Here is a 56423-nt window from a genome sequence, read left to right as displayed (position 1 = left end):
GATGTTGCGGGCTGCGTGGCAGGGCAGGTGCTGACTCGGGTGATGACCTATAACTGGGCCAACTGGTACCCGGTCAACCCACTGCCCCCTGCACCGCGCAGCGTGCCTCCCGATCAGGGTGACATCTACTTCAAGTCCCGGCGCGCGCTCAATGCCGTTACCTTCACGAGCACCACGGCGCTGGTGCCAGGCAGCTCGCTGTACCTGCGTTCAGACCTGTGGAACGCCATTGCCACAGTCGGGCCGTCGTCCCTCATCTGGCGCGACACCGCCTACAGCTGGCAGCAGGAAATTGCGCTCAGCCCATCGGCGGACGGCGGGCAGCAATTCACCCTGATCCTCCCGACCGGCGATCACACACTACTCGTCGGCACGGGGACCCACAGTTTTGATCCGGGGGTGAACAATGCCATCGCCCTTTGAGCCGGAAAACCAACCTCTCGAGCCGGATGCCGATGGGCGAGTCCGCGAACGAGACGATGAAGAGATCGAGGCGCCAGCCCCGGTGGCATGGCAGGTTCCGGGCGGGGAAAACGTCAGGGTGCGATTCACTTCCAGTGCCGATGCATCGGAACTCTATCTGGTCAACCGAGGCTACGCGCTGATTGCCAAGGGCGTCGGTGTGCTCGATCTGCAACTGGAGCCCGGTCAATACAAGATGCGGCAGCGCATCGGCTACTGCGAGAGCGTCCAGGACGTGGGGGTATCGGATCATTCGGACTGGATGGACGTGGAGCTGCCAGCCCTGGCATTCCCTTCGCCGATTCCGCTGCCTGGAACCTCACTGGCCGATGCCGGCTTGCCACGACCTTTTTCGCTGGGGGAGGGCAATTTCCGCTTCGTGCTCAGGGCACCCATCGACGCAGGCTCGCAGCTCGATACGGCCACCGCCGAGCACATGCGCGAAGAGATGCGCTGCCTGCGAATCGAGCGTTTCGATGGCGCCAAGTCCTGGCCGATGAGCGACGCCCGAATACTGCCCGAAGCGCCCGGCGTGCTGGTGTTCGATACGACGCTGCCTGCGGGCGGGTACGTGATCGTTCAGCAGCGCGAAGAGCGGCGTCAGCTGTGTCTGCCGGTATTGATGCTGCCGGGCCAAGTGACCGCCGTGTTCAGCCTGGCACTCAAGGATGAAACGGCGCGGGGTGAGGAGCGATTATCCGTGGCGGTCGAACTCGACCATGCGGCCATCGCCATGCTGTCAGCCAATGCGCTGGAGCTGCCCTACGAGGCGAGCCTGTTCCGGCTGGAAGCTGCGAGAAAGGGGCTAGGCGCTGGGCGACGGGTCTATGGCTGGAGCGGTCCGGATGATGTCGAAAACATCCTGCTGACCTTGATGGACCTGCAGTTGGGGCTGCGGTCACTGACGGCGCCGGTCAACGAACCCGGCGAGCTGGCCCCCGGACATGCGCAGCCAGCACCAGAGGTCGATCCCGGCGGTTTGAAGGCTCGAGTACAGCAGCTTGGCGCGCAGGTGGGGCAGGGCAATGCCGATGTCAGCGCCCTGGGATACGCGCTGAAACTGACAGATGCCCAGACGCGCGGCCCCACCCTGACCGCGCCGCCGTTGCTCAGGCGCAGTTGGGACCAGTTGCTGGCGACACCCGGTGGCAACGAACTGCTTTGCGAGTTGATGGACTTCGCGTTCCAGACAGAGCCGAGCAGTACCTGGTTTCTGTGGAGTGAGGTGCCTGGCGTGAGGACTGCGGCGTTGGTGGAACCGCCCAAGCCAAGTGCAGCGACGAACGATGAAATCGCCATGGCCAGCCGCGTACCTCAAGTCACGCTCATGTCCGCGTTCAAGGACATCCTGGTATCGGCGCTGCATCTGGGGCGCCGCGTCATCGACTCGAACCTTACGCGCAAGCGGCTGGGTGACGACGCCCAAGAGCATGACAGTCCAATGAGCATCGACAGCGTCGAGGCCATTCTGGCAGCGTTGATCGCCAACAAGGCGTTCATCACCTGGCTCAATCAGGTGCAACTGGATGTTCAGGCAGATGACAAGGTGTTTGCCGACGAGTCGATGAACCGGTTGTTTCACAACCTGCGCACGCTCTGCGACCCCAACCTCGTCAGCATGCTGGGTGCCCGGGCCGTTGCGAGGCAGGTGTTGACGACCTTGCGTCTTCCCCAGCGTCGCGTGATCGAACTGGTCAAGGAACTGATCAGGTGGATCGTGGGGAAGGTGCCGGATTCCGATCGCCAGGTCATCCTGGCCGCGCTGCAGCAGGCGGCCGGCTCCGTGCAGATCTGGCTGAAGGCAGGGAAGGGGTAGTATCGCGTTCGACCGGAGCTTTTCCGTGCACAAACAAAAAAGGCCAGCTATGCGCTGGCCTTTTCAGTATTACGTTTGGCTCCACGACCTGGACTCGAACCAGGGACCCAGTGATTAACAGTCACTTGCTCTACCAACTGAGCTATCGCGGAATGAGCGCTATCTTACTGATTAAAAAAGGGAAGTCAAGCACGCGGATGAAAAAAATCATAAACATCATCGTGTTAGCCGGAAATCGTGCTGCCGGCTGACAACAAACGCTGCCGCAGGCATTTCCTGTTGACCGTCCTGACATGCGCGGCCCGCACAGCGGAGAAGTCCTTCCAGTGCTCGGGCTTCCAGGGCGTGGCAGTCAGCACATTTTCTGCTCGCAAGACTATGCGGATCGTATCGCGGTCAGGGTATGTCGTGGTCAGTTTCAACTCCAGCGTGTCCTTGTCCCGATAGCCGCTGAGCATCGGCACGAAACTGAAGGTACTTTGCGGGGACTCCTTTTCGCTGGCTTCGCCGAGCGAGTCCACAAGCCCGACGTAAACCTTGCGATCGTTCATGGTCAGCATCAGGATCTGGCGCGTTTTCGACACAGAGTCGAAGAGCAGTTCCCCCAGTGGCGTGTCCAGCAGCAAACGAGTCCGGTGATAGGCAGAGGCTGATCCGAAACCTGTGTACCTGCCTCTGAGAAAACCCAGGAATCGTGCAGCGAGAGTCCAGAGGGCCGGGGTGAAAATCGTCAGGACTGCCACTTCCAGCACAAACGCGTGATGAGCCGCAGAGGCAGCGCTGGAGTAACCCAGATCGACAAGTATCAGCCCGATCCGGCCTTGCAGGTCACACCATTCGAGAAACCGGTCGAGGGCGGTGGCCGTGCTGCAGGCAATGAGGGCAAACAGCACGCAATACAAGCCAAGTTTGGCGACCAGCAGGTAAAGCAGCTGGCCGTCATAGCGATGTAGGCGGCAGAAGTAGTAAGGGTGGTTCATGCAGACGAGGTAGCCACTCACCAGAATCGGGAGTATGAGAAGCAACCCCATGCTCAGGCTTGCTTGGCGACGATCTGCTCAGCGATTTTCTGAGCGTCTTTGTAGCTGTCGGAGTTGTAGATTTCCTGAAGGTCCTGCTTGAGCATGCCGCGACCTACGATGTGAAGGTTCTTCACGCCACCCCTGGCCTTCATGTACATGTCCTTCTCGTCCAGAATTCCGAGGAATCTCATGACGGCTGCAAGTGACATACGCGTTCTCCTTTTCGATGTTCGAAGCTTCGCATCGGCCCTCTGCACTGTCAAACCGCCGGCTGTCCTGACGAAGGGGAGAACGCTGGCAGTGGTCCGCCCCGCAACCGGCGAACCCCAGGTTTTACGGGGTCTACAGCCCGATCATCGCGGCTGGTGTAGGACAGCATCCAGGCAAGCCGATGTGTTTCGCGATGTTGTATCGCGCGCTCACTCCCGCCCGGTCGCCTGGCGGTACTGCCTTGGCGTAAACCCGGTCAGCGCCTTGAACTGCCGGCTGAAGGCGCTGTGGTCGGTGTAGCCGCACTGGATGGCGACATCGGTGATGGGCAGGTCGGTCAGCAGCAGGCGGTGGGCGTTTTCCAGGCGCACCTTCTGGATCATCTGGCGTGGCGTCAGGTGGAACACGCGCTTGCAGTAGCGTTCCAGTTGCGCCACGGAGATTCCGGCGATGCGGGTCAGCTCCGAGAGGCTGATGGGCCGGTAGAAGTGGGTGCGGATGAAGTCGTCCACGGCGGCCAGGCGCTGGTAGGCCGGGTGCATGTCGCTGGCCGTTTGCAGGTCTACCGAGATGCCCATCAGGCCTATGATTTCCCCGGCGCGGTTATATAAAGGGCGTTTGTGGGTCATGCACCAGCCCGGTTCCCGGCTGCCGTACAAGTGCAGTTCAAGTTGGTCTTCGAGTATCTCGCCCCGTTCAAGTACGCGCTGATCCTGTTCGGTATAGCCGGGCCCGAACTGTGCCGGGAATACATCGGCGCTGGTCTTGCCCAACAAGGGTTTCAACTGTTTGAGCCCGCAGCGTTCCACCAGGGTGCGGTTGGCCAGTACATAACGCGCCTGATCGTCCTTGATGAAGATCGCGGCGTTGGGGATCACGTCCAGCATCGGCAATAGCAAGGCGACCCCGGCAAGCAGTTGCTCGATGTTTTCCGGGCGGTGCAGGTCGTTGCCGTGCAGCAAGATGTCCAGGGCGTTGTGCGCCATTTTGCGACTCCGTGATGCCGTCCATGAGCGGTCGGGAGGTCAGCTTGCATCATGCTTTGCAGACTGTCGAGTGGCGTGCCAGAGCGTTCTGGCGGCGCGCGGGGATTTTTCGAATTGTGCCGATTTCGTCATGGCGCGCAGGCGAAAGCATCAAGCGCGGGGGTGGGGTTTGGGTTCACTCTATGCCCATCGAATGCAGCCGAAAATTCAATAAGACAGCGGCGGTTACTCCACGCATTGACGATCCGCAACAGCGAATCAAGCCTCATGAAACTGCCGATTCAATAACACACAAAAAGGCAAAACGATGTCAGGTAACGGTAAGTTCAAAAAACAACTTTCACTGATAGACCTCACGTTTATCGGACTGGGCGCCATTTTTGGCTCGGGTTGGTTGTTTGCAGCCAGTCATGTCTCTGCGATTGCAGGGCCTGCAGGTATTTTTTCCTGGGTGCTGGGCGGTTTTGCCGTGCTGTTGCTGGGTATCGTTTATTGCGAACTGGGCGCGGCATTGCCCCGTGCAGGTGGCGTGATTCGCTACCCGGTCTATTCCCACGGCCCGTTGCTGGGCTACCTGATGGGGTTCATCACCCTGATCGCCTTTACAAGCCTGGTGGCGATTGAAGTGGTGGCCTCGCGTCAATACGCGGCGGCCTGGTTTCCCGAACTGACCAAGGCAGGTTCAAGCGATCCGACTGCCATCGGCTGGCTGGTGCAGTTCGGCCTGCTGTGTCTGTTTTTCTGGCTGAATTACCGCAGCGTGAAAACCTTCGCCAAGGCCAACAACCTCATCAGCGTGTTCAAGTTCATCGTGCCGCTGCTGGTGATCGGCGTGCTGTTCGCGTTCTTCAAACCGCAGAATCTCACCAGCCAGGGCTTTGCGCCGTTCGGCATGTCGGGCATTGAGATGGCGGTCTCGGCGGGCGGGATCATCTTTGCCTACCTAGGGCTGACGCCGATCATTTCGGTGGCCAGCGAGGTGAAGAACCCGCAGCGCACCATTCCTTTTGCGCTGATCCTGTCGGTGCTGCTGTCCACCGCGATCTATGTGCTGTTGCAACTGGCCTTCGTCGGCAGCGTGCCAACCGAGATGCTCGCCAACGGCTGGGCCGCGGTCAGCAAGGAACTGGCGCTGCCTTATCGCGATATCGCCCTGGCCTTGGGTGTGGGTTGGCTGGCGTACCTGGTGGTGGCCGATGCGATGATCTCCCCGAGCGGTTGCGGCAACATCTACATGAACGCTACCCCGCGTGTCATCTATGGCTGGGCGCAGACCGGTACCTTCTTCAAGATTTTCACCCGCATCGACGAAGAGTCCGGCATCCCGCGCCCGGCGCTGTGGCTGACCTTCGGGCTGTCGGTGTTCTGGACCCTGCCATTCCCGTCATGGGAAGCGCTGATCAACGTGGTGTCCGCTGCGCTGATTCTCAGCTACGCCGTGGCGCCGGTGTCGGTCGCTGCATTGCGTCGCAATGCTTCCGACATGCCGCGGCCGTTCCGGGTCAAGTGCATGGGCGTCATGGGGCCGCTGTCGTTCATCATCGCCGCGCTGATCGTCTACTGGTCGGGCTGGAGCACGGTCTCCTGGCTGCTGGGCCTGCAAATCGTGATGTTCGTGATCTACCTGCTGTGCGGCCGGTTCGTCCCGACCCAGCACCTGAGCCTGGGCCAGCAAGTCCGCTCATCGTTGTGGCTGATCGGCTTCTACGCAGTGACCATCGTACTCTCCAAGCTGGGCAGTTTTGGGGGCATCGGTGCCATCAGCCATCCGTTCGACACCCTGGTGGTGGCGGCCTGTGCGCTGGGCATCTATTACTGGGGAGCGGCGACCGGCGTGCCGGCGCACCTGGTCAACCTGGACGATGACGAAGAAAGCGAAGCGGTTGCCGAACCCCGTGCCGGGCTGCGGCCTGTGGGCGGGCGCGCGCAGCATGCGTCCTGAAACCCGGACTAGTGGAGAGCAGAGCATGAGCGATACCGTCCATCTGAGTCTCGCACAGGTCCACGACCTGGCGATGCGCGCACTGTTCCATAACGGCATGGGCGAAGACCACGCCCGGGCGATTGCCCAGGTCATCACCCAGGGCCAGCGTGACGAATGCCATTCCCATGGCTTGTACCGGGTGCTGGTGTGCGTGCGCTCGCTGCGCTCGGGCAAGGTATCGCCGGTGGCACAACCCACTGTGAGCCATCCGGCACCGTCGATCATCAACATCGATGCGCACCGCGCCTATTCGCTGCTCGCCCTGGAGACCGGCGTGCCGCTGCTGGTCGAGCAGGCCCGTGCCCTGGGTGTGGCCGCGCTGGTGATTCGCAACTGTTTTCACTTCTCGGCGCTGTGGCCGGAAGTCGAAGCCATCGCCGCCCACGGGCTGGTAGGCATGGCGATGACCCCGAGCCACGCCTGGGTTGCGCCCCACGGCGGCAGCAAGGGTGTGTTCGGCACTAACCCTCTGGCCTTTGCCTGGCCGCGTCCGGGGCAGGAGCCGTTCGTGTTCGACTTCGCCACCAGTGCGATTGCACGTGGCGACATCGAGCTGCATGCCCGGCAAGGCAAGCCGATCCCGCTGGGCTGGGGACTGGATGCCGAGGGCACGCCCACCACCGATGCCCAGGCGGCACTCGGGGGCGCGATGCAGACGTTTGGCGGTCACAAGGGTTCGGCGCTGGCGGCAATGATCGAATTGATGGCCGGGGCGCTGATCGGTGACATGACCAGCGCTCAGTCCCTGACCTTCGACGGCGGTGCGGGCGCCACGCCCTGCCACGGCGAATTGTTGCTGGCCTTCGACCCCAAACGCTTCCTCGGCGACGACCTGGAGCAGGGCCTGCAAAGCGCCGAGCAATTGTTCGGCGCGATTACCCAACAGGGCGCGCGCCTGCCTTCGCAGCGACGTTTTGCGGCGCGCCAGCGCTCGGAGCGCGACGGGGTTTTCGTCGACAGCCAGTTGATACACGACATCGAACAATTGTTGGTCTGACCGACCGCCACACATTCCATTAAGGCTCAGCCTCAGAAAGGAAGGGTTCATGAAAAAAGTACAGGTGATCGATTCCCACACCGGCGGTGAACCGACGCGGCTGGTGATGAAGGGCTTCCCGCAACTGTCCGGCAGCACCATGGCCGAAAAGCGCGACTCGCTGCGCAACGAACATGATCAGTGGCGCCGCGCGTGCCTGCTCGAACCGCGGGGCAATGACGTACTGGTCGGCGCGCTGTACTGCGAGCCGGTCTCGCCGGACGCCACCTGCGGGGTGATCTTCTTCAACAACACCGGCTACCTGGGCATGTGCGGGCACGGCACCATCGGCATGGTCAATTCCCTGGCCTATCTGGGGCTTATCGGTCCGGGCGTGCACAAGATCGACACTCCGGTGGGCCAGGTCAGCGCCACGCTGCACGATGACGGCGCCGTGACCATCGGCAACGTGCCGTCCTGGCGCTATCGCCAGCAGGTGGCAGTGGAAGTGCCGGGCCACGGTCGCGTGCTGGGCGACATCGCCTACGGCGGCAACTGGTTCTTCCTGGTCTCGGACCACGGCAAGACCCTGGACATGAGCAACGTCGAGCACCTGACCGAATACACCTGGACCATGCTCAAGGCCCTGGAAGAGCAGGGCATCACCGGCGAAGGCGGTGCGCTGATCGACCACATCGAACTGTTCGCCGACGACGCCCAGGCCGACAGCCGCAACTTCGTGATGTGTCCCGGCAAGGCCTATGACCGCTCGCCATGCGGCACCGGTACCAGCGCCAAACTCGCGTGCCTGGCCGCCGACGGCAAGCTGGAAGCCGGCAAGACCTGGGTACAGGCCAGCATCACCGGCAGCCAGTTTCAGGGCCGCTTCGAATGGGAAGGCGAGCGCATCCGGCCTTTCATTCGCGGCCAGGCCTTCATGACCGCCGACAGCACGCTGCTGATCGACGAGCAGGACGCTTTCGCGTGGGGCATCTGAGCCCTGCGCCCGATGCCGCCTGGGCGGCGCAACACACCCTATTGATCTGAACGCACTATTTAAACGAACAAGGAGCAACCCCATGAGCGACAACATCTTCACCGGCTGTATGCCCGCCCTGATGACCCCGTGCACCGCCGACCGCAAGCCGGACTTCGATGCGCTGGTCAAGAAAGGCCGCGAACTGATCGATATCGGTATGAGCGCCGTGGTGTATTGCGGTTCCATGGGTGACTGGCCCCTGCTGACCGAATCCGAGCGCCAGGAAGGCGTGGCGCGCCTGGTGGCCGCTGGCATTCCAACCGTGGTCGGCACCGGTGCCGTGAACACCCGTGAGGCGGTGTCCCATGCAGCCCATGCCGCCAAGGTCGGCGCCGCCGGCCTGATGGTCATTCCGCGCGTGCTGTCCCGTGGTGCTTCGCTGACCGCGCAGAAGTCGCACTTCTCGGACATCCTCAAGGCTGCGCCGAACCTGCCGGCGGTGATCTACAACAGCCCTTACTACGGTTTTGCCACCCGCGCCGACCTGTTCTTCGAACTGCGCCGCGAGCACAAGAACCTGATCGGCTTCAAAGAGTTCGGCGGTGCTGCCGACATGCGTTATGCGGCGGAAAACATCACCTCCCAGGATGACGAAGTGATCCTGATGGTCGGCGTCGACACCCAAGTGGTGCATGGCTTCGTCAACTGCGGCGCCACCGGTGCGATCACCGGTATCGGCAACGCGCTGCCACGCGAAGTGCTGACCCTGGTTGCCCTGAGCAAGAAAGCCGCGGCGGGTGACGCCAAGGCCCGCCGTCAGGCTCGTGAGCTGGAAGCCGCCCTGGGCGTGCTGTCGTCCTTCGACGAAGGCTGCGATCTGGTGCTGTTCTACAAGCACCTGATGGTGCTCAACGGCGACAAGGAATACACCTTGCACTTCAACGAATCGGACAAGCTCAGCGAAGCCCAGCGCGGTTACGCCGAAGCGCAGTACACCTTGTTCCGCAACTGGTACGCCAACTGGTCGGCCGAGCAGAACCTGGCCTGATAGCCGCTGTGCAGGCGGCGCCCCGGCGGGCGTCGCCTTTTGTTCTGGTTCCCGTGGTGCGTCCATCGAGCGCCACTGCATCTTCTCTTTTTTTCAAGGACCTCCCATGACCCTCACAGGCAACATGCTGATCGGCCAGCACGCCGTTTCCGGCACCGGCGAAGCGATCCGCGCCATCGATCCGGCCACCGGCCAGGCCCTCGAACCCGCTTATCCGGGCGGCACTGCCGAACACGTGGCGCAAGCCTGCGCACTGGCATGGGCAGCGTTTGATACTTTCCGCGAGACGTCGCTTGCATCCCGCGCCGAGTTTCTGGAAACCATCGCCAGCGAGATCGAGGCCCTGGGCGACGAACTGGTGGATCGCGCGACACTGGAAACCGGTCTGCCACGCGCCCGCATCCAGGGTGAACGCGGCCGCACCTGCCACCAGTTGCGTACTTTCGCCCGGACTGTGCGGGCCGGTGAGTGGCTGGACGTGCGGGTCGACACTGCCATGCCGGAGCGTCAGCCGCTGCCACGCGCCGATTTGCGTCAGCGTCAGGTGCCGCTGGGGCCGGTGGCCGTGTTCGGTGCCAGCAACTTCCCGTTGGCGTTTTCCGTGGCCGGTGGCGACACCGCGTCTGCGCTGGCTGCCGGTTGCCCGGTGGTGGTCAAGGCCCACAGCGCTCATCCCGGCACCAGCGAGCTGGTAGGGCGGGCGGTGGCGAAGGCGGTCAAACACTGCAAGCTGCCCGAGGGCGTGTTCTCCCTGTTATACGGCTCGGGGCGCGAAGTGGGTATCGCTTTGGTCACCGATCCACGCATCAAGGCGGTGGGCTTCACTGGCTCGCGCAGTGGTGGCATCGCCTTGTGCCAGGCGGCGCAGAATCGTCCCGAGCCCATTCCGGTGTACGCGGAAATGAGTTCGATCAATCCGGTGTTCCTGCTTCCGGCGGCCTTGCAGGCACGCGCCGAGGCGCTGGCGCAAGGCTTCGTGGCTTCCTTGAACCAGGGGGCAGGGCAGTTCTGCACCAACCCGGGTCTGGTGATTGCGCGCCAGGGGCCGGACCTTGAGCGGTTCATCGCCGCAGCGGCGGGCCAGGTGCAGAACAGCCCGGCGCAGACCATGCTCACGCCTGGCATCTTCAGCGCCTATGAGGCCGGTGTCGCGGCGTTGGCTGAACAGGTGAGTCAGCCGGCCACTGCCGGCCTTACGGCGCAGGGTCCGAACCAGTGCCAGACCCATCTGTTCGTCACCCACGCCCGGGACTTTCTCGCCAATCATGCCTTGCAGGCGGAGATTTTCGGCGCAGCTTCGTTGGTGGTGCAGTGCGAGAGCGACGAGCAGATGCGTGAAGTGGCCGAGCATCTGGAAGGCCAGTTGACCGCCACGCTGCACCTGGATGATGAGGATGTGCAGGCGGCCCGCGCCTTGTTGCCCACCCTGGAGCGCAAGGCCGGGCGTTTGCTGGTCAACGGCTGGCCGACCGGTGTTGAAGTGTGCGATGCGATGGTTCATGGCGGACCGTTCCCGGCCACGTCCGATGCCCGTTCGACGTCCGTCGGCACGGCGGCGATCCTGCGCTTCCTGCGCCCGGTGTGCTACCAGGACTTCCCTGACAGCCTGCTGCCCGATGCCTTGCAGTTCGCCAACCCGCTGCAGTTGCGGCGTTTGCTCGACGGCCAGAGAGAGGGCTGAGAAGTCATGCCGATGCCCAATACCCGCGACACCGCTCAGCCCGATCACATCGCCGATATCGCCGTGGTGGGAGCGGGCATCGTCGGCGTCGCCTGTGCGCTGCTGCTGGCCCGCCAGGGCAAGCACGTGATGGTTCTGGACCATCAGGAACCCGGTCGCGGTGCGTCCTACGGCAACGCCGGACACCTGGCGACCGAGCAGGTCTTTCCCATCGCAGACGCCTCGATTCTCAAGCGTCTGCCGGCGATGCTGCTGGACCCCATGGGGCCGTTGCGCCTGGACTGGAAATACATGCCGCGCGCGGTGCCGTGGTTCACCCGGCTGTTGCTCAACCTTCGGCCCGAGCCGTTCCGCCGTACCGTGGCGGGCATCCGCGCGTTGAACGAAGGCAGCCTGGCGGCCTGGCACAGGTTGCTGGGGGCCATTGGCCGCGAGCAATTGATGAAGGAGGACGGCTCGCTGCTGGTGTTCGAACGCAACGAATCCCGTCAGGCTCTGGATCAGCTTCAGGCACGCATGGCAGAGCAGGGCGTGCCGGTGGAATTCTGGAGTGGCAGCGCCATTCAGCAGGCCGCGCCGCAACTGAGCGAGGGCATTCAGGGCGGGCTGTTCTTTCCCGCCACCGGGCATTTCATCGACCCTTACCTGCTGGTCACCGAGCTGGTGCAAGCGGCCAGGGAAAGCGGCGTGCAGTTTCTCAAACGCAAGGTTTCAGGGGGGCGGGTACAGGCCAGCGGCGTGTCGCTGGACACCGATCAGGGCAAGGTCAATGCCCGTCAGGTGTTGATCGCCTGTGGCGCTCATTCGGCCGAGTTGACCCAGGTGCTGACGGGCAAGAAAGTGCCGCTGGACACCGAGCGTGGTTACCACCTGATGCTGCCCCGCGAGCACAATCGCCTGCCGTTCGCCGTCACCTCCCTTGAACGAAAGTTCATCATGACGCCCATGGCCGAAGGCTTGCGACTGGCCGGTACGGTGGAATTCGCAGGGCTTGAAAGCCCGCCGAACATGCAACGGGCCTGGCAGTTGCAGCGCCTGAGCCAGGGGCTGTTCAAGCAGGATCTGGACGCCAGCGATGCCACGCCGTGGATGGGCTTTCGCCCCTCGTTGCCCGATTCGCTGCCGGTGATCGACAGCGCCTGCGACGGCAAGGTGCTGCTCGCGTTCGGCCACCAACACCTGGGCCTGACCCAGGCAGCGATCACCGCCGAGATGGTGCTCGAGTGGGTGCCCGGTTGCAGCGTGCAGCCGGGGTTGCCGGCACCGGAGGCGTATCGGCTGGGGCGCTTCTGACATCGCTCGATGTGCTGCTACGGGGTGCGTGGTGTTTGCGCCAGGCTTGCCCCCGTAGGAGCGCGCTTGCCCGCGACGGCGGCGTGTCAATCGACGTCTTGGTTAATGACGCCCCACAATCGCGGGCAAGCGCGCTCCTACAAGATTGAGGTCACGCATCACCGTAGCGGTGCTTGCGCCAGGCTTGCCCCCTGTAGGAGCGCGCTTGCCCGCGACGGCGGCGTGTCAATGGGCGCATTGGTCAATGAATGACTGCAATCGCGGGCAAGCGCGCTCCTACAAGATTGAGGTCACGCATGACCATAGCAGTGTCTGCGCCAGGCTTGCCCCCTGTAGGAGCGCGCTTGCCCGCGACGGCGGCGTGTCAATCGGCGCATTGGTCAATGAGTGACTGCAATCGCGGGCAAGCGCGCTCCTACAAGATTGAGCTCATCCGTCACCGTAGCAGCACCGGATCCAACCAGCCGTTTTGATCTTGCCTCTGCTTTGATCAAATCGCACCTCTTTCACCTGTCACAAAAAAATATTCATTTCTTCTCATGTCCCTCTGGCGCCCACGCGCAGGCAAGGCCGCTTGCACTTGTCTATACCGCACGTCCTCTAGATCAACGCCTGTGGCAAAGATGTCGACAACATCGGCGAAATGGCGACTATCAAAACGCCATCTCAATATGACAGTCCAGTCATTTCCGGTTCATCGAAACGCCACAGAGCACCACTAATGTCAGTCGCACCCAACGGCCCGGGACGGTCGTGCGGTTGAACATTCACCTGGCAGGAAGCCAGCACCCCAAGACAAGAGAAGCCCCCATGAACGCAGCTATCCATGTCGACCGCTTGAACAAGACATTTGCTCGCAAGACCGCTCTGGTTGACCTTGCATTGTCTATACAACCCGGGGAAATGGTGGCGCTGATCGGCGCTTCCGGGTCGGGCAAATCCACCCTGCTGCGACACCTGGCCGGACTGGCCTGCTGCGATCGCAGCAACGGCGGCAGCGTGCGCGTGCTGGGCCGTGAAGTGCAGGCCTCGGGCCGACTCAACGGCAAGGTACGCCGCCTGCGTGCCGATATCGGCTATATCTTCCAGCAATTCAACCTGGTCAATCGCCTGAGCGTGCTGGACAACGTCCTGCTCGGTTGCCTGGGCCGCATGCCGCGCTGGCGTGGCAGCCTGGGCCTGTTCAATGCCGAGGAAAAAGACCGCGCCCTGTCCAATCTGGCGCGAGTGGGGCTGGCAGACTTCGCCCATCAACGCGCCTCCACGCTATCTGGCGGCCAGCAGCAACGGGTAGCCATCGCCCGTGCGCTGACCCAGCAAGCCGAGGTCATTCTGGCCGATGAACCCATCGCCTCGCTGGACCCCGAGTCTGCGCGCAAGGTCATGGAAATCCTCGCCGACATCAACCGCCAGGATGGCAAGACCGTGGTCGTGACCCTGCATCAAGTGGATTACGCCGTGCGTTATTGCCCCCGCGCCGTGGCCCTCAAGGGCGGGCGCATTCATTTCGACGGCAACGGCGCCGACCTCAGCGGCCAGTTCCTCAACGATCTCTACGGCGCCGATGCCGACACCACCCTGATGTTCGCCGATCAGGGCCGCAGCAAGGGCCGCCCGCCAAAGCTGGCACTGGCCTGACGGCTTCAGGTTTTCCCAGACATTACACCCCAACCCACGTTCCAGGAGCTCTCCATGTTGAACCGTTTCGGTCGCGTGTTCGCGTCTGCCGCTGTGCTCGCCGGTTGCCTGATGGGCACCGCGCAGGCCGCTGACAGCGCCATCAACTTCGGCATCATGTCCACCGAGTCCTCGCAAAACCTGAAAAGCGTGTGGCAGCCGTTCCTCGACGACATGTCGAAAAAGACCGGCCTCAAAGTCAACGCCACCTTCGCCTCCGACTATGCCGGGCTGATCCAGGGCATGCGCTTCAACAAGGTCGACGTGGCCTGGCTGGGCAACAAGGCGGCCATGGAAGCGGTGGACCGCTCGGGCGGCGAAATCTTCGCCCAGACCGCCGCCGCCAACGGTGCGCCGGGTTACTGGAGCCTGATCATTGCGCGCAAGGACAGCCCGATCAACAACATCGACGACATGTTCAAGCACGCCAAGGAACTGACCTTCGGCAACGGTGACCCGAACTCCACCTCGGGCTATTTGGTACCGGGCTACTACGTGTTCGCCAAGAACAACGTCGATGCCGCTACCGCCTTCAAGCGCACGCTCAACTCCAGCCACGAAGTCAACGCCCTGAGCGTCGCCAAGGGCCAACTGGACGTCGCCACCTTCAACACCGAGAGCATGGATCGCCTGGAAGTCACCCAGCCGGAAAGCGCTGCCAAGCTCAAGGTGATCTGGAAGTCCCCGATCATCCCGGCTGACCCGATGGTCTGGCGCAAGGGCATGGACGATGCGACCAAGAACAAGATCCGCGATTTCTTCGCCAACTACGGTGACACCGACGAAGAAAAGGCCGTGCTCAAGAACATGCAGATGGGCAAGTTCCTCAAGTCTTCGGACGACCAGTTGCTGACCATCCGCCAGCTTGAGCTGTTCAAGCAGAAGTCCGAAACCACCGCCAGCACCACCCTGAGCGCTGACGAGAAGGCCGCCAAGCTCAAGGAAATCGACGCAGGCCTGAACAAGCTGCAAGACCGTATCTCCGAGCTGGACAAACAGAAGACCGCCAACGCGGGCTGACCGACCGGCGCGGCGGCCAGCCCGTCGCGCCTGCCTCAAACGCAATCGATACCGGAACCCTGTCATGAGCACTCACGCTGTATACGCTGACGCCGTTGGCAAGCGCACCTGGCCGCAGTACCTGGGCTGGGGGATTTTCCTCGCGGTGATGGCCTGGGCCTGGCGCGGCGCGGAGATGAACCCGCTGGCGCTGTACCGCGACTCGGGCAACATGGCGACCTTCGCCGCCGATTTCTTTCCGCCTGATTTCCACGAATGGCGCGCCTACCTCCAGGAGATGATCGTCACTGTGCACATCGCCCTGTGGGGCACGCTGCTGGCGATCATCTGTTCGGTGCCGCTGGGCGTTCTGTGCGCCGAAAACATCACCCCCTGGTGGGTCCACCAGCCGCTGCGCCGGGTCATGGACGCCTTCCGTTCCATCAACGAAATGGTCTTCGCCATGCTGTTCGTGGTGGCCGTGGGCCTGGGTCCGTTCGCCGGTGTCCTGGCGTTGTGGATCAGCACCACCGGCGTGCTCGCCAAGCTGTTCGCCGAAGCCGTCGAGGCCATCGATCCAGGCCCCGTGGAAGGTGTACGTGCCACCGGCGCCAGTGCGTTGCAGGAAGTGATCTTCGGGGTCATTCCGCAAGTCATGCCGCTGTGGATTTCCTACGCCCTGTACCGCTTCGAATCCAACGTGCGCTCGGCAACGGTGGTGGGGATGGTCGGCGCGGGCGGCATCGGCGTGATCCTCTGGGAAAACATCCGCGCCTTCCAGTTCACCCAGACCTGCTCGGTGCTGCTGGTGATCATCGTGGTGGTGAGCATCATCGACATCTTCTCCCAGCGCCTGCGCAAGCAGTTCATCTAACGATTTCGACAGGAGAGGGTGCGAGCCCTTTTTTTAGCCATGCAGTTGTCTAGACAAGATGAGTCCCTGAATCGGGAACCCATGTACCGCGAATTGGCCGACACCCTGCGCCGCGAACTGACCGGCTACAGCGCTGGCGAGTTCCTGCCCGCCGAAACCCAACTGGCGACGCGCTTCGACGTCAACCGCCACACGGTGCGCCGGGCCATCGACGAACTGGTGCGCGAAGGCTGCCTGTTGCGTCGCCAGGGCAAGGGCACCCAGGTGCTGGGCCGCCCGCTGGTGTACCCGGTGGCTGCCGAGAGTGCCTACAGCCAGTCGTTGTCGGCGTTGGGCCACGGCGTCGAGGCGGTGTTATTGCAGCGCCGCCCGTGCGTGGCCACCCGCGAAGAGGCCGAGCACCTGGGCCTCGAAGAACACGCGCCGCTGATCGAATTGCAGACCCTGCGCCGCCTCGACGGCCAGCCGGTGAGCCTGATCCGCCATCGCTACTGCGCCAGCCGCACTGCGCTGGTGGCCGATTACAAGAGCGGTTCGGTGCGCCAGTTTCTCGCCTCCCGCGATTTGCCGCTGACCCGCACCTTCAGCCTGATCGGCGCACGCCTGCCCAGCCGTGAAGAGGCCAGCGTGCTGCTGATGCCACGTCACCTGCCGGCGCTGACCGTGCTCACCCTTTCCCGCGATGCGGACGGACGTCCGGTGGAGATTGCCCATTCCACCAGCCGCTCCGACCGCTTCCAGTATCAGATCGTCACCTGATGGAGATGCCTTCGATGACTGCCACAACCGCTTCCACACCCGACGCCGCGCAAAGCGTTCGCCAGCACTGGTTCGGCGTGCTCTCGCGCACCCACCGGGCAGATCTTGCGCCCCATGAAGACGCCCTGCGTGATGTCGAGTACCGGATGATCCGCGCCCCGGAAATCGGCATGACCCTGGTCCGAGGCCGCATGGGCGGCAGCGGCGCGCCGTTCAACGTCGGTGAAATGACCGTGACCCGCTGCGTGGTGCGCCTGGCTGACGGGCGCACCGGCTACAGCTACCTGGCCGGGCGCGACAAGGCCCACGCCGAACTCGCGGCGCTGGCCGATGCGCACTTGCAAGGCCCGCAACAGAGCCACTGGATACGTGAACTCATCGAACCGCTGGCCCAGGCGCAAGCCGTGCGCCGCGCCCGACAACAAGCCGAAACCGCAGCGACCAAAGTGGACTTCTTCACCCTGGTCCGAGGAGAGAACTGATGGACGCAGTTACCGTAAGTGCAACCCTGTTGCAGCCTGCTTTCGCCGACCCGGTGCTGGATTCCCAGCGCAGCTTCCGCGCCGCTCTCAAGGCGCTGGCAGGCCCCGGCGTAGCCCAGAGCCTGTTGTCGGCGCAGACCCCGCCGCATCTGGAAGGCCTGGCATCGGCCAGCCACGCCCTGTGCCTGGCGTTGCTCGACATCGACACACCGCTGTGGCTTGCGCCCCGGTTCGACACCCAGGCCATCCGCGCCAACCTGACCTTTCATTGCGGCTGCCCGATTGTCAGCGACCGGCAGAACGCCCGTTTCGCCTTGCTCGACGACAGCCAGTTGCACGACCTGAGTGGCTTCGATCTGGGCAACGACCGCTACCCCGATCAGTCCTGCACGCTGCTGGTTCAACTGCCGAGCCTGCAGGGTGGACGCCAGCTTGCGTGGAAGGGCCCGGGGATCGAAAGCAAGAACCACGTCAGCCTGCCGCTGCAAGAGGCGTTCTGGGAAGAGCGTGAATCGCGCAACGACTTTCCCCGTGGCATCGATGTGTTCTTCCTGGCCGGTAACGAACTGATGGGGCTGCCGCGCAGCACACAAGTTCTGTTCAAGGGAGGTGTCTGATGTACGTTGCCGTAAAAGGTGGCGAACAGGCCATCGACAACGCTCACAAGCTGCTGGCGAAAAGGCGCCGGGGCGATACTTCGATAGCCGAGCTTGGCGTCGCGCAGATCCAGGAGCAACTGCCCCTGGCCGTGGCCCGGGTCATGACCGAAGGCTCGCTGTACGACGAACAACTCGCGGCGCTGGCGATCAAGCAGGCGGCGGGCGATCTGGTGGAGGCGATCTTCCTGCTGCGCGCGTATCGCACCACGCTGCCGCGCTTCAATGCCAGCCTGCCCATCGACACCTCGACCATGCAGCTCGACCGTCGCTTGTCGGCGACCTTCAAGGATGTACCGGGCGGCCAGTTGCTGGGCCCGACCTTCGACTACACCCACCGCCTGCTGGACTTCAGCTTGCTGGCCGAAGGCGAATTCCCCGGCCCGCAGACTCGTGCCGAAGCGACGGTTCAGGCCTGCCCGAGGGTGTCTGGCCTGCTGGGCAAGGAAGGCCTGATTAAAGAGGAGATCGACACCGGTGCGCCGGTGGCCGACATCACCCGCGAGCCGCTGGAGTACCCGGCCAGTCGCGCCGAACGCTTGCAGGCACTGGCCCGAGGCGATGAGGGTTTCCTGTTGGCGCTGGGGTATTCGACCCAACGCGGCTATGGCCGCAACCACCCGTTCGCAGGCGAAATCCGCGTCGGTGAAGTCGAGGTCTGGATCGAGCCCGAAGAGCTGGGTTTCCCGATCAGCATCGGCGCCATCGAAGTCACCGAATGCGAGATGGTCAACCAGTTTGTCGGCTCTGCCACAGAGTTGCCGCAATTCACCCGCGGCTACGGCCTGGCCTTCGGACACGCCGAGCGCAAGGCCATGGGCATGGCCCTGGTAGACCGTTCGCTGCGCGCCGGCGAATACGCCGAAGAAATCATCTCGCCGGCCCAGCAGGAAGAATTCGTCCTGGCCCACTGCGACAACGTCGAGGCCTCGGGCTTCGTGTCGCACCTGAAACTGCCGCACTACGTCGACTTCCAGGCCGAACTGGAACTGATCCGCAAACTGCGCAAGCCTTCCAAGGAGCCGGCTCAATGAATGCCGCCACAGAACCTCGCCAGCAGCCTCGTGCGCCGCGCGACGAGGCGTACAACTTCGCTTACCTGGACGAACAGACCAAACGCATGATCCGTCGTGGCCTACTCAAGGCCGTGGCGATTCCCGGATACCAGGTGCCGTTTGGCGGCCGCGAGATGCCGTTGCCCTATGGCTGGGGCACCGGCGGCATGCAGCTGACCGCTGCGATCCTCGGCGCCGAGGACGTGCTCAAGGTCATCGACCAGGGCGCCGACGACACCACCAACGCGGTGTCGATCCGCCGCTTCTTCGGCCGCACCGCCGGGGTCGCGACCACCGAGCGTACGCCTGAGGCGACCATCATCCAGACCCGCCACCGGATCCCGGAAACGCCGCTGCACGAAGGTCAGATCATGGTCTATCAAGTGCCGATTCCTGAGCCGCTGCGCTTCATCGAACCCTCGGAAACCGAAACCCGTACCATGCACGCGCTCAATGATTATGGCGTCATGCACGTCAAGCTGTACGAGGATATCGCGACTTTCGGCCACATCGCCACGGCCTATGCGTACCCGGTGACCGTTGACGAGCGCTACGTGATGGACCCCTCGCCAATCCCCAAATTCGACAACCCGAAACTGGACATGAGCCCGGCCCTGATGCTGTTCGGCGCCGGTCGCGAGAAGCGCCTGTACGCCGTGCCGCCCTACACCCGGGTCACCAGCCTGGACTTCGAGGACCACCCCTTCGAAGTGCAGAAGTGGGAGCACAGTTGCGCGATCTGCGGCAGCCGCGAGTCGTTCCTCGATGAGCTGATCCTGGACGATCAGGGCACCCAGAGCTTTGTCTGTTCGGACACCGACTACTGCGCGCAACGGGTCAACGAGGGGAGGGCTGCGCAATGAATGCGGTGCACAGGATTCAGGATCAGGTGGCTGCCGACCGCACCCAGCCGCTGCTCAAGGTCAATGGCCTGACCAAGCTGTACGGCGCGGAAAAGGGCTGCCAGGACGTGAGTTTCGAGCTGTATCCCGGCGAAGTGCTGGGCATCGTCGGCGAGTCCGGTTCCGGTAAATCGACCCTGTTGTCGCTGCTCAGTGGCCGTTGCCCGCCGGACAGCGGCGTCATCGACTATCGCGGCAAGGATGGCCACTGGCTCGACCTGTACAGCGCCAGCGAAGCCGAGCGCCGCACCCTGTTGCGCACCGAGTGGGGCTTCGTCGAGCAGAACCCCCGCGACGGCCTGCGCATGGCGGTGTCGGCCGGGGCCAACATCGGCGAACGGCTGATGGCCCAGGGTTTGCGCAATTACCAGCAACTGCGGGCAGCGGGCCTCGACTGGCTGAGCCAGGTGGAGATCGACCCGGCGCGCATCGACGACCTGCCGCGCACTTTCTCCGGCGGCATGCAGCAGCGTTTGCAGATCGCCCGCAACCTGGTGTCCGGCCCGCGCCTGGTGTTCATGGACGAGCCCACCGGTGGCCTGGATGTTTCGGTGCAGGCGCGCCTGCTGGACCTGATGCGTGGCCTGGTGCGCGAGCTGGATCTGGCGGTGGTGATCGTCACCCACGATCTGGCCGTGGCGAGGCTGCTGGCCGACCGGCTGATGGTGATGCGCCGCTCGCGGGTGGTGGAAAGCGGGCTGACCGATCAGATCCTTGACGATCCGCAGCATCCCTATTCGCAGTTGCTGGTGTCTTCGGTGCTGCAACCTTGATCGGACTTTTGGAGTGGCTTTGATGAACACGCTGATCGAGGTCCAGGACCTCTCGAAAACCTTCACCCTGCACCAGCAGAACGGAGTGGTGCTCAATGTGCTGTGCGGCCTTAATTTCTCGGTGCGCGGCGGCGAATGCCTGGTGCTGCACGGCCATTCCGGCGCAGGCAAAAGCACCTTGCTGCGCACCCTCTACGGCAACTACCTGCCGGCGGGCGGGAGCATTCGGCTGCAGCATCAGGGGCAATGGCTGGAAATGGTCGGCGCGGTCCCTCGCGATGTCCTGGCCGTGCGGCAACAGACCCTGGGCTACGTCAGCCAGTTTCTGCGGGTGATTCCCCGGGTCGCGACTCTGGATGTGGTGATGGAACCGGCGCTGGCCCGTGGATGGAGCCGGGATGAAGCCAAAGCCCGCGCCGAGGAATTGCTCAGCCGCCTGAACATTCCCAAGCGGCTGTGGCAACTGGCGCCGGGTACCTTTTCCGGCGGCGAACAGCAGCGCGTCAACATCGCCCGCGGCTTCATGGTGCCGTGGCCGGTGATGCTGCTCGACGAACCGACCGCGTCGCTGGACGACGTCAATCGCCAGGTGGTGCTGGAACTGATCAACGAAGCCAAGGCCGGCGGTGCCGCGCTGATCGGCATCTTCCATGACCGCCTGGCACGGGAGGCGGTGTCCGACCGCCTGCTGGACATGACCCCGCAAGAATCGCCCGACAAGCACCTGACCGCCAAGGAGTTGCTGCAATGCTGAATGAACAGATTCTGACCAACGCCAGGGTCGTCACTGCCGATCAAGTGTTCACCGGCACCGTGGTGCTGCGCGATGGCCTGATCCAGGACGTGCAGACCGGAGTCAGCTACCTGCCACAGGCACAGAACCTGGACGGCGACTATCTGCTGCCGGGCCTGGTCGAGCTGCACACCGACAACCTGGAAAAACACCTCAGCCCGCGCCCGGGTGTGGACTGGCCCTCGGCGTCGGCGGTGATGAGCCACGACGCGCAGATCATCGCCGCTGGCATCACCACGGTGTTCGACGCGCTGTCCATCGGCGACGTCAACCCCAAGGGCAAGCGCATGCAGCAATTGCCCGGCATGGTCGATGCCATTGCCCGAGCCAACGCCGCCGACATGACCCGCGCCGAGCACCGCCTGCACTTGCGCTGTGAAGTCTGCCACCCCGACACCCTGAGCGTGTTCCGCGACCTGGTGGAACAGCCGCTGGTGCAGCTTGTGTCAGTGATGGACCATTCGCCGGGCCAGCGTCAGTTCGCCCTCGAATCCAAGTACCGCGAGTACTACATGGGCAAGTACCATCTGAGCACCGAGCAGATGGACGAATTCATCGTCGAGCAGGTCGCCAACTCGAAGATCTACAGTGACCGTTATCGCAAGGCCATCGTCGACATCTGTCTGGCGCGCGGCCTGTCGGTGGCCAGTCACGACGACGCGACCGTGGCCCACGTCGAGGAATCGGCGGGCTACGGCATGACCATCGCCGAGTTCCCGACCACCCTGGAAGCAGCGCAGGCCTGCCGGCGTCTGGACATGAGCGTGCTGATGGGCGCACCGAACATCGTTCGCGGCGGCTCGCACTCGGGCAACATCGCGGCGGCGACCCTGGCGCAAGAAGGGCTACTGGATATCCTCTCCAGCGATTATTATCCGGCCAGCCTCCTGCAAGCGGCGTTCACCCTGGGCGACCAGTTGGAACAAAAGCGCGGACAACTGGGCGATAATGGTCAGGTAGCGGGCGCGGGCCTGGCAAAGGCGGTGACCACGGTCAGTCTGGCGCCGGCACGTTCGGCGGGGCTGAACGATCGCGGCGAGATCCGCGTCGGCCTGCGCGCCGATCTGATCCACGCCCGCGCCGTGGGCACATTGCCGGTGATCCAGCAGGTCTGGCGACAAGCGAAGAGGGTTTTTTGATGACAGGCAGGTTGATCTATCTCATCGGACCGTCCGGTTCGGGCAAGGACAGCCTGCTGGACGCCGCGCGCGAACCGATGGCCGCACGCGGCTGCCGGATCGTGCGCCGGGTCATCACCCGATCTGCCGAAGCTCGCGGCGAGGCGGCGCAGGCGGTAAGCGTCGAGGAATTCCGGCAGATGCAGGCGCAGGGCGCCTTTGCCCTGAACTGGTTCGCCAACGGCCTGCACTACGGCATTCCGGCAGAGATCGACCAGTGGCTGGCCGACGGGCATGACGTGCTGGTCAACGGTTCTCGCGGGCATCTCGAACAGGCTCGGGCGCGCTATCCGGACCTTCTGGTGGTGCTGTTGAGCGTCGATCAGGCGGTGCTGCGTCGGCGTCTGCTGGCGCGCAATCGTGAAACCTCCGGGGAGATCGAGGCGCGTCTGGCGCGCAACGCACAGTTTGCCGATGAACTGCTGGCGGCGGCCCCGGCCGGTGGCTCGCCAATCCTGTTGCTCGACAACTCGGGCGCCCTTGAGCAGACCGTCGCCAGGCTGTTGCAGCACATCGACCGGGAGCACGCATGCGCCTGACCCTGCTCGGTACGGGGGATGCGCGGCAGGTGCCGGTCTACGGTTGCCAGTGTCAGGCGTGCTCGGCGGCCCACGCCGATGCTCGCCTGCGCCGCCTGCCGTGTTCGGCGCTGGTCGAGATGGGCGATCAGCGCTGGTTGATCGACAGCGGCCTGCCGGACCTGTGCGAGCGTTTCCCGCCGCGCAGTTTCAGCGGCATTCTGCAGACCCACTACCACGCCGATCACGCCCAGGGCCTGCTGCACCTGCGCTGGGGGCAGGGGCTGGTGATTCCGGTGCACGGCCCGGCGGACCCCGAGGGCCTGTCGGACCTCTACAAGCACCCCGGCATCCTGGATTTCAGCCAGCCGTTCGCGGCGTTCGAAACCCGCCTGTTCGGTGGCTTGCAGGTCACCGCGCTGCCGCTGGTGCACTCCAAGCCGACGCTTGGTTATTTGCTGGAGGGCGAGGGCAGGCGCATCGCCTATCTGACCGACACCGTCGGGCTGCCGGATACGACCGAGGCGTTGCTGCGCGAGCAGGCGCTGGACGTGCTGGTGCTGGACTGCTCCATGCCGCCGCAACCCCAGACGCCGCGCAACCACAATGACCTGACCCTGGCGTTGCAGATCATCGATGCGCTTGAACCTGCAAAGGCGGTGCTGACCCATGTGGGCCACACCCTGGATGCGTGGCTGATCGAGCATGCCGATGAGCTGCCGGGGCATGTGATCGTGGCACGGGACGGCATGACGCTCCTACGAAATGCGTCGTGTCTGTGACGAATGATTCGCCCGACACACCGCCCCCCGCCGGCAAGCCGTGCTGCTACGGGGATGAGGAGGGCTTTTTTGAAACCAGCACATATCGACAATGCACATCCGCGATCCGCAGCTACGCTGAATCTTCCCTGCACATCGATCGAGGATTGCGTCACATGTCTATTCTGACCCTCAAAGACGGCACCGAATTCTTCTACAAGGACTGGGGCAGCGGTCAGCCCATCGTGTTTTCCCACGGCTGGCCGCTCGATGGCGATGCGTGGGATGCGCAGATGCTGTTTCTTGGCCAGAAAGGCTACCGGGTGATCGCCCATGACCGCCGCGGCCATGGCCGTTCAGGCCAGACCTGGGACGGCAACGACATGGACACCTACGCTGACGACTTGGCGCAGCTGTTCGAAGCGCTGGACCTCAAGGACGCGATCATGATCGGCCACTCTACCGGTGGTGGCGAAGTGGCGCGTTACATCGGTCGCCACGGCACCTCCCGGGTGGCCAAGGCAGTGCTGATTGGCGCCGTTCCTCCGTTGATGCTGAAAACCGCCGCCAACCCTGAAGGCTTGCCGCTGGAAGTATTCGACGGCATCCGAGCAGGTTTCAGCGCGGACCGCTCGCAGTTCTTCAAGGACCTGGCCGTGCCGTTCTTCGGCTTCAACCGCGACGGCGCTAAAACCTCGCAAGGCGCCATCGACTCGTTCTGGTCCATCGGCATGCTGGGCAGCATCAAGGGCGAGTACGACTGCATCAAGGCGTTCTCGGAAACCGACTTCACTGAAGATTTGAAAAAGATCGACGTGCCGACCCTGATCCTGCATGGCGACGACGATCAGATCGTGCCGTTGGTGGCCTCTGGCGAGAAGAGCCACAAGCTGGTGAAGGGCTCGACCCTGCATTTGGTCAAGGGCGGATCCCATGGCATGTGCACGGTGCAGGCCGATGAAATCAACGAAATTTTGTTGGGGTTCATCAAGGGCTGATGCGAACGCTCGACCCGTAGCAGCCCGGCCGGGCGGCTACGGTGGGGATTGTGTAGGAGCGCGCTTGCCCGCGACCGCGGTGGGTCTGTGCCCATTAATTGACTGACCCGACGCTTTCGCGGGCAAGCGCGCTCCTACAGCTCAGCGGCGGCTGATCGCCGGGGTCTGCGGCCAACCGCCGCCGAGGGCGCGGAAGGTCGAGACGGCCGCCCGGGCATCATTGGCATGCAATTGCGCCAGTTGATCTCGCGACACCAGCAACTGCCGATCCTCGTCCAGCACTTCCACCAGGCTCACCGCACCGCCCTTGTAAGCATCCTGCGCCGCATCCCGTGCAATCTGGTGGGCGGCGACTTCCTGGTCCACTTCACTGCGCTGCTGTTCAAGCTGCACCAGCGTGACAATCGCGTTCTCGACGTCCTCGGTGGCTTTCAACATTACCTGTCGGTACTCGGCCAGCGCTTCGGCGTTGGCGCCCTTGGCCTGGGCGACTTCGGCATCGACCCGGCCAAAATCGAACAGACGCCAGTGCAGGCCGAGAATCGCCTGGGGCTGGAACGCGGCTGAACTGAACAACTGCCCGCTGTGGGCGGTGTCGAAACCAAGCAAGCCAGACAGCGAAACCTTCGGGTAATACTCGGAAATCGCCGCGCCGATCCGCGCGTTGGAAGCGGCCAGTTTGCGTTCGGCAGCGATTACGTCGGGTCGCCGGCGCAGCAGGTCGGCGGGGCCTTCGGAATCACTGATGGTCGGCACGCTGTACTGCTGCGAACTGCTCACCAACTCTTTGGCCCAAGTGCCGGGTTGCGCGCCCATCAGCACGTCCAGCCGATTCAGTTGGGTCGCCAGTTCCGTGCGCAGCGGCGGAATCGTTGCCCGGGCCTGCAACACCAGCGCCTGAGCCTGGGCCTGTTCGCGGTTGGTCGCCAGGCCGCTGCCCATGCGGTCGTTTATCAGGTTCAGCAGGTTGTTCTGGGTCTTGACCTGGTCTTCGGCCACGGCCAGACGTTGCTGCGCGCCACGAATCCGGAAGTAGGCATCGGCAGCTTCCGAGGCGACGGAAATCCGCACGCCGACATGGCTGGCCTCGGCCGCCTGGGCTTCATCGACTGCTGCTTCCTCACCGCGCTTCAGGCCGCCGGCAAGGTCGGCCTCCCAACTGGCGCCGAGGCCAATGGTTTCCAGGGTCTGGTTGCGGTCGTAGCCGGGGAAGGCGCTGCCTATCTGCCCCTGGGAGCTTTCAGTGGACTGACGCTGGCGCACGGCCTTGGCATCCAGCGCGCCCTGGGGCAGGCGAATGGCGCCGGCCTGTTGCGCCACGGCGCGAGCCTGTTCGACTCGGGCGAAGGACTTGGCCAGGTCCAGATTCTGCTCCAGTACGCGCTGGATGATCCGGGTCAGCTCGGGGTCGTTGAATCCGGTCCACCAGGTGTCCAGCGCGGGGGCCGGAGTTTCGCCGACGCGCTGCTGCAACAGGGGCTGGTTCTGGTAGGAGGCCGTCAGGGTGTTTTCCGGCTGCTGGTAGTCAGGCCCGACGGTACAGCCGGCCAGGGCGATAACCAGTGCGCTGAGGGCGAAAAGGCCGGTGCGTTTGAAACGAGACGCCAGGGTGTTCATGGGGCTGCCCTCGAAACGTGAAGCGTGAAATGGGGAGTGAGTGTTCATGGCAATCTCAATGGGCGTCTGCAGACGGTGCAGCCGGTGGCGCGACCTTGCGCATCAGCGGGACCATGGCCACGGCGACGATGAAACAGACCATGATCGCCAGGAACGCATCGGAGTAGGTCTGGGTCTGGGCTTCGCGGTAGGTCAGCAGCCACAACTGATGCAGCGCCGAGCTGCCAGCGTCGGCGGCGTTCTGGCCCAGGGCGGAGAAATTGCCAGTCACGGTTGCCAGCCAGTTGTTCATGGCTTCGTTGCTGTAGTTCAGGTGCTCGGCCAGGTGGGTGAAGTGCAGGTTGGTGCGGTCGTTGAGGATCGTGGCACAGGCCGCGATGCCAATGGCGCCGCCCAGGTTGCGCATCAGGTTGAACAGCCCCGACGCCTGTTTCAGGCGCGAGGGGTGCAGCCCGCCGAGGGTCAGGGTCACGGTGGGCGGCACTGCCATCTGCTGGGCAAACCCGCGAATCGCCTGGGGCAGCAGCAGTTCATGGCCGCCCCAGTCGTGGGTGATCGGCGAGAAGTCCCACATCGACAGGGCGAACAGCGACAGGCCGAACATCATGATCCAGCGCAAATCGACGCGGTTGGCTAGAAAACCGTAGACCGGGATCGCCAGCAACTGGAACACCCCGGTGGAGAAAATCGCCTCGCCAATGTCCAGCGCGCTGTAGCCGCGCACCCGGCCCAGAAACAGTGGGGTGAGGTAAATCGTGGCGAACAGGCCGATGCCGGTGACGAAGGAGAAGAAACAGCCCAGGGCGAAGTTGCGGTCCTTGAGGGCGCGCAAGTCTACCACCGGGTTCTGTACGCTCAGGGTCCGGCCAATGAACGCCAGGCCCGCAAGGCCGGAAATCCAGGCGGTGGTGAGGATGGTCTGGTCGCTGAACCAGTTCCAGCGCGGGCCTTCTTCGAGGGTGTATTCCAGGCAGCCCAGGAACAGCGCCAGAAATACCATGCTGATGTAGTCGGCGCCCTTGAGCAGCTTGAGGTCCATGGAGTCGATGTTGACCAGCATCGGCACGGCGATGGCGACGAAAATCCCCGGCACCAGGTTGATGTAGAACAACCAGTGCCAGGACGACACGTCGGTGATCCAGCCACCGATCACCGGGCCGAGCGTCGGAGCCAGCGAGGCGATGGCGCCGATGGTGGACGCGGCGATGACCCGCTGCTTGCCGCCAAAGAACATGAACGCCGAGGTGAACACCATCGGGATCATCGAACCGCCCAGAAAACCCTGCAGCGCCCGAAAGGCGATCATGCTCTGGATGTTCCAGGCCAGGCCGCAGAGCAGGCTGGCGATGGTGAAACCCACCGCCGAAGCGCAGAACAGCCAGCGGGTGGAGAACACCCGGGCCAGCCAGCCGGACAGCGGAATCACCACGATTTCGGCGATCAGGTAGCTGGTCTGCACCCAGGCGGTTTCATCGGAGCCGGCGGAAAGTCCACCGCCGATGTCACGCAGCGAAGCGGAAACGATCTGGATGTCCAGCAAGGCGATGAACATTCCCAGGCACATGCTGGCGAACGCCAGGACCTTGGCCGACGTCGCCATGCTGGCGGCGTCCACCGGCCCCTTCGGTTTGCGCGCGGGTGCGGCGACGGTGGCGGCGCTCATGGCGCGGTCTTCCCGTCAGTGGCGCTGGCGACCTGGGTACCGGTGGCATCGGCCTTGGTGTTGACTTCGGCGATCACCGAAAGGCCGGGGCGCAGCTTGCCGAGGTTGCCGTCTTCGCCGTCCAGGTAGACCCTCACCGGCACCCGCTGGACGATCTTGGTGAAATTGCCGGTAGCGTTTTCCGGTGGCAATACGCTGAACTGCGAACCGGTGGCCGGTGCCAGGCTGTCCAGATGACCGTGGAACACCTGGCCGGGCAGCACGTCGGCTTCGATGGTCACCGCCTGGCCTGGGTGCATGTGGGCGAGCTGGTCTTCCTTGAAGTTGGCGTCCACCCACAGGCCCTTGGCCGGCACCACGGAGATCAGCTGAGTACCGGCAGCAGCGAAGGCCCCGACCCGCGCACGGCGGTTGCCGATCACGCCGTCCACCGGCGCCCGCAGTTCGGTGTAGCCCACGTTGAGCCGGGCCAGGTCACGTTCGGCGCGGGCCTGTTCGAGGGCGGCGCGGGCTTGCAGTTTCTGAGTCGAGATCACATCCAGCTGGCGTTGCGAGGCGAGCATCGAGGCCTGGGCCTTGGCGCCGTTTGCCTGGGCAGTCTTGTAGGTGGCGTCGGCGCGCTGGAAGCTTTCGACCGACACTGCCGAGCGGGCCGACAGCGTCTGGTAGCGCACCTGATCGTCACGGGAACGCACGGTTTCGGCGTTGGCGGCGTCGATCCCGGCCTTGGCCTGGCTGACCACCGCATGTTGCAGCTGTTCGGTCGCGTCGAGGTTGGCCAGCAGGGCTTCCTGCGCCGCTACCGCGCCTTGGGCCTTGTTCAGGGCCGCCACGTAATCGCGGTCATCGATCTTCACCAGCAGGTCACCGGCGTGGACGAACTGGTTGTCCTGCACCTTGAGTTCGGTGATGTAGCCGGCAACCTTGGGCCCGATGACGGTCACGTCGCCACCGACATAGGCATCGTCGGTGGACTCCATGAAGCGCCCGACCGTCCACCAGTGGCTGCCGAACCAGACGCCGCCGATCACGGCGGCGGCACCCAGGGACAGCAGGATCAGGCGTTTGCCCCGAGCGGGCTTTGGCGATGGGACGGCGGTGGCCGGCTCGGTGATGGTGTGTGGCTGGTTCATGGAGGATTACCTGTCGAGCGAAAGGGGTTGGGTGGGTTTGAGGGTCTGGCGATAGGCCTCGCGACGGGCGCGACCGGTTTCGATGCGCCAGGCAGACAGGCTGCTGGCGGGGCCCAGATAACGCAGGTTGTGGTCAAGCAGGCTGATGCGTTTGCCGGTGTTGGCGTCGGCCAGCACCATGTCCACAGGCTCGCCGTTGCGGTCATCGAACAGCTCGACCTTGGTGCCGTTGGGCGCGAAGTGCTTGTTGCCCCACTTCATCAGCGTCAGCACCACCGGACGGAAATCACGGCCGCGCTCGGTGAGCAGGTAGTCGTAGCGGGGCGGTTTGTCGCTGTAGGCGCGGCGCTCGACCAGCCCGGACTCGATCAGCGCTGTGAGGCGCCGGGTCAGGGTGCTGGAGGCGATGCCCAGGCTTTTCTCGAATTCATCGAAGCGGCTCAGCCCGTAGGACAGGTCGCGCAGGATCAGGATGTTCCACCAGTCACCCACATGCTCAAGGCTCAGGGCGATGGGACAGGGCATGTCGGCGAAGCTTTTCTTTTTCATGGTCATGATCTCCAGCGCATGAGGCTGCTGTGAAATGATGGGTGTAATCTAATATGATGACTTTCATCATGCAAGTCACTATTTGAAATGAAGTGACGGGCGGTGCGAACGAGAAACGAGGACGATGCTGCGGCTCTTCATTTGTACTTGGGCCGCTCACGCCTTACCCTCACCGGCAATCCTCCTCGATAAAAAGGACAAGCCCGATGAGTTGGTCTGCCAGGCAGTATTCGATGTTCGAACAGCAGCGCACCCGCCCGGTGCGCGATCTGGTCGCTGCGATCCCCACGCAAGTCGTCAAACACGCAATCGATCTGGGCTGCGGCCCGGGCAACTCCACCGAGGTGTTGGCCGCGCGTTTCCCCAATGCGCGAATCACCGGCCTCGACAGCTCGGACGACATGCTCGCCGACGCCCGCCAGCGCCTGCCGGATCTCTCCTTCGAGCTGGCCGACATCGGCACCTGGAACCCGGCGCAGACCTATGACGTGATCCTCGCCAACGCCTCGCTGCAGTGGCTGCCTGATCACGCCGAGCTGTATCCGCGCCTGGCCGCACGCCTGAACCAAGGCGGCACGCTGGCCGTGCAGACCCCTGACAACCTTGAGGAGCCGGCTCATCGCCTGGCTCGGGAAGTGGCCGCCAACGGCCCCTGGGCGAGCAAGACCGGTTCGGTGAAACACCCGGATCGTCACCCGGCTGCCTACTATTACGAGTTGCTCGTGCCCCATTGCGCCGAGGTCGATGTGTGGCGCACCACCTATCACCACCCCTTGGCGGGCGGGCATCAGGCGGTGGTCGAGTGGTTCAAGGGCTCGGCGTTGCGGCCTTATCTGCAGCGTCTGGACGAGGGCGAGCAAGCGGCGTTCCTTGCGGCCTACCTGAAGGCGATCAGCCAGGCGTACCCTGCGCTGCCGGACGGTACGGTGCTGCTGCCGTTCCCGCGTCTGTTCATTGTCGCCACGCGCTGAATCCGGAGCCGCCATGACCGACACCCACGCTTCGCTGGCCGCGCTGCTGATCCGCAATTACAACGAGGTGCCGCTTGAAGCCGAGCGCCGCGACCCGTTGTATGAAACCCTCGCCGCACGGCTGGGCACCGGCACTGCCGCGCAGAAACTCGGCGCCTCGATCGACATCGTCGCCCCCGGCAAACGCTCGTGTCCCTATCACTTTCACTACGCCCAGGAGGAGATGTTCATCGTCATCGAGGGCCACGGCAGCTTGCGTGTCGCCGGGCAGATGCTGCCGATCAAGGCCGGCGATGTGATGTTCATTCCGCCGGGGCCCGAGTACCCGCACCAGATCATCAACACCTCCGACGCGCCGCTCAAATACCTGTCCATCAGCACCCGGGAAGCGCCGGAAGTGTGCGAGTACCCGGATTCGGGCAAATACCTGGCCGCCGCGTCGGTCAATGATGAGCGGGTGTTCCGGGTGGTGCAGCGCAAGGAAGGCACGCTGGATTACTGGGATGGCGAGCCGTGAGTATCAATCTGCAGATTCGGGACCTGGCGTATTTCGCCAGGGTCGCGGAGCTTGGGCATCTGGGGCGCGCCTCCGAAGCGCTGCATATCTCGCAGTCGGCGCTGTCCAAGTGTGTCGACCGGCTGGAGGCGGCCTACGGCGCAGAATTGTTCGAGCGGGAAGGGCGCGGCATTCGCCTGACCGACGCCGGGCAGCTGTTGCGCGAGCGTGCGGTGGAGATCGAGCGCATGCTCGATGAAACCCAGCGCCAGACGATGTCCCTCGGCAAAGGCCTGGCGGGCACCATTCGAGTCGGCGCCGCAGCGACCATGGCCGACTCGACCATGCCGCGGGCCTGTCGCGTGTTGCAGGAACAGGCGCCGGCAGTGGTCATGGAATTGCAGATCGGCATGAACGATGTGCTTCATGACGCGCTGCGCAAAGGCCAACTGGACATCGTCATCGGCCCCCTGGGTACGCGTGACGATGACCTGCTTGAGTTGCCCATCGGCTTCGATGAAGTGGTGGTCGCCGCCAGTACCCGGCATCCGCTCGCCAGTGGGCCGATGTCCATCGAGCAGCTGTGCGACTACCGCTGGGTGTTGTCGGCGCGTTCGGTGGCCACCCGGCAATGGCTGGACGCAGTATTCGCCGCCCATGACCTGCCTGCGCCACAGGTGGCGATTGCCACGAGTTCGATTGCCGCGGTGCCCAACCTGATCGTCGAAACCGGCCTTCTGACCTTTATCTCCCGGCAAAGCCTGAAGGCCGGCAGGCTGGATAACGGGTTGGTGGAACTGCCCAATCCTGCCACCACCATGTCTCGCCGGTTTGGCGTGGTGCATCGCGCCGGTGCCTTTCTTTCCCCTGCCACGCGACGCTTCATCGAGATCCTGCGGGAAGAAAACAGCGACGGCTGAATCTTTCCTCCCAGGAATCAATGCTTGAATTTTCACCAATAGATAGCAACGGTTGTGACAGTGATACTCACGGCATGCCCGACGCACGGGCGAAAAAAACAATAAGCCGGAGATATCACGCTTATGCCACATACCATTCTGGTCACCGCGCCCAAACTGGCGCAGGCCGGCCTCGACCTGCTCAATGCCCAAGGCTGTCGCGTGTTGTTCGTGCCTGCGGGGCAGGGCGCCGCCGACATTGAACAGCTGATGCTCAGCGAACCGGTGGACGCGGTGATTTCCCGCACCCTGGACCTCACCGAGCGCGCCATTGCCGGCTGCCCGACCCTCAAGGTGATTTCCAAGCATGGCGTGGGCGTCAGCAACATTGCCGTCGAGGCGGCCACCGCCCGCGGCATTCCGGTGTATGTGACGCCGGGTGCCAACGCGCAGTCGGTGACCGAAATGACGTTGGCGCTGATGTTCGCCGCCGCACGGCGGGTCAACTGGATGGACCGCGAGTTGCGCGACGGTCGCTGGTCGCGGGCGCAGGACGGCCTGCAACTGAGTGGCCGCACGCTGGGCCTGGTGGGGTTCGGCCAGGTGGCTCGCCGCGTGGCCCGCGCCTGTCAGGCAATCGGCATGTCGGTGGTGGTGTACGACCCGCTGCTGCCTGACAGCGCCGATCTCGAAGGCGCCGAGCGGGTGACCTCGTTGCAGGAGCTGCTGCCCCTGAGCCAGGTACTCAGCCTGCACGTGCCGCTGACCGCACAAACTCGGGGTTTCATCGGCGCCCCGCAATTGGCGCTGCTGCCCAGGGACGCGTTGCTCATCAACACCGCCCGTGGCGAGGTGATAGACGAACCCGCGCTGATCGCAGCCCTGAGTGAACGCCACTTGTACGCTGCCGGCCTGGACACCATGGCCGTCGAACCGCTGCCTGCCGACAGTCCCTTGCTGACCCTGGATAACGTGGTGCTCACCCCCCATGTCGGCGGTTCGACCCCGGCGGCACTGGCCGCAATGGCGCAGGGCGCGGCGCAGAACGTCCTCGGTTACCTCAACGGCACGCCTGTCGCACCCTCGGCCTGCATCAATCCCGCCGTGTTGAATGCCAACACCGTCAATCACTGATCCGGAGCGCCTCATGACTTCCACTTCTCAACAACAATGGCCGGCCGGTTATCGCATCAACCCTCGGGTCGAGAGCTTGAGCGCCGAGCTGATCGAGGCCTTTCGCGCCATTCCGGTGGCCGTCGCCGGTGACTGCATGGGCCGCTGCATCGGCGCCCGTGGGCTGAAGGTCTACCACGGCGACCTGTCGCTGAAACTCTGCGGCCCGGCGTTCACGCTGCGGGTTCGTCCCGGCGACAACCTGATGGTGCACAAGGCGCTGATGATGGTGCAGCCAGGCGACGTGCTGGTGATCGACGGTGGCGGCGACGTCAGCCAAGCGGTCATTGGCGGACTGGTGCGTACCACGGCGCTGCGGGTCAAGTTGGGCGGTATCGTCATCGACGGCGCCGTGCGCGATCTGGAAGAACTGGCCGAGGGCGTGATTCCGGTGTTCGCCGCAGGGCACACCCACCGCGGCCCGAGCAAGGATGGCCCGGGTGAGATCAACGTGCCGATTGCCTGCGCCGGCCTGTGCGTGCTGCCGGGGGACCTGGTGCTGGGTGACGCCGACGGGGTGATTTCGATCCCGGCCCAGGATGCCGCCGCACTGTTGCCCAAGACCCTTGCGCACCTGGATCGCGAAGCGGCCATCCGCGAGACCAATCGCCTGGGCACCGCCAACCCCGAGCGTTTCGATTCCCTGTTGCGGGAGAAAGGCTTGCCGGTCTGATTCGACCCGACGCTGCGGGCGCCTGACCTTGCCGGTCGGGCGTCATCGACCTGTACAACTATAAGAAACAGGAAACGACCATGCTGATGATCCTCAGCTCCCTGATGTTGCTGTCTTTCATTTATTTCTTGATGAGCAAGCGCCTGTCGGCGTTGACTGCTCTGATCCTGATTCCCACGGTATTCGCGCTCATTGGCGGCTTTCACGCTGAGCTTGGCAAGTACGTGATCGATGGCCTGAAGATGGTCGCGCCCAACGGCGTGCTGATGATCTTCGCCATGCTGTACTTCCTGACCATGACCGAGGCCGGGATGTTCGACCCGCTGGTGGCGCGGATCGTCGGTGCAGTGAAGGGCGATCCGGTGAAGATCTTCATCGGTACCGTGTTGCTGGCGTTCGTGGTCGCGCTGGATGGCGACGGGGCGACTATCTATATGATCGTGCTGTCGGCGTTCCTGCCTATCTACAAGCGCCTGGGGTTATCGCTGCCCATGGTCTGCTGCCTGTTGTTGCAGGTTTCGGGGCTGGGCAACATGGTGCCCTGGGGCGGCCCGACGGCGCGCGCCGCCACCGCGATGCATGTGGATGTGGGAGAGATGTTCGTGCCGATGCTGCCTGCGATGCTGGCGTGCGTGGCCTGGACCTTCGTGCTGGCCTGGCTGTTTGGCCGCCGCGAGCGTGCGCGGCTGGGCGGCGCCATTGACGTCAATGGCGACTTCTCGGAACTGGGGGATCATCGTGGGGGCGGCTGGCGCTTCTACTTCAACTGGGCGTTGACTGGCCTGTTGATCCTGGGCTTGTGTCTTGAGCTGTTTCCGCTCAGCTACCTGTTCATGATCGCCGCGTGCCTGGCGCTGGTGGTGAATTTCCCGGGCCTCAAGGAGCAGCAGGAACAACTGGCCCTGCATGCGCCGCCGATTCTGGCCGTGTCGAGCCTGATCTTTGCGGCGGGTGTGTTCACTGGCGTGCTGAGCGGAACCGGGATGGCCAATGCCCTGGCGACGGGCTTGCTTAAGGTGATTCCTGACAGTTTCGGACCGTTCATGGCGCTGATTACCGCGCTATTGAGCATTCCGGTCACCTGGTTAGTCTCCAATGATGTGTTTTATTTCGGTATCCTTCCGATCCTTGCCGAAACTGCCCAGCATCATGGGATCACCGCCATTGAAATGGCCCGTGCTTCGCTGGTCGGGCAGCCGGTACACATTCTCAGCCCGTTGGTGGCGTCGACCTACCTGGTGGTGAGCATGCTCAAGCTCGACTATGCCGAGAATCAGCGCTTCACCCTCAAGTGGTCGGTCATCAACAGCCTGATCCTGCTGGTGGTGTCCCTAGCCACCGGCATTTTTCCATTGTTCGTTCGATAAGGTTTGTACATGTCCTGGTTCACCGACCCCGCCATCTGGACCGCACTGGCCCAGATCATCGCCATCGACCTGCTGCTGGGCGGCGACAACGCCGTGGTCATCGCCATGGCCTGCCGCAAGCTGCCGCGCAACCTGCAGGGCAAGGCCATTTATGGCGGCATGCTCGGGGCCATTGTGCTGCGCGTTGTGATGCTGTTCTTCGCCATGCAGTTGCTTGCGTTGCCGTACCTGAAGCTGGTGGGCGCGGTGCTGCTGTTGTGGGTCGGGATCAAGCTGGTGGCCCATCAGGACGATGGCGATGAGGAAATCGACGGCGGCACCCGGCTGTGGACGGCGATCAAGACCATCATCGTCGCTGACGTGGTGATGTCCCTGGACAACGTGCTGGCCGTGGCGGCGGCGGGGGACGGCAATATCTACCTGGTGGCGGCGGGGGTGCTTATCAGCATTCCGGTGATCGTCCTGGGCAGTCGTCTGGTGCTGGCGGCGATGGAGCGTTTTCCGATTGTCGTGCAACTGGGTGGGGCGCTGATCGGCTGGATCGCCGGTGGCATGGTCCCGGGTGATCGTGCGCTGGATGCCTGGCTCGTCGATGCTGGCTGGGTGCACTACCTGGCGAGCGCCATCGGTGCCGTGCTGGTACTGGCGGTCGGCGCCTGGATGCGCCACCGCAGCGCGGCCCAGGCCGAACCACAGAAGATCAATCCGTAAATCCACGCAGTCCCGTAGCAGTCCGGCTTACCGGCGACGGCGATCTTGAAGCCGCCCCCGCCGGCAAGCCGTGCTGCTACGGGGCTTGTATGAACCTCAATCCCAGTCCCACCCCGATCCGTAGCAGCCGGGCTTGCCCGCGGGTCGGTCTTGAGGCCGCCACGCCGGCAAGCCGGACTGCTACAGGATTGAGTGTGTGATATGCGCACTAATGGTTATAACGATAGATCGTTTCGGTCTACGTTGTTCATAAGAAAACTGGCTATCCTGCGCGCCAGTTTTTTCTCGCGTGTGCGCATCGGTCAGGCAGAACAATGGATTTTGGCAATATTGGTTTCGTCGTCGCAGGCCTCGTGGTCGGCTTCATCGTAGGCATGACCGGCGTCGGTGGCGGATCGCTCATGACGCCGATCCTGTTGTGGTTCGGCATCAACCCGGCAACGGCCGTGGGCACTGACCTGCTGTACGCCGCCATCACCAAGAGCGGCGGGGTGTTGGTTCACAAGAAGAACGACAACATCGACTGGCGCATCACCGGCTGGCTGACACTGGGCAGCGTGCCCGCCGCCGGACTGACCTTGCTGTTTCTGCACAGCCTGCATGCCGCCCCCGAGTCGATGAACAGCGTCATCAAACAGGCGCTGGGCTTTGTGCTGTTGCTGACTGCCCTCGCGATCTTCTTCAAGAAGCGCCTGCTGGCATTCGCCCATCGCCATGCCGGTGACCGCTATCGCTTGAGCGACCGCAGTCTGAACATCCTGACCGTGCTCACCGGGGTGCTGCTGGGTGTGATGGTGGCGCTGACGTCCATCGGCGCGGGGGCACTGGGCACCGTGGCGTTGTTCCTGCTGTATCCATTCCTGGACACCCGTCGTCTGGTGGGCACCGAGATCGCCCATGCCGTGCCACTGACGCTGGTGGCAGGCCTCGGCCACGCCAGCATGGGCAACATGGACTGGCCGATGCTGGGCTTCCTGCTGATGGGTTCGCTGCCGGGGATCTACATGGGCAGCCACCTGACCGGGCGCATCCCCGATGGCGTGCTGCGCCCTTGCCTGGCCGTGATGCTGGTCGCCATCGGTTACAAACTGGCGTTCTGACCCGGTTTCAAGCACACAGCAAAACGCCGCTGATCCCCCGTCGTGGAGGGGATCAGCGGCGTTTTCATTGCTTAGCAGAGCTTGTCGATGACCCGTACGCCCGACGCCTCGCGTACCTGGCCCCACTCACTGCTCAGGGTGTCGAGCACCCGGCCCAGGAACTGTTTGTCGGCGGCGGCCTTCTTGCCGACATAGCCCTGGCCCTTGCGGTACATCTTCAGCCGCGCACGCATGTGCGGATGCTGGTCGTCGAACTCCTGCTCCTCGGTGCAGGCACCCAGGCCTTCCATGTGCACGTTGCCTTCCTTGCAGACCCAGAGAATGTGGCTATCGAGGGAGTCCTTCTGTGCAGCGAACAGTCGAGCCAATTGGTCAATGGTAGGTTGATTGTTCAAGTTCATGATTGGATACCCCTTTTTGCCCACTGATTAATCTATCTGGTTAGTTCACACGTTATGGCGAATCGTCCATCGGTTCGCAGTCCTTCTGTTGCTGACATTGAAGGTCCGTCGATACACAGAGCCGGTGCCGGGCGGCGCGGATGTAGTGTCGATGAGAGGCTGCTACGAGCGGGGGCGAAACGAGGAGGGTGAGAAACAGCGGACGTCCAGAGACACTGGCGACGATGCGTGGTCGACCACAAGTGTCATGAGGATGTTTCGCCAGCGCTCGGCCCAGTCGAGTCGATCCTGCCGGTTCAGCTTCATCAATCTGCCTTGTGGGCAGCACACATCCAGAGGTTGTTCGACGGCTATGTCGAACGGGCCCGGAATACTTTTGCCAGCTCTCCCGATCGGGGAGACGGCTTCACTATGCCGGTGGGAAAAACCTTCGTCAACCATTTTGTAGTGATATTTTTCATGAACTACATATTTTGTAGTTTTGATACCGAAAGTCCTTTCGTGACTACAAAGTCAGTGAACACGGGCCTTTGCGGGAGGCAGGCGCTCTGCGATGGGCTTTGGACCTGGCTCAGGGAGCGGGTTGATCGTGCTGCACCAAAAGGGTCAGGGGAATTGGCGGCGATGTCGAAAATCGTGCTCTGGGAAGGGTGTTGAGCGCCTGAATGGAGGGGTTTGGTGATGGCACTGTGCTTGCAGTCCTACGGGAACCTTGCGAAGGAGTTGCCAGATGTTTTCACTGCGCGCCAATAAATACCGGGTCCAAGACGACGACCTGCTCAACCTGCTGTTCGACCGCCTGGACCTGACCGTGCAATTGTCCGGGCCGTCGCCGCTCAACAGGCGCTTGAACGGCTTTACCCAGTCCTTGCACCAGCGCCTGGGTCAGAGCCTGGCCGCCAGCGTGGACATTGCTGCCCATGCGCCCGAGCTTGCGCGGATCGCCCGTGCCACTGAACAGAGCGGGCAGACCCTGGCCCAGGCGTCGGAGCTGATCGCCAGCGCCAGCGAGCAGGTCAGCACGTCACTGGACAGCGAACTGGTGCCCGGCGCGGCAGAGGTTGCCAAGCTTTCCAGTGAAGTCGCATCGACTCTGCGCCAGTGCCAGCAGACCGGCGAGCAGGTGCTCGACCAAGTCAATGCCATCGGTGCCAGCGAAGAGACCCTCGATAAGGTGATCGGGCAGTTGTTCGGGCAACTGGAGGAGGTGAGCCAGGTGCTGGGCGTGATTGCCAGCATTTCGCAGCAGACCAACCTGCTGGCCCTCAACGCGGCTATCGAAGCGGCGCGCGCAGGGGAGCACGGGCGCGGCTTTGCGGTGGTCGCCGATGAGGTTCGGCGCCTGGCCGGGCACACCACTGAGTCCACCGGGCGGGTCAGCCAGATCATCGAGCGCTTTCGCGCCGACATGGATCAATTGGGTGCGGCCGGCAAAGTGATGCACGCGGCGGTGGCCGATGGCCGGGCGGGCATGACCCGCATGGGGGAGGACCTGTTGGGGACGCAGGCGGCCATGGATCAGCTCGATCAGCGAGTCGGGCATATCGCATCCGGCACCGAGCATATCGGGATCGCCGTGCATGCGATCAACCGTGACGTGCAGAACATCGCCGGGGTCGCCGCGCAGTTGTTGGGCAACGCCGGGCAGGTATTGACCCACAGTGATGCGGTGCGTGTCAGCGGGGATCGCTTGCTGGACGGGCTGGGCGGTTTCGGCCTGCAGATGCACAAGGCCATTCAGGGCAGTGTCGAACGGCTGGCCAGCGAGGCGGCGTTGCATGGGGATCTACAGGGCGCCGAACGCTTCATGCGCGACACGCTGCAACGGGATCAGCGCTTCGAGCTGTTCTACATGGTTGACCGCAACGGGGTGCAGATCAGCGAAAACATCGGGTTGGAGGGCAATGGCAAGGGGCTTAGTTGCAGGGGTCGCAACTGGTCCCAGCGGCCATGGTTTCGCGCCGTGGCCGAACAGTCCGCCAGCCACATCACGCCGGTGTATCGATCATCGGCTACGGATGATTTCTGCATCACCGTCTCGGTACCGATCTTTGCCGGCAATGGGCAGCTGAGCCGGGTGCTGGCGGCGGATGTGCGGTTGTCGGCGTTGATGTGAGAATCACCCGAGCGACGGAATACCCAAACGACGACATACATGGAATGTGCCTGTGGGAGCGGGCTTGCCCGCGAAAGCGGTGTGTCATCCACCCATGAGGTGGCTGGCCGATCGCATTCGCGGGCAAGCCCGCTCCCACAGAAATCGATGTGCAAAAAAGTATCGGACTCTGGCTTAGCCCTGATCCTCCTTCTGCAACTCGAACAGCAGCAACGAGCGCGGTGACACGGTGTACTCGGTGTTGAAGGCGAAGTGGTCCTTGCCACGGATGTCGGGCTGGTCGGTGTCGATCAGGCTGACCCAGTCGGTGCCTTCGGGCACTTGCGGCAGGGTGAAGTTGACGCCTTCGTGGTGGGAGTTGACGATCAGCAACAGGGTCGCCTCCGAGCCGCGACGACGAATCCCGGTCTCCTGGGCGCGGCCGTCCATGAGCATGCCCAGGCAGCGGCCGTTGGCGTCATGCCACTGCTCGATGGTCATCTCCTCGCCGCTCGGGGACAGCCAGGTCACGTCCTTGACTCCCAGCTCCTCGTTGTAGTCGCCGACCAGGAAACGCCCGCGACGCAGGATCGGATAGGTCTTGCGCAGCTTGATCAGGCGCTGCACGAAGCGATGCAGCGCGGTGCCGTCTTCGTCCCATTCCCAGTTGACCCAGCCAATCTCACTGTCCTGGCAATAGGCGTTGTTGTTGCCGTGCTGGGTGCGGGCGAACTCGTCACCGGCCACGATCATCGGCGTGCCCTGGGAGAACAGCAAGGTGGCGAAGAAGTTGCGCATCTGGCGCAGGCGCAGCGCGTTGATCTCGGGGTCTTCGGTCGGCCCTTCGACGCCATGGTTCCAGGAGCGGTTGTCGTTGCTGCCGTCCTGGTTGTTCTCGTCGTTGTCTTCGTTGTGCTTGTCGTTGTAGGACACCAGATCGTGCAGCGTGAAGCCATCGTGGGCGGTGACGAAGTTGACCGACGCATAGGACCTGCGTCCGCGCTGGTTGAACATGTTGCCCGAAGCGGTCAGGCGGCTGGCGAGGTCGGCCAGTTGCCCTTCATCGCCTTTCCAGAAGGCGCGCACGGTGTCGCGAAACTTGTCGTTCCACTCTGCCCAGCCCGGTGCGAAATGCCCCACCTGATAACCGCCGGGGCCGCAGTCCCAGGGCTCGGCAATCAGTTTGACCTGGCGCAGGACCGGGTCCTGGCGGCAGGCGACAAGGAAACTGTGACGCTCGTCGAAGCCATCGTGGTAGCGGCCGAGGATGGTCGCCAGGTCGAAGCGGAAGCCGTCGACATGCATCTCGGTGGCCCAGTAGCGCAGCGAGTCGGTGACCATCTGCAACACGCAGGGGTGGCTCAGGTCAAGGGTGTTGCCGGTGCCTGAATCGTTGATGTAGAAGCGTTTGTCGTCCGGCATCAGGCGGTAGTAGGAGGCGTTGTCTATGCCGCGCATGGACAGGGTCGGGCCACGCTCGTTGCCTTCGGCGGTGTGGTTGTAGACCACGTCCAGAATCACCTCAAGCCCGGCATGGTGCATGTGCGCGACCATTTCCTTGAATTCGGCGATCTTGCCGTGGGCCAGGAAACGCGGGTCCGGGGCGAAGAAGGCGATAGTGTTGTACCCCCAGTAGTTGGTCATCCCTTTCTGCAGCAGGTGCTGATCGTTGACGAAGGCGTGGATCGGCAACAGCTCGATCGAGGTCACGCCTAGGCCTTTGATGTGCTGGATCACGTCGTCGACCATCAGGCCCGAGAACGTGCCTTTGAGTTCGTCTGGCACAGCTGGGTGACGCATGGTGAAACCGCGGGTGTGGGTCTCGTAGAAAATGGTTTTTTCCCACGGCACGTTCACCCGTTGATCGCGGCCCCAGGTGTAGGCCGGGTCGATGACCTTGCACTTGGGCACGAACGGCGCGCTGTCGCGCTCATCGAAGCTCAGGTCGTCATCAGGGTGACCGATGGTGTAGCCGAACAGCGCTTCGGACCATTTCAACTGGCCGACCAGTTGTTTGGCGTAGGGGTCGATCAGCAGCTTGTTGTGGTTGAAGCGATGGCCGTTCTTCGGATCGTACGGGCCGTAGACGCGATACCCGTAGACCAGCCCCGGATGGGCGTCCGGCAGGTAGCCGTGGAAGATCTCGTCGGTGTATTCCGGGAGTTCGATACGCTCCAGTTCCGTCTCGCCGGTGGAGTCGAACAGACACAGCTCGACCTTGGTGGCGTTGGCCGAGAAGATCGCGAAGTTGACCCCCAGGCCGTCCCAGTTGGCGCCGAGGGGGAAGGGCAGGCCTTCACGGATGCGGGTTGCGTTGGCCTGCGGGCTGTCGGCCTTTGGGGTTTCATTCTGGGGGGCGGTGTTTTTCTCTTGCTTGCTCATGGTGATTCCTGAAATTCGAATGATTTCCTGAAGGCGAACAAAAGCTTTGTCGCAGGAGGGCTGCGCCAATGATCAAAAACAGGCAGGTGAATACCGCAGGGGGTTGTGATCGTTTTCAGGCGATCCCTGCGGCAGGGGTTTTGTCAGACGATGCTCGTTCGTCTGTTGCGCAGGCTCACGGCGCCGGAGGCTTGGCCGCCGGGGCCTTTTTCGCGGCCGGCTTGGCGGCAGGTTTTGCCGCAGGTTTGGCTGGCGCTGGCTTGTCTGCCCCGCTGGCGGCTACCTTGGGTTTGGCTGGCGCCTTTGCAGCAGGTTTGTCAGCAGCCTTGGCCGCAGGTTTCGCTGCAGGCTTGGCAGCTGGTTTTGCCGCTGCCGCCTTGGGCTCGGCCTTGGGTTTTGCAGCGCCTTTGGCAGCAGGTGCCTTCTTCGGCGCCTTGGCTTCGGCTTCCGCCAGTTTGCGAGCCATCTCCCAATGACGTGCATCCTGACCGTGAGGCTTGCCCTCGGTTTCCCAGATTTGGTGGGCCAGCTCGCTGATACGTTTCTCGTCGGCACTCATCTCGACACTCCCAGGTATTACAAGGTTTGTATTAGCAGATTTACGGAAAATTCCTTGAGCGCTGCGCTGAGCGACATTTCCTTGTTGGTTGTGACTGTAGCCTGCGAGAAAAGTCCCTTCCAATTTGGATCTGAATCAGCGAACGGCAGGATGATTCGTGTATTGCCCCAATTTGCCGCGTTGATGAATGGAGTTTGCGCGGTGCCCAATAGTTCAGCCGGCAAACGTGGAACCACAACGATTGCCCGGATACCCTCCGATTCCCGGGCGAACGCCATGATGTGCGTGGCCTGCTCGCCGACCACTTCAAGCGGTGTGTAGCGGCCTTCAGCAAACAGCGCAGGGTGTTGTTTGCGCAGCATGAGCACCTGCGCGATCAACGCCTGCTTGATGCGCCCGTCCTGCCAGTGCGCCAGGAGTCCGGCCGGTGTTGCAGCCTGGCTCAATGCGCGCTCGCGGGCGGGGTAATCCACTGGGCGACGGTTGTCCGGATCGACCAGGCTGAAATCCCAGAACTCGGTGCCCTGATACAGATCAGGCACGCCGGGCACGGTCATGCGCAGCAAGGTTTGCGCCAGACTGTTCAAGGCGCCGGCGGGGGCGATGCGGTTGGCCGTGGCGCCGATGGACTGACGCAGCGCCAGCGCATCGGGGCTGAGCAACAACTGCTGCAGAAACTCGCGGCAGGCGCTTTCGTAGGCCTCGTTCGGTGCGCTCCAGCTGCTTTGCAGCTTGGCTTCGCGCAGGGCCTTTTCCTGCCAGCGGGTCAGGCGTTCGGCATAAGCCTGGAAGGCTTCGTCGCCGGCAAAGTCCAGCGGCCAACTGCCGAGGATTGCCTGGTACAGCATCAGTTCGTCGCCCGGGCTGATCGCCGTATCACCGGCCTTGAGCGGCGCCGACAACGCCAGCCAGCGCTCGACCTGTTCGGCGTACCAGCCGGCGTTCTCGCTGAGCACGGCAAGGCGGGTGCGGGTGTCTTCGCCGCGCTTGTGGTCGTGGGTGGCGGTGGTCAGCAGGTTGTCGGGGAAGGTCGCACCACGCTGGATGCACACCTGGTGGAAGTCCTCTACCGGCGCACTGAAATGTTGCGGATGGAAGCCCACATCGTTGCGCGACAACAGCACGGCCGAGCGGTAGAAAGAGGTGTCTTCCACCGACTTGGCCGCCACCGGTGAGGTCAGTTGCTGGAAACGGTTGCCGGCCTTGCGGCGCATCTCGCGCAAGGGACCGGTGGGGTAGTCGCGCAGGCTTTCGCCGCCGAGCCAGCGTTGCAGGTAGTCGAGCACCGGCCAGTCGCCTTCGCTGAGCATGTCCCGGGCGCCGGCCATGGCCTGGTCGAAGAAGCGCTGGTCCTCGGCCGAGCGGCCGCAAGCGTTGATGTAAGTGCGATAGACCGGGAAGTTGCCCACCAGCGCCAGCAGCGAGCGGCGGATCGCACCGAGGGTCAGGTCGCGGCTCATGACATCGCTGCGGGCCACTTGCAGCAGGGCCTGGGCCAGGTTTTCGAAGTCACCGGCCAGGGTGCCGTGCAGCACCAGGTCGCGGGCTTCGAGCACTTCCAGGTTGAAGTCGGCGGTGCGACCGCTGATCCGGCTCCACAGCTCGCCGAGGATTTCCTCGCCCCTGGGGTCGTGTTGCAGCAGCGACACCTGGTTCATGAACTCGTAGCCGGTGGTGCCGTCCACGTTCCAGTCGCTGCGCAGTTGCTCGTCGGGGCCGAGGATTTTCTCGACGAAGATCGGCAGGTGCGCAAGTTCAGTGCCCGCCGGACGCCGCGACAGCAGGCTGTCGACGCGACGGCGCAACTTGCGGCAATAACCCCGAGGGTCGGCCAGGCCGTCGATGTGATCGATGCGCAGGCCGTCTACAAGGCCTTCGGCGATCAACTGGAAAATCTTCGCGTGGGTGGCTTCGAACACCTGGGAGCGCTCGACCTTGAGGCCGCCCAGCTCGTTGATGTCGAAGAAGCGCCGCCAGTTGATGTCGTCGCCTGCGGTACGCCAGCTGGCCAGGCGATAGTCCTGTTGCTCGAGCAGGCGGTGCAGGCGTTTGAAACCATCAGGCTGGCGTGAATCGAACTGCTCAAGCCCGGTCTCGATGGCCTCGATCAGCGCGGGGTTGGCTTTGAGCAAGTCGGCCAGTTCGTCCTTGAGCTGCTGGGCCTGTTCATAGGCCTGCGGATGGTTGTCCAGCCGGGCGAAGGCCTGGGTCAGCGCCTCAAGCTCGGGGCGCCGCGCGGCGTTGAGCAGCGGGGCGTAGGTGCCGGGGTTGATCGGGAAGTGGTGCTGATAATGCTCGACCCGGAAACTGCCATGCTCGGCATCGAAGCGCAGCGGCACTTCGCCGTTCTGCAAGACGGTGCCGTAGTCGGTGCTCAGGAAGGGTTGCAGCAACTGGCCCTTGAGCAGCGGGTCGGGGGAATTCCACTGGATGTCGAAGAACTTCGCGTAGGGGCTGCGCTGGCCCCATTCGAGCAGGTCGAGCCACCACGGATTGTCCGCTCCGCCGACGGCCATGTGGTTGGAAACGATATCCAGAATCAGCCCCATGCCGTGCTCGCGCAGCGTCGCCACCAGCCGGCGCAGGGCAGGTTCGCCACCCAGCTCCGGGTTGATGATGCGCGGATCGACCACGTCATAGCCGTGCATGGACCCGGCGCGGGCCTTGAGCAGCGGCGAGGCATAGAGATGACTGATGCCCAGGCTTGCGAAGTAGGGCACCTGTTTCGCGGCATCGTCCAGGGTGAAGTCTTTATGAAATTGCAGGCGCTGGGTCGCCCGCAGCGGGCTCAAGACGGGGTTGACCGGCGGGTTCATTGGTCACGCTCCGCTGCCTGTTGCCGCGCGGCGGCGAGAATTTCCAGACGCCGTGCGGCGTTGGCGTTGTCCAGCAACCCGGCACTGTCGCCGGGCAGGCGCCTGCGCCAGTTGGGGTGGCTGTCGATGGTGCCGGGCAGGTTGGCCTGTTGTTCGATGCCCATGGCGTCTTCGATGGGCAGCAACACCAAGGGCGCACGGGTGTGGCCCAGATAGCGCACGCTGCCGTCGATCATGTCGCTGTCGTTGCTGTCGTGCATGCCGTAGTTCAGGCGCAACGCAGCACGCAGGCCTTCACGTTCGCGTTCGCGGGCTTCGCGCCATTGGCGTTCGGTGTCGTCGTCGATGTGGCCCAGGGTCTTGTTCCAGTCGATGTCCAGCTCGCTGAGCCAGCCGGTAAGGGTGGGCAAATCGTGGGTGCTGGTGGTCGCCAGGGCATCGTCGGACCATTTGATGATCGGCTTGAAATGGGCGTTGTCCTGCTCGAACAACAGCACACGCATGCCCAGGATGGCCCGGGCCGAAAGCTTGTCGTGCAGGCCCTCGGGCACCGTGCCCAGGTCCTCGCCGAGGACCACCGCCTTGTGTCGCCAGGATTCCAGGCACAACAGGCGCAGCATGTCGTCCAGCGGGTAATTGAGGTACGCGCCCTCGCTTGGCGGTGAGCCCAGCGGCACCACCCACAGGCGTTGCAGGCCCATCACGTGGTCGATGCGCAGGCCGCCGGCGTGGGCGAAGTTGGCCCGCAGCATTTCGATGAAGGCGCGAAAGCCATTGCGCTTGAGGCCTGTTGGCGAGAACGCCGAGATCCCCCAGCTTTGCCCCGAGCGGTTGAGGATGTCGGGCGGCGCGCCTACGGTCAGCGCCGAGAGCAGTTCATCCTGGCGGCTCCAGGCCTGGCTCCCGGCCCCGTCGGCACCCACGGCAAGGTCGCCGATCAAGCCGACACTCATGCCGCTGCCGCGCGCGGCGGTCTGCGCCCGCTCCAGGCCTCGGGCGATCAGCCACTGGGCGAAGGCGTGGAAACCGATCTGCTCGGCGTGGCTGGCGGCAAACTCGTCGATGGCCTGGCTGCGCGGGTTCTTGAACTGTTCGGGCCACTCGTGCCAGTTGCCGCTGATGCCGAGTGTTTCACACTGGTCACGCAGGGCCTCGAAGCGGCAGTGGTTTTCCAGTGCCTCGCCACCGGCGTGACGGAAGCTCTTGAAGTCTTCGTGCAGCGGATTGCCACTGGCGATGAACGAGGCGTATAGCGCGCGGAAAACCTTCCATTTGGCGGCCGCAGCGGCGGGCCAATCGATCAGCGACTGTTCTTCCAGACGCTTGAGTTCTTCACCCAGGCCGGTTTCGTCGATGGCGGTGCGCAGGGCCCGCTCGCCTAGGATGGCACCGGGGGCCGCGTACAGCGCATTGAGGAACAACCGGCTCGATGGCGAATAGGGGCTGAAGCGCTCGGTGTCGCTGGCGAACATCGCGTGCACAGGGCTGATGGCGATCGCCGCGGCGCCGCGCTCCCCGGCTGCCCGGGCAAAGGTTTCCAGCGCCTGGGTGTCGCCGAAGCCGCCGTCGCCACTCCTGCGAAGATAATAGAGTTGCAGGGTCAGACCCCAGGCACGGGGGACGCTGGTATCGGTGGCCATGGCCAGGCTGTAGGCGGTCCTGGGCGCCACGGCGATGGTCAGGTGCTGGCCGTCGATGGCCAGTTGCTGATAACCGACGGTGGCCAGCGCGGGCAGCTCGGCATCGGCGGTGAGGTTGGCCTCCAGGCGCGAGCCGTCTTCGAGTTCGAGCACGAATGGGGTGTTCGGCTTGAACCATGCCGAGAGGTCGAGGTTGCTGCCGTGATCCACCGTCAGCAGCGGTGGCGGGGTGGTCGATTGGCTCTCGTGCCGCAGGCGCTCAAGGCTGGCAGCGATCTGTGAGTCGTCTGTGGCGGGGTGGCCGAGACTTTCGAGTACCTTGCGCAGCACGTCGGGGCTGACCCGCTGCGGTCGTGCGTTGGCGTCTTTCCAGTCGACCGACAATCCCGCCTCGGTCGCCAGCATTTCCAGTTGCTCATTGCTCATCCGTATCCTCCGCAACGTCACTCGATATCAGGCTGACAATGGCCGTGTAGGGATTGAGGCTGCCCCGGCGTGAAAGTTCTGCCGATTGTGGATGGGATTCATGAAGAACATGCTGCACGCCATGGCTGTCGACCTGCACGCTGTGTTCGCTGAGGTTCAGATCAATGCGCAGCACCTGGCCGTCGCCCATCTCCCAGCGTGCACTGACCGCCTTGTCGGCCAGCACCTGGGCACCCAGCGCCCTGGCGCCGGCCAGACGCGGCACGATGTGCGCGTGGCGGACCGCGAGCAGTTCGCGGTACAGCGCCTGCCAGTTGCGATGATCCTGCCCCAGGTCGGTTTCCAGCAGCAGTGCGTCGGCGGCCGGGCGCGAGGAGCGGAAAGTCTGCAAGGCGTTGGGGTCGGGGATGCGTTCACGTCGAGCAGGATCCGCGAAGGCGGCAAAGTCGGCGAACTCACCGCGCCGCCCTTCGCGCACGGCATCGGCCAGTTCATCGTGGAAGTCGGTGAAGAACAGGAACGGCTCGCTGGCCCCCCATTCATCGCCCATGAACATCAGCGGAATCATCGGCGACAACAACAGCAAGGCCGTGGCCGCGCGCAGTGCAGGGGCCGGGCAGAGTTGAATCAGGCGCTCGCCCAGGGCGCGGTTGCCGATCTGGTCGTGGTTCTGCAGGAACAGCACGAACGCGGTCGGCGGCAGATGGGCGCTGGGTTCACCACGGGCGTGACCATGGCGGGTGGTTTCGCCCTGATAGACGAACCCCTCGCCCAACAGCCGCGCCAGCTTGTGGGTGGGCTGCTCGGCGAAGTCTGTGTAGTAGGCGTCGGTCTCACCGGTCAGCAGTACGTGCAAGGTGTTGTGGCCGTCATCGTTCCATTGCGCGTCGTAGCCTTTGGTGATGTGGCTGGCCTGGTTGAATTCGTTTTCCAGGGTCAGCCACACATGCCGGGAGGGCGGAACTGCCTGACGAATCCGCTGCGCCATTTCCTGCAGGAAGGTCGGATCTTCGATGGCGTGCACGGCATCGAAACGCAGGCCGTCGAAGCGGTAGTCGAGCAACCACATCAGGCTGTTGTCGATGAAAAAGTCGCGCACCTCGCGGCGGCGGAAATCGATGGCATCGCCCCAGGGCGTCTTCTTGTCGCTGCGAAAGAAGTGCTTGGCGTAGGCGTTCAGGTAATTGCCGTCCGGCCCGAAGTGGTTATAGACCACGTCCAGAATCACCATCAGGCCCAGGCCGTGGGCGGTGTCGATCAGATGCTTGAGCTGCTCGGGTGTGCCGTAGGAAGCCTGCGGCGCGTAGGGCAGCACGCCGTCATAGCCCCAGTTACGCTCGCCGGGAAACTGCGCGATGGGCATGAGTTCGATGGCCGTGATGCCGGTGTCCACCAGCCGTTGCAGGTGCTGCTCGACCCCCGCAAAGCCGCCGAGGGCGCCGACGTGCAACTCGTAAATGACCGCCTCGTGCCAGGGGCGTCCGCTCCAGGCACTGTGCTGCCATTCGAAGGCGTTGTGATCGACGACCCGGCTGTAGCCATGCACCTCGCTGACCTGAGCCCGGGAAGCCGGGTCAGGTACCTTGAGGTTTTCATCGATGGTGTAGCGATAGCCTGTGCCTGCCGGGCATCGGGTATCAAGGACGAACCAGCCGTTTTCCTGCGGCAGGAGGGCCAGTGATGGCCCGTCCTCTAACTCCACGCTGACGTAGTAGGCATCCGGTGCCCAGAGGGCGAACCGGGTGTGTTCGGGATCCAGCAAGACGGCGCCGTGGCGCCAGCTCTCATCCGTGCGCGATGGCATCCGTTACCCCTTATCTGTGTTCGGTATGACTCAGTAATGCAGTGCAGCCCCCACGTTCTTCTTCAACAGCTCCTGATAAAGATCGGCATAGGGTTCAACGGCCTTGTGCCAGTCGAATGGTGCAGCCATGGCGCGGCAACGCATGGCGTTGAGCAAAGGCGGGTTCTCGAACACCTTGAAGGCGCGGGTCAGGGCTTCGGTGTAGCTTTCAACGGTAGATTCGTTGAACAGGAAGCCGGTGCAGCCGTCTTCGATGGTGTCCGCCAGACCGCCGGTGCAGCGGGCCACTGGCAATGAGCCGAAACGCTGAGCGTACATCTGGCTCAGGCCGCAAGGCTCGTAGCGCGATGGCATCAACAGGAAATCGCTGCCGGCGAACATGCGCCGGGCGTCGGTTTCGTTGAAGCCGACACGCACGCTGATCTGACCGGGGAAGCGGGCGGCGAGGGCGCGCATGGCGTCTTCTTCGTCGGGTTCGCCACGGCCGATGATCGCGATCTGGCCGCCATTCTTGACGATGAACTCGGACACGCCGATGGTCAGGTCCAGACCCTTCTGGTACACGAGGCGCGAAACCACGGCGAACAGCGGGCCGGTGGAAGGCTCAAGTTCGAACAACTCGCGTACGTGATCGGCATTGATCTCCTTGCGGGTCCACTCGTTGGGCGCGAAGTTGCAGATCAAGTGATCATCGGTGGCCGCATCCCAGCTTTCATCGATGCCGTTGGGAATCCCGCTCAGTTGGCCGCGATTGGCCTTGCTCTGCAGGAAGCCTTCCAGGCCGCAGCCGAAATCCGGGGTGGTAATTTCCTTGGCATAGGTGGCGCTGACGGTGGTGATGTGGCTCGCATAGGCCATGCCGGCCTTGATGAACGACAGGCGACCGTAGAACTCCATGCCATCGGGACCCAGTGCCTGATCGGGAATCCCCAGCTCGCGGCTCGATGCGGTGCTGACGAAGCCCTGATAGGCCAGGTTGTGGATGGTGAAAATGCTCGGCGTACTCTGGCCGCGCCACTTCATGTAGGCAGGGGCCAGGCCCGCTGGCCAGTCGTGGGCGTGAACCAGCTCGGGGCACCACTGGGTTTTCACGGCGCCGGCGGCGAAGTCCGCAGCCGCCAGGCCCAGGCGGGCGAATCGGATGTGGTTGTCGGACCAGTCGCGGCCATGGTTGTCGCCGTAGGGCGTGCCTTCGCGTTCGTACAGTTCGGGGCAGATCAATACATAAATGACCAGGCCGTCTTTCATGTCCATCCGGCCGATCTTGCAGGGAGGCAGGGCCGCATGGCCGCCCAGCTCGCTGATGATGTGAATCGGGTTTCCGCTATTGATGACCTGTGGGTAGCCGGGAATCAGCACGCGTACATCGTGCAGGTGGCGCATGGCGCGCGGCAGTGCAGCAGACACATCACCCAGACCGCCGGTTTTCACCAGATCGGCCATTTCCGAAGTGACGAACAGAACCTTCTTTCTGTTCACCATGGATATGCCTGGTTGTACAGGGGGCAGTTGCAGCAGAGGTGCGCTCGTCGTTGCGAAGACCGGCAGATGGGTCAGCTCGCTGGCCGGCTGATTAAAACTCTCTCCCTTCTGGGTTTTGACAGCGGCACTAATCATCGTTTTCTCCCATTCGATACGCAGTGTTGGTACAGCACTTGAGTTGTAATTGGCCATGTCCTATGGCCAGGCACACAAGACCTACGCAAGATCGATACCCATTTACCGACTGCATAGTGAAGGACAGGGTGAAAGCGGCCTCTGCTCGGGCTTCAACCAATAGCATAGGCGCTCTATTGTGCTGACCCGGGGGTTTTGCAGAAGTTTCGACTTTTTTTCAAGGATATGTCTGGGACGGGGCACGGCAGCTTTTTGTAGGAAAAATTTCATCTTGCTACACCATCTCCATGGCCGGGCCGTGCGCCGCCTTGGCGCAGGGTAAACGGGAAAAACGGGTGGACGACCGTTGATCGGATTGTTCGACAATCAAACCAATGGGGCCGACGGAGCATAGCGTTTAAAGATTGTTTTGCGACCACCCGGTCACGAAAATTCGACGAGATGCCATTTCTCGGTGCGTCATGGATCGATTCTTGTGCGTTCGGAGAAAAATCCTACTTTTGTACCGGTCCTTTTGCGTGCGTCCCACGGTAGAATCCCGGTCACGCGGCAACCGGCTCTCTGGCCCGTTGCCAGTCACCTTTTCCAGTTGTAGAGGAAGTCAATGCAAGCCCCTGAGGTGCTGGTCCTGCAAGCCAGCTATAGCAACCCGGTCCACGCCGAAGCCATCGGCTTTCTGCTCAATCAATATGCCGAAGACCCAATGGGTGGCGGTCACTCCCTGTCCATGGACACTCGCGAGCAACTGGCGATCGAGCTGGCCAAACGTCCCCACGCGTTCAGCGTGCTGGCCTTCATCGCGGGCGAGCCGGTGGGGCTGGTCAACTGTTTCGAGGGGTTCTCCACCTTCGCCTGCCGCCCTCTGGTCAACGTTCATGACGTGGTGGTGATCGCGTCTGCCCGTGGGCAGGGCATCAGCCAGAAGATGCTGGCCAAGGTCGAAGAAATCGCCCGTCAGCGCGGTTGCTGCAAGATCACCCTGGAAGTGCTCGAAGGCAACACGGCGGCCCGCGGCGCTTATGAGAAGCTGGGTTTCAGCGACTACCAGCTCGATCCACAGATGGGCCGCGCGTTGTTCTGGCAAAAGGCGTTGTAAAGGCACCGATCTTCCTGCAGCGGCACGGCTTGCCGGCGGGGGCGCGTTCAGAATCGCCCCGCCGGCAAGCCGTGCTGCTACGGCCTTCGGCCAAAACCGGATCGAAAGCACGACGCAGTCCCGTAGCAGCCGGGCTTGCCCGCGGGAGCGGTCCTGAACATTTCACTGTTGCCTGGGCAACACCTTTCAAAATATTTGTAACAGTTAAGTCCTGTAGGAATATTCCTTGCGCGAGGTAGGATCGCCTCCCGTATTCATTTCAGGACACCCATGTCTCTCTCACTGGAACCTCCCAGTTGCCGATTGTGCCCACTGACCGCAGATCGCTTTTTTCTTTCTCCTGGCGCTGATTCGCGCCTGATCACGATTATTCTTCCCCAGAACGACCTGCCTGCTGGCACGTCGGGCTTTGTCGTGCCTGTCCTCTCGCCACTGATAAGGATGCATTGATCCATGGAATGGCTTGCTGATCCCACGGCCTGGCTGGGCCTGTTGACGCTGATCGTGCTGGAACTGGTGCTGGGTATCGACAACCTGGTGTTCATTGCCATCCTCGCCGACAAGCTGCCGCCCGAGCAGCGCGACAAGGCGCGGGTGTTGGGCCTGTCCCTGGCGCTCATCATGCGCCTGGGCCTGTTGGCCAGTATTTCGTGGATGGTGACGCTGACCGAGCCGTTGTTCGAGGTCTTCGGCAAAAGCTTCTCCGGACGCGACCTGATCATGCTGTTCGGTGGTGTGTTCCTGCTGTTCAAGGCCACGATGGAACTGCACGAACGCCTGGAGGGGCATGTCGCCCAGCAATCGGGCAGCACCACCTACGCACTGTTCTGGCCCATCGTGGCGCAGATCGTGGTGCTGGACGCCGTGTTCTCGCTGGATGCCGTGATCACTGCCGTGGGGATGGTCGATGAACTGTCGATCATGATGATCGCCGTGATCTTCTCCATCGGCATCATGATCGTCGCCAGCAAGCCGCTGACCGCCTTCGTCAACGCCCACCCGACGGTCATCATGCTGTGCCTGGGCTTCCTGATGATGATCGGTTTCAGCCTGACCGCCGATGGCCTGGGTTTCCACATCCCGAAAGGCTATCTGTACGCGGCAATCGGCTTCTCGATCCTGATCGAGGTGTTCAACCAGATCGCCCGTTCCCGACGCAAACGCAGCCTCAAGGGCCATCTGCCGCGCCGTGAGCGCATGGCCCATGCGGTGTTGCGCCTGATGGGCGGCAGAAAGCCGGGTGTCGAAGAAGTGGGCGAGGACATCGCCGACATGCTCGACGGAGATGCCGAAGAAGTGGTGTTCGACCGGCGCGAGCGCGTGATGATCAGCGGCGTGCTGCAACTGGCCCAGCGCCCGGTGCGCACGGTGATGACGGTGCGCAACGACGTGGACATGATCGATCTGGACGACGATCAGGAAAGCATCCGTCAGCGCCTGATGAACTCGTCCTATTCGCGCCTGCCGCTGGTGCGTGGCGGCCGGATCGACGAGCCGCTGGGCTTCGTGCACAAGAAGGAAATGCTCACGGCGATGCTGGCGGGCGTGGAGCCCAACCTGGAGCACATGGTGCGACCCACGCCCAACCTGCTGGACAGTTTCTCGGTGCTCAATGCGCTGGAGCAGATGCGCAGCCAGTCGACCCACATCGCGTTCGTGGTCAACGAGTTCGGTGACTTCACCGGCATCCTGACCATGACCGACATCCTGGAGTCCATCGCCGGTGAGTTGCCCGACGCGAGCGAAATCGACGGGCCGGACCTGATCGAGGAGGGCGAGGGTGTGCTGGTCAACGCGGCCATGAACCTCAGTCACCTGCGCGAACGCATCGGTTTCAAGGCCCGCGCCACCGACGAGTATCAGACCCTGGCGGGGCTGATCATGAGCCTGCTGGATCGATTGCCGGTGATCGGCGACGAGCTGGTATGGGAAGGGTGGAATGTGAAGGTGGTGCAAGTGCAGGAGCGGCGGGTGACGCGGGTGTTGTTGCGCAAGCTATAGGCGCATTGAACACCTGTAGGAGCGCGCTTGCCCGCGACGGCAGTGTGTCAGCCCATTGATACTGTGCTGACACTCCCTCGTCGCGGGCAAGCGCGCTCCTACGGTCCGTGGCGGCGGCGAGTTACTTGGTCACCACTTCCGGAGATTTCGCCGCCTTTTCCATCACCGCGAAATCACTCAGGCCTTTCTGCGCATACGGATCGCCAATCAGCCGTGGGCGTGCCTTGAAGTCCAGGCTGACCAGGCTCTTGGTGGTGTCCAGTTCGTCAAAGCTGAGGCCCGCGAGTTGCGCCCAGGTGTGAATCAGGTTCGAACTGGTGTAGGCCCGGTTGTGGATGCTGTCGAAGTTCCAGTCGTGGGTCTCGCGCCATTTCGGCGAGGCGTAGGCAATGAACGGCACCGTGTACATCGGGATCGTCGGCTTGGCCTCGTTGCGCCCCAGGGTGTCGTGGCCTGCAGAGTCATAGACATCTTCGCCGTGGTCGGAAAGGTACAGCAGGAAGCCATTCGGATCGGCCTTGCTGTAGGTCTTGATCAGGCTCGACACCACGAAGTCGTTGTACAGCACGGCGTTGTCGTAGCTGTTGTACAGCTCGAGCTTGCTGTCATCGATGGCAGCGGGAACGCCGTCCCGGCCGGTGAATTTCTCGTAGTCCTGCGGGTAGCGGTACTGGTAGCTCATGTGCGTACCCAGCAGGTGCACCACGATGAGCTTGCGCGGCGCCGCGTCATTCAATGCCTTGGCAAACGGCTCCAGCACGTCGCCGTCGTACTGGCGGGCGTTCTGGTTGCGGTTGTTGTTCAGGTACACCTGCTCGTCGGCCTGCTCGGAGAAGGTGGTGAGCATGGTGTTGCGCTTGGTCATCGTCTGCTGGTTGGTGATCCAGAAGGTCTTGTAGCCCGCCTGTTTCATCACGCTGACGATGGATGGCGTCTTCAGGTACAGGTCCGGGTTTTCTTCATCGGCGAAGGTCAGGACCTGCTGCAGCGCCTCGATGGTGTAGGGGCGCGGGGTGATGACGTTGTCGAACACCTGCAACTGGTCCTTCATGGCGTCCAGGTTGGGTGTGGTCTGGCGTGGGTAGCCATATAGATGCATGCGGCCACGGTTGGTGGACTCGCCGATCACCAGCACCAGCGTGGTGGGCAGGCCGGCTTGCTGATCCTTGAGGTTCTTCAGCGGGGCGATGCTGCTACTGGTGGCCAGCATGTCCTGCATGCTGTCCAGCTGCTGGGTGTAGCGGTGGTAGGCGACCAGCATCTGCCATGGCACGGCAGGCTCGATGCGTGACTCGAAGGCTTCCAGGCCGGCTGCGGTGGTGTCGAAGCGCGACATCTGCTTGGCCAGCGGGTAGCCGATGATCGCCACCAGCAACGCCACGGCGGTCACCCAGGCGCGGCCACGGGGCATGTACACCGGGCGCAGGCGGGTCCAGAGGAAAATCGCGAAGGCGGTGTGGGCGATGAAGGCCAGCACGATCCACCAGGCGAAGTACTGGGTCATGTACTCGCCAGCTTCAGAGATGTTCGACTCGAACATGATGAAGATGACGCTCTGGGAAAACTCCTGCTGATAAATGAAGAAGTAACCCAGGCTGGCCATGGAGCAGGCCCACAGCACCACGCCGATGACGGCGGCCATCACGCGGGTCTTGTTGGGGAACAGCAGCATCGGCGCGAGCCAGATGCCACTCATCACGAACGCCTGGCGAAATCCTGCGAAGCCGGTGATGCCGGTCAACTGGATCAGCAGTTGGGTGATTCCGGAGAAGTACCAGAAGAAGACGAACAGCCAGGCGAGACCCGCCCAGTCGAATTTTTTCGGAGTCGGGGTGCTCCGTTGCGTTGTTGCCATCAGGCGCTCCAGCTATGGATCTTTCGCGCGGCCGAACAGCACGGACGCGTCACAGAGGGGCGTGAGTATGGTGATGGGCAGGTGAAAAATATGTGAGACGGGTGTCGGGACGGTGTCGTTTGACACACAAATGTGCTTTCAGGGCGGTTGAACGATACATCGCGCAACGGGTCCGACGCTTGGCAGGTCGAGTTTCAAGAGGGTGAAGGCAGCGGGGGATCAACCAGGGGGCAAGCCGGCAGATCGGGCTTGCCATGTACGGGGAAGGCGGGCGGAGCGGGGATCAGGCTTGCAGGGCGGTGCCCGACGAAGCGATCTGGGTGTGCTGCAGCAGTTGAGTCAACTGAGCCACTTTCTTTTGCAACTGATCGCGTTCTTCTTTCAATTCACGCAGTTCGTCGCGACGAATGGTAACGTACAGGGTTTGTGGAACGCTTGCAGGTAGTACTGTGCCCATTGCTCACCTCGCAAATGGCGGATTCAACATCGTAAGGTTC

Annotated in this window: 50 protein-coding genes and 1 tRNA gene (1 of these 51 running past the window's edge); 34 read left to right on the top strand and 17 right to left on the bottom strand. The window is 63.1% G+C overall.

What is annotated here, in order from left to right:
• Both ACIPOO_RS12750 and ACIPOO_RS12745 read left to right on the top strand, forming a co-directional pair.
• Positions 1-423: the end of a caspase family protein gene (locus ACIPOO_RS12750; RefSeq protein WP_400607258.1), read on the top strand. 690 nt of this gene lie to the left of the window's left edge; the window shows 423 of its 1113 coding nt (coding positions 691-1113); the start codon falls outside the window, past its left edge; its stop codon occupies positions 421-423.
• Positions 407-2278 carry a hypothetical protein gene (locus ACIPOO_RS12745; protein WP_400607256.1) on the top strand — a complete coding sequence of 624 codons (1872 nt, stop codon included), beginning with the start codon at positions 407-409 and terminating at the stop codon, positions 2276-2278. Before ACIPOO_RS12750 ends, ACIPOO_RS12745 begins: the two co-directional genes overlap by 17 nt.
• A 76-nt stretch (positions 2279-2354) precedes the next feature.
• On the opposite strand, the gene ACIPOO_RS12740 is transcribed toward ACIPOO_RS12745, so the two are convergent.
• The 4 genes from ACIPOO_RS12740 to ACIPOO_RS12725 all read right to left on the bottom strand — a co-directional run bounded on the left by ACIPOO_RS12740 (position 2355) and on the right by ACIPOO_RS12725 (position 4496).
• Positions 2355-2430, bottom strand: a tRNA-Asn gene (locus tag ACIPOO_RS12740).
• A gap of 72 nt (positions 2431-2502) precedes the next feature.
• On the bottom strand, positions 2503-3309 hold the full coding sequence (locus ACIPOO_RS12735) for a hypothetical protein (RefSeq protein WP_274130752.1): 807 nt from the start codon (positions 3307-3309) through the stop codon (positions 2503-2505).
• A gap of 2 nt (positions 3310-3311) precedes the next feature.
• Positions 3312-3509, bottom strand: coding sequence for a hypothetical protein (locus tag ACIPOO_RS12730; RefSeq protein WP_274130753.1), 198 nt, complete (start codon positions 3507-3509; stop codon positions 3312-3314).
• A gap of 210 nt (positions 3510-3719) precedes the next feature.
• Positions 3720-4496, bottom strand: a complete 777-nt coding sequence (locus ACIPOO_RS12725) for a helix-turn-helix domain-containing protein (protein WP_400607254.1) — start codon at positions 4494-4496, stop codon at positions 3720-3722.
• Positions 4497-4803: 307 nt separating this feature from the next.
• On the opposite strand from ACIPOO_RS12725, the gene ACIPOO_RS12720 reads away from it, so the two are divergent.
• The 20 genes from ACIPOO_RS12720 to ACIPOO_RS12625 all read left to right on the top strand — a co-directional run bounded on the left by ACIPOO_RS12720 (position 4804) and on the right by ACIPOO_RS12625 (position 24882).
• Positions 4804-6438 carry an APC family permease gene (locus tag ACIPOO_RS12720; protein WP_400607252.1) on the top strand — a complete coding sequence of 545 codons (1635 nt, stop codon included), beginning with the start codon at positions 4804-4806 and terminating at the stop codon, positions 6436-6438.
• 25 nt (positions 6439-6463) lie between these two features.
• On the top strand, positions 6464-7477 hold the full coding sequence (locus ACIPOO_RS12715) for an Ldh family oxidoreductase (RefSeq protein ID WP_400607249.1): 1014 nt from the start codon (positions 6464-6466) through the stop codon (positions 7475-7477).
• Between the two features lie 49 nt (positions 7478-7526).
• Positions 7527-8453, top strand: a complete 927-nt coding sequence (locus ACIPOO_RS12710; RefSeq protein ID WP_400607247.1) for a 4-hydroxyproline epimerase — start codon at positions 7527-7529, stop codon at positions 8451-8453.
• 82 nt (positions 8454-8535) lie between these two features.
• Positions 8536-9483: a dihydrodipicolinate synthase family protein gene (locus tag ACIPOO_RS12705; protein WP_400607245.1), complete on the top strand. Its 948-nt coding sequence runs from the start codon at positions 8536-8538 to the stop codon at positions 9481-9483.
• Between the two features lie 106 nt (positions 9484-9589).
• Complete coding sequence (locus ACIPOO_RS12700) at positions 9590-11164, top strand: aldehyde dehydrogenase (NADP(+)) (protein WP_400607243.1); 1575 nt, start codon at positions 9590-9592, stop codon at positions 11162-11164.
• Positions 11165-11176: 12 nt separating this feature from the next.
• Complete coding sequence (locus tag ACIPOO_RS12695) at positions 11177-12457, top strand: NAD(P)/FAD-dependent oxidoreductase (RefSeq protein ID WP_400607756.1); 1281 nt, start codon at positions 11177-11179, stop codon at positions 12455-12457.
• An 810-nt stretch (positions 12458-13267) separates the two neighbouring features.
• Entirely contained in the window at positions 13268-14095 is an 828-nt protein-coding gene (gene phnC, locus ACIPOO_RS12690) for a phosphonate ABC transporter ATP-binding protein (RefSeq protein WP_274130760.1), read from the top strand.
• A gap of 54 nt (positions 14096-14149) precedes the next feature.
• Positions 14150-15154: a phosphonate ABC transporter substrate-binding protein gene (phnD, locus tag ACIPOO_RS12685; protein WP_400607241.1), complete on the top strand. Its 1005-nt coding sequence runs from the start codon at positions 14150-14152 to the stop codon at positions 15152-15154.
• A 64-nt stretch (positions 15155-15218) separates the two neighbouring features.
• Positions 15219-16007, top strand: a complete 789-nt coding sequence (gene phnE / locus ACIPOO_RS12680) for a phosphonate ABC transporter, permease protein PhnE (protein WP_274130762.1) — start codon at positions 15219-15221, stop codon at positions 16005-16007.
• Positions 16008-16046: 39 nt separating this feature from the next.
• A complete protein-coding gene (gene phnF / locus ACIPOO_RS12675) occupies positions 16047-16766 on the top strand; it encodes a phosphonate metabolism transcriptional regulator PhnF (protein ID WP_400607239.1) in 720 nt (239 codons plus the stop codon).
• A gap of 14 nt (positions 16767-16780) precedes the next feature.
• Positions 16781-17248, top strand: coding sequence for a phosphonate C-P lyase system protein PhnG (phnG, locus tag ACIPOO_RS12670; RefSeq protein WP_400607237.1), 468 nt, complete (start codon positions 16781-16783; stop codon positions 17246-17248).
• Positions 17248-17865 (top strand): phosphonate C-P lyase system protein PhnH, encoded by a 618-nt coding sequence (phnH, locus tag ACIPOO_RS12665; RefSeq protein WP_400607235.1) that lies wholly within the window; start codon positions 17248-17250, stop codon positions 17863-17865. The genes phnG and phnH overlap by 1 nt, the downstream gene beginning before the upstream one ends.
• Positions 17865-18938, top strand: coding sequence for a carbon-phosphorus lyase complex subunit PhnI (locus tag ACIPOO_RS12660; RefSeq protein ID WP_274130766.1), 1074 nt, complete (start codon positions 17865-17867; stop codon positions 18936-18938). The genes phnH and ACIPOO_RS12660 overlap by 1 nt, the downstream gene beginning before the upstream one ends.
• Positions 18935-19822 carry an alpha-D-ribose 1-methylphosphonate 5-phosphate C-P-lyase PhnJ gene (locus tag ACIPOO_RS12655; protein ID WP_400607233.1) on the top strand — a complete coding sequence of 296 codons (888 nt, stop codon included), beginning with the start codon at positions 18935-18937 and terminating at the stop codon, positions 19820-19822. The genes ACIPOO_RS12660 and ACIPOO_RS12655 overlap by 4 nt, the downstream gene beginning before the upstream one ends.
• Positions 19819-20634, top strand: a complete 816-nt coding sequence (phnK, locus tag ACIPOO_RS12650) for a phosphonate C-P lyase system protein PhnK (protein ID WP_400607231.1) — start codon at positions 19819-19821, stop codon at positions 20632-20634. Before ACIPOO_RS12655 ends, phnK begins: the two co-directional genes overlap by 4 nt.
• A 22-nt stretch (positions 20635-20656) precedes the next feature.
• Complete coding sequence (phnL, locus tag ACIPOO_RS12645; RefSeq protein ID WP_400607229.1) at positions 20657-21388, top strand: phosphonate C-P lyase system protein PhnL; 732 nt, start codon at positions 20657-20659, stop codon at positions 21386-21388.
• A complete protein-coding gene (locus ACIPOO_RS12640; protein WP_400607226.1) occupies positions 21382-22566 on the top strand; it encodes an alpha-D-ribose 1-methylphosphonate 5-triphosphate diphosphatase in 1185 nt (394 codons plus the stop codon). The genes phnL and ACIPOO_RS12640 overlap by 7 nt, the downstream gene beginning before the upstream one ends.
• Entirely contained in the window at positions 22566-23144 is a 579-nt protein-coding gene (gene phnN, locus ACIPOO_RS12635) for a phosphonate metabolism protein/1,5-bisphosphokinase (PRPP-forming) PhnN (RefSeq protein ID WP_400607223.1), read from the top strand. Before ACIPOO_RS12640 ends, phnN begins: the two co-directional genes overlap by 1 nt.
• The gene (gene phnP / locus ACIPOO_RS12630) at positions 23135-23905 is read left to right on the top strand and encodes a phosphonate metabolism protein PhnP (RefSeq protein WP_400607221.1); all 771 of its coding nucleotides are present in this window, start codon (positions 23135-23137) and stop codon (positions 23903-23905) included. The genes phnN and phnP overlap by 10 nt, the downstream gene beginning before the upstream one ends.
• A 155-nt stretch (positions 23906-24060) precedes the next feature.
• Positions 24061-24882, top strand: coding sequence for an alpha/beta fold hydrolase (locus tag ACIPOO_RS12625; RefSeq protein WP_274130776.1), 822 nt, complete (start codon positions 24061-24063; stop codon positions 24880-24882).
• Between the two features lie 141 nt (positions 24883-25023).
• Here the strand turns inward: ACIPOO_RS12625 and ACIPOO_RS12620 are convergent, their stop codons facing one another.
• From ACIPOO_RS12620 to ACIPOO_RS12605, 4 genes are read right to left on the bottom strand one after another with little or no spacing between them, the layout of a single operon-like run.
• Positions 25024-26547, bottom strand: a complete 1524-nt coding sequence (locus ACIPOO_RS12620; protein ID WP_400607217.1) for an efflux transporter outer membrane subunit — start codon at positions 26545-26547, stop codon at positions 25024-25026.
• 7 nt (positions 26548-26554) lie between these two features.
• Positions 26555-28162, bottom strand: a complete 1608-nt coding sequence (locus ACIPOO_RS12615; RefSeq protein ID WP_400607215.1) for a DHA2 family efflux MFS transporter permease subunit — start codon at positions 28160-28162, stop codon at positions 26555-26557.
• Positions 28159-29295: an HlyD family secretion protein gene (locus ACIPOO_RS12610; protein WP_400607213.1), complete on the bottom strand. Its 1137-nt coding sequence runs from the start codon at positions 29293-29295 to the stop codon at positions 28159-28161. Before ACIPOO_RS12610 ends, ACIPOO_RS12615 begins: the two co-directional genes overlap by 4 nt.
• 6 nt (positions 29296-29301) lie before the next feature.
• A complete protein-coding gene (locus tag ACIPOO_RS12605; RefSeq protein WP_274130784.1) occupies positions 29302-29844 on the bottom strand; it encodes a helix-turn-helix domain-containing protein in 543 nt (180 codons plus the stop codon).
• A gap of 206 nt (positions 29845-30050) precedes the next feature.
• On the opposite strand from ACIPOO_RS12605, the gene tam reads away from it, so the two are divergent.
• The 8 genes from tam to ACIPOO_RS12565 all read left to right on the top strand — a co-directional run bounded on the left by tam (position 30051) and on the right by ACIPOO_RS12565 (position 37234).
• On the top strand, positions 30051-30815 hold the full coding sequence (gene tam / locus ACIPOO_RS12600; protein ID WP_400607210.1) for a trans-aconitate 2-methyltransferase: 765 nt from the start codon (positions 30051-30053) through the stop codon (positions 30813-30815).
• 13 nt (positions 30816-30828) lie between these two features.
• The gene (locus ACIPOO_RS12595) at positions 30829-31332 is read left to right on the top strand and encodes a cupin domain-containing protein (protein ID WP_400607208.1); all 504 of its coding nucleotides are present in this window, start codon (positions 30829-30831) and stop codon (positions 31330-31332) included.
• Complete coding sequence (locus tag ACIPOO_RS12590) at positions 31329-32231, top strand: LysR family transcriptional regulator (RefSeq protein WP_400607206.1); 903 nt, start codon at positions 31329-31331, stop codon at positions 32229-32231. Before ACIPOO_RS12595 ends, ACIPOO_RS12590 begins: the two co-directional genes overlap by 4 nt.
• A 123-nt stretch (positions 32232-32354) precedes the next feature.
• Positions 32355-33344, top strand: a complete 990-nt coding sequence (locus ACIPOO_RS12585; RefSeq protein WP_400607204.1) for a hydroxyacid dehydrogenase — start codon at positions 32355-32357, stop codon at positions 33342-33344.
• Positions 33345-33357: 13 nt separating this feature from the next.
• Positions 33358-34056 carry an RraA family protein gene (locus ACIPOO_RS12580; RefSeq protein WP_274130792.1) on the top strand — a complete coding sequence of 233 codons (699 nt, stop codon included), beginning with the start codon at positions 33358-33360 and terminating at the stop codon, positions 34054-34056.
• Between the two features lie 80 nt (positions 34057-34136).
• On the top strand, positions 34137-35423 hold the full coding sequence (locus ACIPOO_RS12575) for a CitMHS family transporter (protein WP_400607202.1): 1287 nt from the start codon (positions 34137-34139) through the stop codon (positions 35421-35423).
• A gap of 9 nt (positions 35424-35432) precedes the next feature.
• Positions 35433-36134 carry a TerC family protein gene (locus ACIPOO_RS12570; RefSeq protein ID WP_400607199.1) on the top strand — a complete coding sequence of 234 codons (702 nt, stop codon included), beginning with the start codon at positions 35433-35435 and terminating at the stop codon, positions 36132-36134.
• Between the two features lie 314 nt (positions 36135-36448).
• Complete coding sequence (locus ACIPOO_RS12565; protein WP_400607196.1) at positions 36449-37234, top strand: sulfite exporter TauE/SafE family protein; 786 nt, start codon at positions 36449-36451, stop codon at positions 37232-37234.
• A gap of 71 nt (positions 37235-37305) precedes the next feature.
• Here the strand turns inward: ACIPOO_RS12565 and ACIPOO_RS12560 are convergent, their stop codons facing one another.
• Positions 37306-37635 (bottom strand): hypothetical protein, encoded by a 330-nt coding sequence (locus tag ACIPOO_RS12560; protein ID WP_274130797.1) that lies wholly within the window; start codon positions 37633-37635, stop codon positions 37306-37308.
• Positions 37636-37863: 228 nt separating this feature from the next.
• Between ACIPOO_RS12560 and ACIPOO_RS12555 the strand changes: the two genes are divergently transcribed.
• Together ACIPOO_RS12555 and ACIPOO_RS12550 are read left to right on the top strand one after the other, a co-directional pair.
• A complete protein-coding gene (locus tag ACIPOO_RS12555) occupies positions 37864-38292 on the top strand; it encodes a hypothetical protein (RefSeq protein ID WP_400607194.1) in 429 nt (142 codons plus the stop codon).
• A 73-nt stretch (positions 38293-38365) separates the two neighbouring features.
• Positions 38366-39751 carry a methyl-accepting chemotaxis protein gene (locus ACIPOO_RS12550; protein WP_400607191.1) on the top strand — a complete coding sequence of 462 codons (1386 nt, stop codon included), beginning with the start codon at positions 38366-38368 and terminating at the stop codon, positions 39749-39751.
• Between the two features lie 174 nt (positions 39752-39925).
• Here ACIPOO_RS12550 and glgX read toward each other — a convergent pair whose 3' ends face one another.
• The 6 genes from glgX to glgA form a co-directional block, all read right to left on the bottom strand.
• Positions 39926-42112: a glycogen debranching protein GlgX gene (glgX, locus tag ACIPOO_RS12545; protein ID WP_400607188.1), complete on the bottom strand. Its 2187-nt coding sequence runs from the start codon at positions 42110-42112 to the stop codon at positions 39926-39928.
• A 175-nt stretch (positions 42113-42287) separates the two neighbouring features.
• Entirely contained in the window at positions 42288-42671 is a 384-nt protein-coding gene (locus tag ACIPOO_RS12540; RefSeq protein ID WP_274130803.1) for a DUF2934 domain-containing protein, read from the bottom strand.
• 17 nt (positions 42672-42688) lie between these two features.
• Positions 42689-45487, bottom strand: coding sequence for a malto-oligosyltrehalose synthase (locus tag ACIPOO_RS12535; protein WP_400607185.1), 2799 nt, complete (start codon positions 45485-45487; stop codon positions 42689-42691).
• Entirely contained in the window at positions 45484-47553 is a 2070-nt protein-coding gene (malQ, locus tag ACIPOO_RS12530; protein ID WP_400607182.1) for a 4-alpha-glucanotransferase, read from the bottom strand. The genes ACIPOO_RS12535 and malQ overlap by 4 nt, the downstream gene beginning before the upstream one ends.
• The gene (treZ, locus tag ACIPOO_RS12525; protein ID WP_400607179.1) at positions 47543-49357 is read right to left on the bottom strand and encodes a malto-oligosyltrehalose trehalohydrolase; all 1815 of its coding nucleotides are present in this window, start codon (positions 49355-49357) and stop codon (positions 47543-47545) included. Before treZ ends, malQ begins: the two co-directional genes overlap by 11 nt.
• Positions 49358-49387: 30 nt before the next feature.
• A complete protein-coding gene (gene glgA / locus ACIPOO_RS12520; RefSeq protein ID WP_274130810.1) occupies positions 49388-50974 on the bottom strand; it encodes a glycogen synthase GlgA in 1587 nt (528 codons plus the stop codon).
• Positions 50975-51578: 604 nt separating this feature from the next.
• Between glgA and ACIPOO_RS12515 the strand changes: the two genes are divergently transcribed.
• Positions 51579-52070: a GNAT family N-acetyltransferase gene (locus tag ACIPOO_RS12515; RefSeq protein ID WP_274130812.1), complete on the top strand. Its 492-nt coding sequence runs from the start codon at positions 51579-51581 to the stop codon at positions 52068-52070.
• 453 nt (positions 52071-52523) lie between these two features.
• A complete protein-coding gene (locus tag ACIPOO_RS12510; RefSeq protein ID WP_400607175.1) occupies positions 52524-54071 on the top strand; it encodes a transporter associated domain-containing protein in 1548 nt (515 codons plus the stop codon).
• 121 nt (positions 54072-54192) lie between these two features.
• On the opposite strand, the gene ACIPOO_RS12505 is transcribed toward ACIPOO_RS12510, so the two are convergent.
• Entirely contained in the window at positions 54193-55926 is a 1734-nt protein-coding gene (locus tag ACIPOO_RS12505; protein ID WP_400607172.1) for a phosphoethanolamine transferase CptA, read from the bottom strand.
• Positions 55927-56209: 283 nt separating this feature from the next.
• Positions 56210-56383: a DUF6026 family protein gene (locus tag ACIPOO_RS12500; RefSeq protein ID WP_274130819.1), complete on the bottom strand. Its 174-nt coding sequence runs from the start codon at positions 56381-56383 to the stop codon at positions 56210-56212.
• Positions 56384-56423: the final 40 nt, after the last annotated feature.

The sequence above is a fragment of the Pseudomonas sp. NPDC090201 genome, from assembly GCF_044746825.1.
Lineage (GTDB): Bacteria > Pseudomonadota > Gammaproteobacteria > Pseudomonadales > Pseudomonadaceae > Aquipseudomonas > Aquipseudomonas putida_AD.
This window is presented reverse-complemented; position numbering and strand designations above follow the sequence as displayed.

What these genes read in the sequence shown, in the direction of transcription:
- ACIPOO_RS12745 (WP_400607256.1), top strand. Translation starts at nt 407, where the DNA reads ATGCCATCGCCCTTTGAGCCGGAAAACCAACCTCTCGAGCCGGATGCC.
- ACIPOO_RS12735 (WP_274130752.1), bottom strand. Translation starts at nt 3,309, where the DNA reads ATGGGGTTGCTTCTCATACTCCCGATTCTGGTGAGTGGCTACCTCGTC.
- ACIPOO_RS12730 (WP_274130753.1), bottom strand. Translation starts at nt 3,509, where the DNA reads ATGTCACTTGCAGCCGTCATGAGATTCCTCGGAATTCTGGACGAGAAG.
- ACIPOO_RS12725 (WP_400607254.1), bottom strand. Translation starts at nt 4,496, where the DNA reads ATGGCGCACAACGCCCTGGACATCTTGCTGCACGGCAACGACCTGCAC.
- ACIPOO_RS12720 (WP_400607252.1), top strand. Translation starts at nt 4,804, where the DNA reads ATGTCAGGTAACGGTAAGTTCAAAAAACAACTTTCACTGATAGACCTC.
- ACIPOO_RS12715 (WP_400607249.1), top strand. Translation starts at nt 6,464, where the DNA reads ATGAGCGATACCGTCCATCTGAGTCTCGCACAGGTCCACGACCTGGCG.
- ACIPOO_RS12710 (WP_400607247.1), top strand. Translation starts at nt 7,527, where the DNA reads ATGAAAAAAGTACAGGTGATCGATTCCCACACCGGCGGTGAACCGACG.
- ACIPOO_RS12705 (WP_400607245.1), top strand. Translation starts at nt 8,536, where the DNA reads ATGAGCGACAACATCTTCACCGGCTGTATGCCCGCCCTGATGACCCCG.
- ACIPOO_RS12700 (WP_400607243.1), top strand. Translation starts at nt 9,590, where the DNA reads ATGACCCTCACAGGCAACATGCTGATCGGCCAGCACGCCGTTTCCGGC.
- ACIPOO_RS12695 (WP_400607756.1), top strand. Translation starts at nt 11,177, where the DNA reads ATGCCCAATACCCGCGACACCGCTCAGCCCGATCACATCGCCGATATC.
- phnC (WP_274130760.1), top strand. Translation starts at nt 13,268, where the DNA reads ATGAACGCAGCTATCCATGTCGACCGCTTGAACAAGACATTTGCTCGC.
- phnD (WP_400607241.1), top strand. Translation starts at nt 14,150, where the DNA reads ATGTTGAACCGTTTCGGTCGCGTGTTCGCGTCTGCCGCTGTGCTCGCC.
- phnE (WP_274130762.1), top strand. Translation starts at nt 15,219, where the DNA reads ATGAGCACTCACGCTGTATACGCTGACGCCGTTGGCAAGCGCACCTGG.
- phnF (WP_400607239.1), top strand. Translation starts at nt 16,047, where the DNA reads ATGCAGTTGTCTAGACAAGATGAGTCCCTGAATCGGGAACCCATGTAC.
- phnG (WP_400607237.1), top strand. Translation starts at nt 16,781, where the DNA reads ATGACTGCCACAACCGCTTCCACACCCGACGCCGCGCAAAGCGTTCGC.
- phnH (WP_400607235.1), top strand. Translation starts at nt 17,248, where the DNA reads ATGGACGCAGTTACCGTAAGTGCAACCCTGTTGCAGCCTGCTTTCGCC.
- ACIPOO_RS12660 (WP_274130766.1), top strand. Translation starts at nt 17,865, where the DNA reads ATGTACGTTGCCGTAAAAGGTGGCGAACAGGCCATCGACAACGCTCAC.
- ACIPOO_RS12655 (WP_400607233.1), top strand. Translation starts at nt 18,935, where the DNA reads ATGAATGCCGCCACAGAACCTCGCCAGCAGCCTCGTGCGCCGCGCGAC.
- phnK (WP_400607231.1), top strand. Translation starts at nt 19,819, where the DNA reads ATGAATGCGGTGCACAGGATTCAGGATCAGGTGGCTGCCGACCGCACC.
- phnL (WP_400607229.1), top strand. Translation starts at nt 20,657, where the DNA reads ATGAACACGCTGATCGAGGTCCAGGACCTCTCGAAAACCTTCACCCTG.
- ACIPOO_RS12640 (WP_400607226.1), top strand. Translation starts at nt 21,382, where the DNA reads ATGCTGAATGAACAGATTCTGACCAACGCCAGGGTCGTCACTGCCGAT.
- phnN (WP_400607223.1), top strand. Translation starts at nt 22,566, where the DNA reads ATGACAGGCAGGTTGATCTATCTCATCGGACCGTCCGGTTCGGGCAAG.
- phnP (WP_400607221.1), top strand. Translation starts at nt 23,135, where the DNA reads ATGCGCCTGACCCTGCTCGGTACGGGGGATGCGCGGCAGGTGCCGGTC.
- ACIPOO_RS12625 (WP_274130776.1), top strand. Translation starts at nt 24,061, where the DNA reads ATGTCTATTCTGACCCTCAAAGACGGCACCGAATTCTTCTACAAGGAC.
- ACIPOO_RS12620 (WP_400607217.1), bottom strand. Translation starts at nt 26,547, where the DNA reads ATGAACACTCACTCCCCATTTCACGCTTCACGTTTCGAGGGCAGCCCC.
- ACIPOO_RS12615 (WP_400607215.1), bottom strand. Translation starts at nt 28,162, where the DNA reads ATGAGCGCCGCCACCGTCGCCGCACCCGCGCGCAAACCGAAGGGGCCG.
- ACIPOO_RS12610 (WP_400607213.1), bottom strand. Translation starts at nt 29,295, where the DNA reads ATGAACCAGCCACACACCATCACCGAGCCGGCCACCGCCGTCCCATCG.
- ACIPOO_RS12605 (WP_274130784.1), bottom strand. Translation starts at nt 29,844, where the DNA reads ATGAAAAAGAAAAGCTTCGCCGACATGCCCTGTCCCATCGCCCTGAGC.
- tam (WP_400607210.1), top strand. Translation starts at nt 30,051, where the DNA reads ATGAGTTGGTCTGCCAGGCAGTATTCGATGTTCGAACAGCAGCGCACC.
- ACIPOO_RS12595 (WP_400607208.1), top strand. Translation starts at nt 30,829, where the DNA reads ATGACCGACACCCACGCTTCGCTGGCCGCGCTGCTGATCCGCAATTAC.
- ACIPOO_RS12585 (WP_400607204.1), top strand. Translation starts at nt 32,355, where the DNA reads ATGCCACATACCATTCTGGTCACCGCGCCCAAACTGGCGCAGGCCGGC.
- ACIPOO_RS12580 (WP_274130792.1), top strand. Translation starts at nt 33,358, where the DNA reads ATGACTTCCACTTCTCAACAACAATGGCCGGCCGGTTATCGCATCAAC.
- ACIPOO_RS12575 (WP_400607202.1), top strand. Translation starts at nt 34,137, where the DNA reads ATGCTGATGATCCTCAGCTCCCTGATGTTGCTGTCTTTCATTTATTTC.
- ACIPOO_RS12570 (WP_400607199.1), top strand. Translation starts at nt 35,433, where the DNA reads ATGTCCTGGTTCACCGACCCCGCCATCTGGACCGCACTGGCCCAGATC.
- ACIPOO_RS12565 (WP_400607196.1), top strand. Translation starts at nt 36,449, where the DNA reads ATGGATTTTGGCAATATTGGTTTCGTCGTCGCAGGCCTCGTGGTCGGC.
- ACIPOO_RS12560 (WP_274130797.1), bottom strand. Translation starts at nt 37,635, where the DNA reads ATGAACTTGAACAATCAACCTACCATTGACCAATTGGCTCGACTGTTC.
- ACIPOO_RS12550 (WP_400607191.1), top strand. Translation starts at nt 38,366, where the DNA reads ATGTTTTCACTGCGCGCCAATAAATACCGGGTCCAAGACGACGACCTG.
- glgX (WP_400607188.1), bottom strand. Translation starts at nt 42,112, where the DNA reads ATGAGCAAGCAAGAGAAAAACACCGCCCCCCAGAATGAAACCCCAAAG.
- ACIPOO_RS12540 (WP_274130803.1), bottom strand. Translation starts at nt 42,671, where the DNA reads ATGAGTGCCGACGAGAAACGTATCAGCGAGCTGGCCCACCAAATCTGG.
- ACIPOO_RS12535 (WP_400607185.1), bottom strand. Translation starts at nt 45,487, where the DNA reads ATGAACCCGCCGGTCAACCCCGTCTTGAGCCCGCTGCGGGCGACCCAG.
- malQ (WP_400607182.1), bottom strand. Translation starts at nt 47,553, where the DNA reads ATGAGCAATGAGCAACTGGAAATGCTGGCGACCGAGGCGGGATTGTCG.
- treZ (WP_400607179.1), bottom strand. Translation starts at nt 49,357, where the DNA reads ATGCCATCGCGCACGGATGAGAGCTGGCGCCACGGCGCCGTCTTGCTG.
- glgA (WP_274130810.1), bottom strand. Translation starts at nt 50,974, where the DNA reads ATGATTAGTGCCGCTGTCAAAACCCAGAAGGGAGAGAGTTTTAATCAG.
- ACIPOO_RS12515 (WP_274130812.1), top strand. Translation starts at nt 51,579, where the DNA reads ATGCAAGCCCCTGAGGTGCTGGTCCTGCAAGCCAGCTATAGCAACCCG.
- ACIPOO_RS12510 (WP_400607175.1), top strand. Translation starts at nt 52,524, where the DNA reads ATGGAATGGCTTGCTGATCCCACGGCCTGGCTGGGCCTGTTGACGCTG.
- ACIPOO_RS12505 (WP_400607172.1), bottom strand. Translation starts at nt 55,926, where the DNA reads ATGGCAACAACGCAACGGAGCACCCCGACTCCGAAAAAATTCGACTGG.
- ACIPOO_RS12500 (WP_274130819.1), bottom strand. Translation starts at nt 56,383, where the DNA reads ATGGGCACAGTACTACCTGCAAGCGTTCCACAAACCCTGTACGTTACC.